We start from the raw sequence: 54,829 nt of genomic DNA, 5'->3' as shown, positions 1-54,829 counted from the left end.
TGCTCGGCGACGGCGCGCAGATCGACTCGCTCTCCCACTTCTCCTGGCACGCCGCGCTGCACGAGCTGTCACTGGGCGACCTCGACGCCGTACGCCGTCGCTACCAGACCCAGCTCCAGCCCGGGCACGCGCTGGGCTGCCGAGCCCTGGTCGACTCCGGCTCGCTGCTCTTCCGGTGGGCGCTCACACCGGGCGCTCGCGACGTGCCCGACATCGCCGAGGTCGTACGCGTCACCGGTCGCGAGACGATGATCCGGCCCGCCACCCCGTTCCTGGCCATGCACACCGCGGTCACTCACCTCGCCACCGGCGACGCCGGTGCGCTCGACGAGCTGAGGTCGTGGGCCGCCGGGCACGTACATCCGACCATGGCCACCGTCGTCTCTCCGCTCGCCGAGGCCCTCGGACTGATGGCCCGCGACGAGAACTCGGCCGCCGCCGACCGGCTCGCAGCGCTCGCACCGTCGATCCGTCGCCTCGGCGGCTCCGACGCACAGCGCGAGATCATCGAGGAGGCCCGCATCGCCGCCCTGCTCCGTGCCGACCGCTGGGACGAGGCCCGGGTGCTGCTCGACGCCCGTCTCGACCGCCGTCGCTCCCCGCGCGACGAGCTGTGGCGGGCACAGGCACTCGCACGCGCCTGATCCACCTCAGGCCGAGGGCGGCTCAGCTGGGAACGATCTCGCCGTCGGTGACCTCGAAGGCGACCTCCTCCAATGCACTCGTCGCCGGTCCCTGCGTCACCGAGCCGTCCTCGATCGAGAACCGGCTGCCGTGGCATGGGCAGTCGATGGTGCCGCCGGCGACCTTCGTGACCGGGCAGCTCCGATGGGTGCAGATCGCGGAGAAGACCTTGAACGTGCCCTCGGTCGGCTGGGTGGCCACCAGATTGCGGTCGGCGACGATCACTCCCCCTCCGACCGGGACCTCGCTGGTCGCGACCAGCGGGCCGCTGCCACCTGAGCCGCCATCACCCGAGGAGCCGGTGTCGCCGTCGCCGCTGCCGCATGCTGCCAGGAGAGGGACGCCGATCGCGGTCACCGCGGTGCCGGTGACGACCTTCCGCCGGGTGATTCGAGATTCACTCATGCCGCCCAGAATAGGCACGCCGGCAACGCACGTCCCTCGCCGAGCGCAAACCATCGGGTAAATCTCGATCTCGGGTCAGGACGCGCTGACCTTCTTCCGCGTCGCCGGCTTCTTCTTGGCCGCCGTCTTCTTGGCCGCTGCCTTGGCCGGCTCCGCCTTCGCCTTCACCGGCTTGGCCGGCGGCTGCTCGGCGGCCTTGCCGTCGAGCAGTGGCGCGAGGAAGCCACCGGTGTGGCTGCCAGGGGTCTCGGCGACGGTCTCGGGGGTGCCCTCGGCGATCACCGTGCCGCCACGGTTGCCACCCTCCGGACCCATGTCGATGATCCAGTCGGCGGTCTTGATCACGTCGAGGTTGTGCTCGATCACCAGCACCGTGTTGCCCTTGTCGACCAGCGAGGAGAGCACGCCGATGAGCTTGCGGATGTCCTCGAAGTGGAGGCCGGTGGTCGGCTCGTCGAGGACGTAGAGGGTCTTGCCGGTCGAGCGCTTCTGCAGCTCGGCGGAGAGCTTGACCCGCTGCGCCTCACCACCGGACAGGGTGGTCGCGGGCTGCCCCAGCCGCACGTACCCCAGGCCAACCTCGACCAGCGTCTTCATATGGCGCGCGATCGCGGGGACCGCGGCGAAGAACTCCACGGCCTCCTCGATCGGCATGTCGAGCACCTCGGCGATCGACTTGCCCTTGTAGTGCACCTCGAGCGTCTCGCGGTTGTAGCGCGCGCCGTGGCAGACCTCGCACGGGACGTAAACGTCGGGCAGGAAGTTCATCTCGATCTTGATCGTGCCGTCACCCGAGCAGGCCTCGCAGCGGCCGCCCTTGACGTTGAACGAGAACCGGCCCTGCAGGTAGCCCCGCATCTTGGCCTCCGGGGTGGAGGCGAAGAGCTTGCGGATGTGGTCGAAGACGCCGGTGTAGGTGGCCGGGTTGGACCGCGGCGTACGCCCGATCGGGGACTGGTCGACGTGGATCACCTTGTCGACGTTGTCCAGGCCGGAGATCTTGGTGTGCCGGCCCGGAACGGTGCGGGCGCGGTAGAACTCCTTGGCCAGGGCCGTGTAGAGGATGTCGTTGACGAGCGTCGACTTGCCCGAGCCGGAGACGCCGGTGACGGCGAGGAAGAGCCCCAGCGGGAAGGTGACGTCGATGTCCTTGAGGTTGTTCTCCTTGGCACCGTGGACGGTCAGCTCGCGCCCGGCGGTGCGGGGGCGGCGTACGGCCGGGACGGCGATCTCGCGGCGACCGGCCAGATACTGCCCGGTCACCGACTGCTCGTTGGCGAGCAGCTCGGACACCGTGCCGGAGTGGATCACCTGGCCGCCGTGCTCACCGGCCCCGGGGCCGATGTCGACGACCCAGTCGGCGACCTTGATGGTGTCCTCGTCGTGCTCGACGACGATCAGGGTGTTGCCGAGACGCTTGAGCCGCTCGAGGGTCTCGATCAGCCGGTGGTTGTCGCGCTGGTGGAGGCCGATGGAGGGCTCGTCCAGCACGTAGAGGACGCCGACCAGACCGGACCCGATCTGGGTCGCCAGCCGGATCCGCTGGGCCTCACCGCCGGAGAGCGATCCCGAGGGCCGCTCCAGGGAGAGGTAGTCGAGGCCGACATCGAGCAGGAAGCGCAGTCGTGCCTGGATCTCCTTGAGCACCTGCTCGGCGATCTGCCGCTCCCGGCCGCTGAGCTCGACCGTGTCGAGCCACTCGGCCGCTTCGTTGATCGGCAGCGCGCACAGCTCGGCGATGTTGAGTCCGCCCTCGCTCCGCTCCCCCAGCGTCACCGAGGTCGAGACCGGCTTGAGCCGGGTGCCCCTGCAGGTCGGGCACGGCACCTGGCGCATGTAGCCCTCGAAGCGCTCCCTGGTGGTGTCGGACTCGGCCTCCTTGTGGCGTCGCTCCACCCAGCGGCGTACGCCCTCGAACTCGGCGTCGTAGGAACGGCGCCGGCCGTAGCGGTTGACCGAGACCACGTGCACCTTGCGTCCGTGACCGTCGAGGATCGCCTTCTGTCCCGCGGCCGGGATGTCGTCCCACGGGGTGTCCAGGTCGAAGCCGAGCTCACCGCCGAGAGCCTCCAGGAGGCGCAGGAAGTATTCGGCGACGTGGGCCTGGGACCAGGGCTGCAGCGCGCCCTCGGCGAGCGTGGCCGCCGGGTTGGGGACGACCAGCTCGGGGTCGACCTCCATCCGGGTGCCGAGGCCGGTGCAGGCCGGGCAGGCGCCGAAGGGCGAGTTGAACGAGAAGGACCGCGGCTCGAGCTCGTCGGTGTCGAGCAGGTGGTCGTTGGGACACGACATCCGCTCGGAGAACTTCATCTGCTCGCCACTGTCGACGAAGTCGAAGACCACCAACCCGCCGGCCAGCTCCAGCGCGGTCTCGACCGAGTCGGTCAGCCGCCGCTTGGAGGACTCCTTGACCGCGAGCCGGTCGATGACCACCTCGATGGTGTGCTTCTTCTGCTTCTCCAGCTTCGGCGGCGCGTCGAGCTGGTGGATCTCGCCGTCCACGCGCACCCGGGAGTAGCCCTGCTGCTGCAGCTGGCTGAAGAGCTCGACGTACTCCCCCTTGCGGGCCCGGATCACCGGGCTCAGCACCTGGAAGCGGCGCCCCTCCTCCAGCGCGAGCACGTGGTCGACGATCTGCTGCGGCGTCTGCCGCTCGATCGGCGCGCCACAGGTCGGGCAGTGCGGCCGCCCCGCGCGGGCGTAGAGCAGACGCAGGTAGTCGTAGACCTCGGTGATGGTGCCGACCGTCGAGCGCGGGTTCTTCGAGGTCGACTTCTGGTCGATCGACACCGCCGGGGAGAGCCCCTCGATGAAGTCGACGTCAGGCTTGTCCATCTGACCGAGGAACTGTCGGGCATAGGCCGACAGCGACTCGACGTAGCGACGCTGGCCCTCCGCGAAGATGGTGTCGAACGCGAGGCTCGACTTCCCGCTTCCGGACAGACCGGTGAACACGATCATCGAGTCCCGAGGCAGATCGAGGGAGACATCCTTCAGGTTGTGCTCCCGGGCTCCCCGGATGATCAGCTGCTGCTCCGCCACGTTCTTTCCTCGTCCAGTGCTATCGCATCGCGCTACCGCGTCGAACAGATGTTCGCATCATACGACGCTGGGAAGACTCCCAGACGGCACCCTCTCACGGAGCACCGACATTTTACTTCTGGCCGGGTCCGACGTGCTTGCATAGGCGCATGAGCGATGCCCCTACCACTTATACAGGCGCGACTAAACCAGGCGGCCCGGCCGACGTACGCGAGCTCGGTCGGCTGACCATCACCAAGGTCGCCGTCGACGTGCAGATGTCCAACAACTGCTACCTGCTGCGCTGCCGAACGACCGGCGAGCAGCTTCTCATCGACGCCGCGGCCGAGCCGGAGACCCTGCTCCCCCTCATCGGTGACGAGCTGGCCACCGTCGTCACCACCCACCAGCACTGGGACCACCACCGAGCCCTGGCCGACGTCGTCGCCGCGACCGGAGCCGCCACGCTCGCCGGAGAGCCCGATGCCGCCGCGATCACGGAGGCCACCGGCGTACCCGTCTCCCGCACGCTCTCCCACGAGGACACGGTCACCGTCGGCGACTGCACCCTCGAGGTCATCGCGCTGCGCGGGCACACGCCCGGGTCGGTCGCCCTTCTCTACCGCGACCCCGAGGGCACGCCCCACCTGTGGACCGGCGACAGCCTCTTCCCGGGAGGCGTCGGAAACACGCAGCAGGATCCCGTACGTTTCACCCAGCTGCTCGACGATGTCGAGGACCGGATCTTCGGCACCCTCCCCGACGAGACCTGGTTCTACCCGGGCCACGGCGACGACTCCACGCTCGGCGCCGAGCGTCCCCATCTCGCCGAGTGGCGCGAGCGGGGATGGTGACTACGGCTCCGTAGGCGGGGTCACGGTCTCCGTCGGCGTCGGATCCGTGGTCGGATCGGTCGGCTCGGTCGGCTCGGCGGTCGGCTCCGGTTCTGTCGTACGCGTGGGCCCGGAGGTGGGCGTCGAGCCACCGGTCTCGGCGGGCTCGTCCGGCTCACGCGACGGGGTCGGCCGGTCCGGGTCGGCAGTTGCCGACGGGTCGGACCTCCCGGGTTCGTACGTCGCGCCGCCGGGATCAGCCGCCGCGCCACGCGGGCGCGCCGAACTGCCGTCCGAGGGTTCCTCCGACAACTTCGAGCCGGGCAGCGGCGGCAGCGGATCCACATCGGGATAGGGGTTCCCGACGTCCTCGACACCCGTGGCCGGGTCAGGATCGGGACGCTCGGCCTGCGCTAGGCCGGCGAGAAGGACGACCACCCCGAGACCGGCCACGACCCCGCCGGTCAGGATGCCTGCCACGGCGACCTGCTTGCTCTGCAACTCGACTCCCTGTACCCGCCCCGCGCCTGGTATGGCGCACAGCGTAGGGCAGCGAAGCCTCGAGCGTTATCCACCCAGGGGCATCGAGATCGCCGCTCAGGAGCCCAGGTCAGTCGGTGGGGCTCTCGCTCGGCGACTCGCTGGGCTCGCTCGGCGACTCGGTCGGGTCGCTCGGCGACTCACTGGGGTCGCTCGGCGACTCGCTGGGGTCGCTGGGGCTCTCGCTCGGCGACTGGCTGGGCTCGCTCGGCGACTCGGTCGGCCTGCCCGAAGGCCTCGGCTCCGACGGCACCTGAGTGGGACGCGCCGGAACCGGGGACATCGACCCGTCGGCCGACTCCTCGACCGACCGCGGGCTCGCCGGGACCGGCTCGGCGACCTCGGGGTCCTTGCTCTGCGGACCCATCGGGCTGGCTGGGCCGGCCTGCGACGGCGTCGAGGACGACTTCTCCAGCGGCGCCACCGGCGAGACCGGAGAGATCAGACTGACCCCCGACTCGTCCGTTGCGTAGCTGTGTCCTGGCTCTTCTGCTCCGGCGTTGCCGACGATCAGGCCACCAATCCCGATGCTCGTCATGGCCAGTCCCGTTGCCATTCCAGCCAAGGCGATCTGCTTGCGATGCAACACGATTCCCCCGTGATACCAACGACTCGACAAGTTCTCTGGTCGTGCACAGTAGACCTACAAAGATCGAAACTGTGCGACCACTATCGGAGTGTCGAACGTCCTTGGCAAGTCCTGGTCATCTATCGTTCGACCGATATAACCCCTGGTAGAAGGTCTGTTCGCCCGGCGCGAACGCCTCGTTCGGCCCTCGTGCGCAGCGCTACTGTGTTGGCATGGGCGAAGTGATCAGGTTTCCCGGCCATCCGCTGCCGGACCACGACAAGCCGGCGCCGCTGTGGCGTGAGGCCGCCGGCCAGGTGATCCGCGAGGAGCGGTCCCGCCAGGAGCGCACGCTCTCCGATGTCGCCGGCGATGCCGGTGTCTCGACGCAGTATCTCTCCGAGATCGAGCGCGGACGCAAGGAGCCCAGCTCCGAGGTGCTCGAGGCGGTGGGTGGTGCACTGGGTCTCGGCCTCGTCGACCTCACCGAGCGGGTCACCCGCACGCTGCGCGCGGGCGCCCGCCCGTCCGGCCCGCTGGCTCTCGCCGCCTGAGCCTCAGACCGAGGTGAGCTTGCGGCTCTCCAGGACGGCGTCCGCCAGCCCGTACGCCACCGCCTCCTCGGCGCCGAGGACGTGGTCGCGCTCGGTGTCGGCGTGGATCTCCTCGACACTCCGCCCGGTGTGGCGCGCCAGCAGCGCGTCCATCTCGGCTCGCACCCGGCCGATCTCCTTCGCCGCGACCTGCAGGTCGGTGACATCGCCCCGCTGACCGTCCTGGCCCGGCTGCTGCAGCACGACCCGCGCGTGCGGGAGGACCGTACGTCGCCCCGGCTCCCCCGCGGCCAGCAGCACCGCGGCGGAACCGGCCGCCTGGCCCACGCAGGTGGTCGCGACGGGCGAGCGCAGGAACTGCATCGTGTCGTAGATGCCGAACATCGCGGTCGGGTCGCCGCCCGGAGAGTTGAGATAGAGCTCGATCTGGGTGTCCGGCGCGTCCGACTCGAGGTGGATGAGCTGCGCGATCACCACGTTGGCGACACCGTCGTCGATCGGCGTACCGAGATAGACGATCCGGTCCGAGAGCAGGCGGCTGTAGACGTCGAGCGCGCGCTCGCCACGCGGGGTCTTCTCGACGACCGAGGGAATGGTGTAGGAGCTCATCGCGCACCCGCCGAAGCCGAGGAGAGACCGAAGGCGGCGCTGCGCTGCTGCACCGGCGTCACCGACTGCACGTCGTTGAGCACCTCGTCCACGAAGCCGTACTCGCGCGCCTCCTCGGCGGTGAACCACCGGTCGCGCAACGAGTCCTGGTCGATCTGCTCGACGCTCTGGCCGGTGTGGGCGGCGGTGATCCGCAGCATCTGCTCGGTCATCCGCGCCAGCCGCGCGGCCTGCACCTCGATGTCGGCCGCCGAGCCGCCGATCCCCGCGGACCCCTTGTGCAGCAGCACCTCGGTGTGCGGCAGGACGTAGCGCTTGCCCGGGGTGCCGGCGGTGAGCAGGAACTGCCCCATGCTGGCCGCCATCCCCATCCCCAGCGTGGAGACGTCGTTGGGGATCAGGTGCATCACGTCGTAGATCGCCATCCCGGCGGTCACCGAGCCGCCGGGTGAGTTGATGTAGAGAGAGATGTCGCGGTGTGGGTCCTCGGCACTCAGCAGGAGCAGCTGCGCGCAGATCCGGTTGGCGATCGCGTCGTCCACCTCCTGGCCGAGCACGATGATCCTCTGGTTCTGCAGTCGCGCCGTGAGCTGCTCGTCGAGCGGCCCGGCCGTGATGGGTGTCTGGGTCATGCCTTCGAGCCTGATCCAGACGTACGCCGCATTCCAGCGAATCTGCCGTAGGCAGATCTGCCCTCAGCAGATGCCGTGATGCGGGCACGCTCCGGCCGAGGCTGCGGCACACTCTCCCCCATGTTCGACGACATCGGACTCGTCCACGTCCTGGCCGCGGCCTTGCTTGCGTACGCGCTCTACGCCGCCGCGGCCGCGACAGTGACTGGAGCCAAGATGCGCAGGCTGACTCGGGATTCCGACCCCGACACCGCGTACGTGGCTCTGTGCGCGAGCCGCGGCTGGACGTACGCGAGCAGGGACGAGAGCCTGCCGACGAAGTTCCAGCTGATGCCGACGTACGTGGACTCCGCGATCACCCCCGAGCCGCAGGCGGTCAACGTGGTCACCGGCACCTATGCCGGCCGGCCGTTCCTCTCCTACGAGCACAGGTCGTTCGAGAGGGACCTTCTGGTCCAGGGCCTCTACCGTTACCGCTCGGAGTCCCTCCATCTGGTCGGCTTCGATCTTGGGCATCTCCACCCGTGGCTGCATCTGCAGCCGAAGCGCCGCAGCGACACCTTCGAACGCGCGTACGCCGTGGAGACGACCCGCAAGTCGTTCTCCACGGAGGTTCTCCACAACGAGATGCGCGACCACCTCCTCCGCCACATCGCGCGCTACCAGTTCGACGGAACGTGGCTGGTCATGGTCGTGGACGGACCCGCGCGACCGGATGATCTCGAACCACGCCTTGCCGACCTGGTCGCTTTCCTCAGCCTCGTCCCGGAGCACCTTCTAAACCGCTACTGACCGATCTCGTACGCTCTGCACGTGCGCTGCGTGATTCTCGACGACTATCAGAATGTGGCGAGGACATACGCCGCGTGGGACTCCCTCGAAGGCGTCGAGGTGACCGCGCTGACCGAGCACCTCGCAACGGACGCCCTCGTCCGGGCACTGAAGCGTGCCGAGATCGTGGTGGCGATGCGGGAGCGTACGCCGTTCCCGGCGGCCATCCTGGAACGACTGCCGAAGCTGAAACTGCTGGTCACGACCGGGATGCGCAACGCCTCGATCGACCTCGCGGCGGCGGCCCGACTGGGGGTCACCGTGTGCGGCACGCCGTCGAGCCCGCATCCGCCGGTCGAGCTGACCTGGGCGCTGATCCACGCGCTGACCCGCCACATCGTGACCGAGGCGAGCGGCCACGCCTGGCAGCAGACCGTCGGGAGCGACCTGCACGGGCGCACGCTCGGCCTGCTCGGGCTCGGCAAGATCGGCACCCGGGTCGCGGCCGTCGGCCAGGCGTTCGGGATGGACGTGATCGCCTGGAGCCCCCACCTCACCGCGGAGCGCGCCGAGCCGCTCGGGGTGCGCGCGGTCGAGAAGCACACCCTCTTCGAGACCAGCGACATCGTCTCGCTCCATCTCGTCCTCTCGGAGACCACGCGCCACGTCGTCGGTCACGCCGACCTGGCCTCGATGAAGCCGACCGCACACCTGGTCAACACCTCGCGCGCCGGGCTGGTCGACACCCAGGCGCTGGTCGCCCACCTCGGCTCCGGCACGATCGCCGGCGCGGGCCTGGACGTCTTCGACGTCGAGCCGCTGCCCGCCGACGACGTGCTGCGCCACCTCCCGAACGTGGTCGCGACGCCGCACCTCGGCTACGTCACCGAGGACAACTACCGCCGCTTCTACGGCGGCGCCGTCGAGGACATCGCCGCCTGGCTGGCCGGCGACCCGATCCGCACTCTCCTGCCGAAGGACCCCGATGCCTGACCCGATCCACCTCGCCGCCGATCTGGCACCGACCGGAACCCTGCGCGCCTCGATCAACCTCGGCAACCCGGTCCTCGCCCAGGGCACCCCCGAGGCACCGACCGGGGTCACCGTGGACATCGCCCGGGAGCTGGCGAGCCGGCTCGGCGTACCGGTCACCTTCGAGTGCTTCGACGCAGCCCGCAAGTCCTTCGAGGCGCTGCGGACCGGGGCCGCCGACGTCGCCTTCCTCGCGGTCGAACCCGCCCGGGCCGCCGAGGTCGAGTTCACCGCGCCGTACGTCCTCATCGAGGGCGTCTACGCCGTCGCCACCGACTCCCCGATCCAGACCGCGGACGACGTCGACCGCCGCGGCGTGCGAGTCGGCGTGAAGGAGGGCTCGGCCTACGACCTCTTCCTGACCCGCACCCTGAAGAACGCCGAGGTCGTACGCGGCGTCGATGGGATCGATGCCTTCCGCGAGCTCGGGCTCGACGTCGCTGCCGGGATCCGGCAGCCCCTCGCCCGGCACGTCGCCGCCGATCCCGGTCTGCGGCTCCTCGAGCCACGATTCATGCAGATCCGCCAGGCGGTGGCCGTAGCACGGGATCACCGACCCGCCACCGTGAGCTTCCTGCAGGAGCTGGTCGAGGACCTGAAGTCCGGCGGCCGGATCGCCGAGTCGCTGGCCAGCTCGGGACAGGACGCGTCAGTCGCTCCCTGATCCCCCAGACCTGCGCCGGACGTAGGGCGTCGTGGTGCCGACCTTCACCAGCCCGGAGCGCTCGAGGATCGGCCGGGAGAACTCGGTGGAGTCGCTGTTGATGTAGCGCTTGCCCCGGGCGATGGCGGTGCGGGCGCGAGCGGCGGTCAGAGCGCGGTAGATGCCGCGGCCGCGCCACTTCTCCAGCGTCGCTCCGCCCCAGATACCGGCGAACTCCGTTCCCGGCACCATGTCGATCCGGCCGGCGCTGAGGACCTCGCCGTCCGCCTCCGCGACCCACATCTCGCTCTCCCCCGCCGCGATCCCACGCAGCTGGCTCTCGACCCGAGCCTCCGAGGCCGGTGAGCCGAAGACCGCGTCCTGCATGATGCTGGCGGCGCGTACGTCCTGCTCGCTGGTGATGGTGCGCAGACCGACCCCGTCGGGCAGCGGGACGTCGACGGCCAGCAGCCGGGCCTCGCCGACCATGATCGACTCCGGCTCATCGGGCGCGAAGCCGTGTCGCAGCAGCGCGTCGTGAAGGCCCGGCGCGTGGTCGTGGCCGCGGGTCTTCCACTCGACCTCCTCGATCCCCGGGTCGGCGTCGAAGTGCGCCACCGCCGCCGCGACCAGCTCCTCGATCCCGGCCTCGGTGGCGCCACCGAGGTCCTGGTAGGAGATGAATCCTCGTCCGCCGTCGAAGGTGGCGAGGCGAAGCGGTCCGTGCCGGGTCACCGACACCGCCCCAGTGGTCTCGGCATCGGTTCGCAACTGCTCGTCATAGGCCTTCAGCACGGCCAGAAACCTACGCCGAAGTCGTACACCGAAGCATGTAGTTATCCGGGCGCCGGCTCCGTTCCCCTCATGAATGGCGCTTACAAGGAGCGCCCGAAGTGGAAGGGTGAGGACATGCCTCGCTACCTGATGATCCTCGACTACCAAGGCGGCACCGACGAGACTCCCGGCGGGATGGCCGGCTGGAAGCCGGAGGAGGTGCAGGGCCACATGAGCTACTACGAGGCGCTCAACAAGGCCCTGACCGAATCCGGCGAGCTCGTGCACGTCGAGGCGCTGACCCCGCCGGACCAGGCGTTCGTGGTGACCTCCGACGGCACCGACAAGACCGTCACCGACGGACCGTTCCAGGAGTTCAAGGAGTGGGTCGCCGGCTACATGATGATCGACGCCGAGACCGAGGAGCGCGCCCTGGAGATCGCCGGGCTCTACTCCGCCGCGCCCGGCCCGGGCGGGCTGGCGATCCAGCAGCCGATCCAGGTGCGCCGGATGTACCACGGCACCGACGGCTCCTCGGTCGACGACACCATCGCCTTCGGCGAGGCGAGCATCGAGTGACCGAGGCGACGGCGTACGACCTGCCCGATGACCTCCTGCGGGACCTCACCCCGCAGGTCGTCGCCGTCGTCACCCGCCGCAGCGGCGACTTCTACGCCGCCGAGGACGCGGTCCAGGAGGCGCTGGTCGAGGCGGTACGCACCTGGCCGGAACGAGGCGTTCCGGAGCAGCCTCGCGGCTGGCTGATCACGACCGCGATGCGCCGCCTCGTCGACGCCAAGCGCAGCGAGTCGCGTCGTCGCGACCGCGAGCACGCCGACCATCTCGCCGAGCCCGAGGGGCGGGAGACCTCAGTGGTCGACGACTCCCTCGACGTACTCCTGCTCTGCTGCCACCCCAGCCTCACCCCGGCCTCGGCGGTGGCGCTGACGCTGCGGGCGGTCGGCGGGCTCACCACCCGGGAGATCGCGAGCGCCTATCTCGTCCCGGAGAAGACGATGGCGCAGCGGATCTCCCGGGCGAAGTCGACGATCAAGGGTCGATCGCTCGGGATCGACGGCTCCGCCGACCTCGCCGCCCGGATCCCGGCGATGATGAAGGTCCTCTACCTGCTCTTCAACGAGGGGTACGTCGCGACCGAGGGCGACCACCTGCAGCGCGTCGACCTGTGTGCCGAGGCGATCCGACTGACTCGCCTCGCCCGCACCGCGCTCGCCCGGATGACGGGGACCGCCCACGGCGAGCTCGGCGGCCTGCTCGCGCTGATGCTGCTGCTGGATGCTCGCCGCCCTGCCCGGATCGACGCGCACGGCGCGGTGGTACCGCTGGCCGACCAGGACCGGAGCCTGTGGCGCGACGAGGCCACTCGCGAGGGGGTCGCGCTGGTCGACGCCGTCATCGGCACCGGTCGGCCCGGGACCTACCAGATCCAGGCCGCCATCGCAGCGCTCCACAATCGCGCGCCCACCGCGGAGGAGACCGACTGGCTGCAGATCACCGCGCTCTACGGGTTGCTGGAGAAGGTCGCTCCCGGACCGATCGTGACGCTCAACAAGGCCGTCGCGGTCGGGTACGCCGACGGCCCCGGCCCCGCCCTCGCACTGCTCGACGAGCTCCTGCGCGGCTCCCCCGCCGGCTTCGCGGACCATCCCCGGGTGCCGGCCGTGCGCGCTCATCTGCTCGAGCTCGCCGGCGATCTGGACGGTGCGGCCGCGGCGTACGAAGTGGCCTCGGCACGGGCCACCAACCTCGCCGAGCGCCGTTTCCTGATGTCGAAGGCGGCCGCGCTGCGCGATGCTCGCCTCTGAGTTCTACTGAGAACCGTTCTCAGGCTACGCTGTGCCTGTGATCGAACTGCGCACCCCGACCCAGATCGAGCAGATGAAGCCCGCCGGCCGATTCGTGGCCGATGTCCTGACCGCACTCCGCGAGCACGCCGCGGTGGGTGTGAACCTGCTCGAGCTCGACGAGCTGGCGCACAAGATGATCAAGGACCGCGGCGCGGAGTCCTGCTACATCGACTACCACCCGAGCTTCGGCGCGATGCCGTTCGGGAAGGTGCTCTGCACCTCGGTCAACGACGGTGTGCTGCACGGCCTGCCCTTCGACTACAAGCTGGCCGACGGCGACCTGCTCAGCGTCGACTTCGCAGCCAGCGTCGACGGCTGGGTCTCCGACTCGGCCCTCTCCGTCGTCGTCGGCACGCCCCGGCAGGAGGACCTCGACCTGATCGAGACCACCACCCAGGCGCTCGCCGCGGGCATCGACGCCGCACGCGTCGGCAACAAGGTCGGCGACATCTCCCACGCGATCGCCGGCGTCGCCCGCGCGAAGGGCCTCAAGATCAACACCCAGTTCGGCGGCCACGGCGTCGGCCGCACCATGCACGGCGACCCGCACATCGCCAACGACGGCCGCCCCGGCCGCGGCTTCAAGCTGCAGCCCGGCCTCGTCATCGCGATCGAGCCGTGGTTCCTGCACACCACCGACGAGATCTTCACCGACCCGGACGGCTGGACGCTGCGCAGCGCCGACGGCTCCCGCGGCGCCCACATGGAGCACACCGTCGCGATCACCGAGGACGGCCCGCTCATCCTGACGGCCCGCGACTGACGTACGCAACGACGGCGCCCCCGCTCCTATCGAAAGGAGCGGGGGCGCCGCGCTGTTCCACCTACGACAGGTTCACTGCCGTGTCATCGATCAGGAAGCTCGTCCCGAGGGAGGAGTCCTCCGTACCGGTGAAGGTGAGGGTCACCGTCGAACCCGCCTGACCGCTGAGGCTGAGCGACTTCTGGACGTAGCCCGAACCCTTGTTGAGGTTCGAGTAGGTGGCCAGGGTGGTGGACCCGGCCTTGACCGTCAGCTTGTCGTACGCCGTGGTCGTGGTCGTCTCATCGGAGTCGACGTAGAGCCAGAAGGTGAGCGTCGCCGCACACCCCGACGGGATGGTGACCGACTGCGAGAGCGTGTCGGTGTGGGTGGACCCGTAGCCGTTCAGCCAGGCCTTGTACGACCCGGCGTGCGCCGGCGCACTGGTCGAGCTGTCGATCACGCCCGAGGAGGCGGTCCAGCCGGTCGCGCCGGACTCGAAGCCCGGGTTGGTCAGCTTCTGGCCGGAGCAGGTGCCGCCACCGGTGCCGGAGACGCTGAAGGTGAACTGCACCGAACCGGTCACACCGGCCGAGTCCGTCGCGGTGACGGTCGGCGTGAAGGTGCCGGCCGTGGTCGGCGTACCCGAGACGGTGCCCGAGCTCGAGATCGAGATGCCGGCCGGGAGCCCGGTGGCCGTGTAGGTGTAGGGCGAGGTGCCACCGGAGGCCGTGACCGCGAAGGACGAGATCGCGGTGCCGACGGTGCCGGTCTTGGAGCCCGGCGAGGCCACCGTGACGGGGCTGGAGCCGCCGGGGGTGCAGGTCGGGTCACCGGTCTGGGCCGGGACCGAGACCGCGTTCCAGGCAGCCTTGACCGCGTTGAACTCGGTGCAGGTCGTGGTGCCGTACAGGTTCTTGGCCGCGGTGAGCGTCCAGGTGCGGTACTTCAGGTACGACGACGAGGAGGTCTTGATCAGCATCGCGTTGTACATGATGTTCATCGCCTTCTGGATCCCCACGCCGGTCACGGACGAGGAGTTGCAGGTCGGCGAGGTCGGCTGGCCGTTGGTCGGGTTGGACCCCTCGGCGAGCAGGTAGAACCAGTGGTTGCCCGGCCCGGCCGCGGCGTGGACCTCGTCGCCCGGCGTCGAGGACGAGTAGCAGTTGTCGTCGCCGACCAGAGACGGGTTGTACATGTTGCGGATCGGACCGGCGCCCACCAGATCGACCTCCTCACCGACGGTGTAGTCGGGGGTGTCGTTGCCGCTCTGGTTGTCGTACCACTCGGTCGCCGCACCGAAGGTGTCCGCGACGAACTCCTGGGTGTTACCGCCCGAGATCCCACCCGGGGTGTGGTCGTCGATGCCGTGGCCGAACTCGTGGGCGACGACGTCGAGCGAGCCGATCCAGCGCGAGCCGGACTGCGAGTGGCCGATCTGCACCTGGGTGCCGTCGTAGTAGGCGTTCACGTCGTTCAGACCGACCCGGACCGGGAGCCAGCCGCCGGAGCCGTCCATGCCCGAGCGACCCAGCCACGAGGTCAGCATGCCCTTCTCCTGCTGGGCGGCGTAGAACGCGTCGACGCAGCCGGTCTCCCGGTTGGTCGGGTCGCCGTTGCCCCAGGCGTCGTCGGTGCCGGTGTAGGTCACGTTGCCCGTCGCGTTCTGACACTTCAGCGTCGTCGCGGACGGGTCCGTCATCGAGTACGTCGAGCCGGAGAGCTGCGTCGAGATCGACACGCTCCCGGAGTAGCCCGAGTTGCCCGTGCCCGCCACGACATGCTCCCTGGTGGAGAGCACCTTGCCCGTGGCGGCATCGACGAAGACCGAGAGCCGCGAGGGCTTGCCGGCCCGCGTGCCGGTCACGATCGTCTCGTACGCCAGGTCCGAGCCGGTCTCGCCCTGGAGGACGACCAGCTCGCTGGACTCCACGGCCGGCTTGGTCACCTTGCCCTTGGCGACCTTCTCCGCCTTGGCCTCGGTGATCGCGGGTTTCGTGGTGGCCACCTTGACCGGGGCGTCCTGGGCGACCGAGGTGCCCAGCAGGTTGCCCTCGCCATCAGCGGCGACGACGAAGTCGCCGCCGACGACACGCAGGCCCTGGTGGGTGCGGTCGTAGGAGACGTACTGCAGCCCGGAGGACTGGTACGTCTTCAGCCGGACGGCCTCGTCCTTGGCGCCGAGCTTCAGCGCCGCGGGGTCGGCGGCGACGAAGGCCGCAGCCGACTTCTCCGCCTTGGTCCTGGCCTCCTTGCCGGCGACGACCGAGCGGCCGTCCTCCGTCTCCTGGGATGCCACGGTGCCCTTGCCGGGCTTGGGGTCGGTGGCCGCCTGCACGCCTGTGGGCATGCTGATGGCGGCCACTGCCGAGATGAGGGCCATGGTCAGGCCCTGCGCTACGCGTCTGTTGTTCACGCAGACTCTCCTTGAGCCGGCCCCGCCGAAGCGGAGCAGCCGATACTGACTCATGGACAGTGGCGATCGGGCGCGGAGACGGTCAATCAGGTTAGTGCTTCATAACCTTGCAGTGCAGCGAGTCGTATTTACGACAACATATGAATACCCACGGGTACATCTCGGATGCGTCAGTTCACGCGGGAAAACAGAAGTCAGCCGCTGGCGTCTCGGGTCACCAGCGGCTGACAAGAAGAACGTTAGCCGACGAAGCCGAACGCGTGCAAGCACCTGCAATGCAGAAGGCTGCAAATGATCCGACCGGGCTACTCGGACCACCCGAGCGGGCTATGAGCGCGGGTTCTGCGAGCGCTGCGTACGCCGCGCGTCGCGCTGCCGTCGCAGCCGGCGCACCAGGACGCCGTCGTAGGCGAGCGCCTCGGGCTTGTCGATCAGATCATTGACGGCTCGGTGGTACTCGGCGGCACTCATCCCCAGCTGCTCGCGGACCGCGTCGTCACGGCCGGTTCCAGCCGACCACCAGGAACGCTCGAAGTCGAGCAGTCGCTTCTCGTTCTCGGAAAGGCCCGGCTGCCCGTCGGCAGACCCGGGGCTGTGGGGCGCCTCGGTCATGTGTACATCATCCCAGGCGCGACGGACGGCTCCGAAACCGCCACGCGCCACCGTCTCGAACTACCCGGCATAGCCCATCTGGGCCATCTTCATAAAAGTGCAGATCAACTCTTTGAAGGTCGCCGGCCGGTCGGCTAATCTCTTCCATGTCAGCCGCTGGTGACCCGAGACGCCAGCGGCTGACTTCTATTTCGGCGGGTGCTACACCTCCGCGGTGTCCTCGCCGTGCGTCCCCGGACGCGGCGCCCAGGGCAGCTCCTTCGCGGCCCGTACGACGACCAGCCGGTCCCCCCGCGACAGCGTGCCGACGACCGGGTCGAAGTAGCGGAAGACCTTCTCGTCGCGTACGACCGCGATCACCTGGTCGGCCAGCTGCTGCGGCTGCTTGCCGACCTCGTTGACCAGCAGGTCGCGCTCGGCGACCTCGAGGCCTGTGCCGGAGTTGAGCAGGTCCTCCATGACCGACCCCAGGGTCGGCGAGATGGTGGACAGACCCATCAGCCGGCCGACCGCGTCGGCGGAGGTGATCACCGAGTCGGCTCCGGACTGCTTCATCAACGGCGCGTTCTCGCGCTCTCGCGCGGCGGCGACGATCCATGCCTCGGGGTTGATCTGCCGCACCGTCAGGATCGTGAGCACGTTGGAGTCGTCACGGTTGGTGGTGATGATGACCTGCTCGGCGTCCTTGACGCCCGCCCGCATCAGCACCTCGCGACGAGTGGCGTCGCCGGTGACCACCGCGATCCCGTCGGAGTGGGCATCCGAGCGCGCCACCGGGTCCGGGTCGACCACGACGAACTCCTCCGGATCCGCTCCGCTGGTCAGCAGCGTCTCCACGGCGCTGCGGCCCTTCGTGCCGTAACCGACGACAACGATGTGCTGGGACATCTTCTTCCTCCAGCGAGCGACTCGGATGAGGTCACGGCCCTGCTTGGTGAGGACCTCGAGGGTGGTGCCGATCAGCAGCACCAGGAACGCGATGCGGGCCGGCGTGATGATGAACGCGTTGATCATCCGCGCATGCGCCTCGACCGGGGCGATGTCGCCGTAGCCGGTCGTGCTCAGCGTGACCGTCGTGTAGTAGATCGCGTCGATCAGGCTGATCTGGCCGGTGGGATCGTTGTTGTCGGCGTACGCGTCGCGGTCGAGATAGACCAGCAGGACCGTCCCGACCAGGATCGCGAGCGCGGCCAGCAGCCGCCGCCCGAGCTGCCACCACGGAGACCGCACCGTCTCAGGAAGAGCGACCTGCTCGACACCGGCCCACTTCGGGGCGAATGCAGATGTCTCGGACACATCAGTGACCCTATCCGCCGCGCTGCGTCGGCTGTTGCATGAGTGCCTCCGACGTCGCCGTGTCACCAGCCAGATGCCCGCGCTCGCCGGTCACGACGTGGTCGTCGCGCCACGCCGCAGAGGGCTCTGGACGGGAGACGGGCGCCATGCCCCCGAAGGGACGATGGCGCCCGCCATGTGCGAACCGGTCCTCAGCCCTTCACGGATCCGGCCGTGAGTCCACGGACGAAGTAACGCTGCAGCGAGAAGAACACCAGCAGCGGCACCGTCATCGTGATGAACGCACCAGCGGTGAGCAGGTGCCACTCCTGACCACGGTCGCCGATCAGGTCGCGCAACGTGATCGTGACGACCTCGTTGTCACCCGCCCCGAGGAAGATGAGCGCGACCAGGAGGTCGTTCCAGACCCAGAGGAACTGGAAGATCGCGAACGCTGCCAGCGCGGGCACCGACATCGGCACGATCAGCCTCCAGAAGGTCTGGAAGTGGGAGGCCCCGTCGATCTCGGCCGACTCGATGATCTCCTGCGGCAGGGTCGCCATGTAGCTGCGCAGGATGAAGACCGCCAACGGCATCCCGAACGCGGTGTGGGCCAGCCACACCGCGAGGAAGGTGCCGTTGAGGTCGTAGCTCCCGAACAGGTTGAGCAGCGGCACGAACGCCACCTGCAGCGGGACCACCAGCAACCCGACGATCAGCATGAACAGCACGTTGCGTCCCGGGAACCGCATGAACGTGAACGCGTACGCAGCGAACGCGGCGATCATGATCGGCAGCACCGTCGCGGGGACGGAGACGACGATCGAGTTCACGAAGGCGTTCGCCATCCCGCTCTCGAGGACCTGCGTGTAGCTGTCGAAGGTCCACTGGGAGAACGGGTCGGTGATGACCGTCCACCAGCCCGACGACTTCACGTCGGCCTCGTCGCGGAACGACGAGATCAGCAGACCCAGCGTCGGGATGAACCAGAGGACGCAGAGCAGGAAGATGCCCACACGGACAGCGACGCTGCCGAGGGTAAAGCTCCTCATCAGCGGGCCTCCTGCTTCTTGAACTGGCGCATCTGGTAGACCATCACCGGGATCACCGCGATCATCAGGACCACGACCACCGCGGCCGCGCGACCGGCGTCACCGAACTCGAAAAGCTCGAGGACGAAGGTGTTGGCCAGCACCGAGGTGCCGGAGCGGCCACCGGTCATCACGTAGACGATGTCGAAGACCTTCATCACCAGGATGAGGATGGTCACGAAGACCACGATCACCGTCGGCCAGATCTGCGGTACGACGACCTTGAAGAAGATCTGGATCTCGCTGGCCCCGTCGATCCGCGCCGCCTCCACGGTGTCCTCGGGGACGCCCTTGATCGCCGAGGAGAGCAGCACCATCGCGAACCCCGCCTGCAACCAGATCATGATGACGATCAGGAGCAGGTCGTTGAGGTTGTAGTCGGAGATCCGCAGCCAGGCGACCGGCTCGAACCCGAGACTGGTCGAGATCGCGGAGAGGAGCCCGATCTGCTTGTCGCCCTGCGCGAACCTGGTCGCGTAGACGAAACCCCAGATCGTGCTCGCCCCGACGAAGCTGATCGCCATCGGCATGAAGATGACCGACTTCGCGACCCGCTCCGGGAACGCCTTGAGCTGGTCGGCCAGCACCGCCACGAGCAGGCCGACGATGACGCTGGCGGCCGGGACGATGAGGATCCAGAGCAGGTTGTTGACCAACGTGCCGATGAACTCGTCGTCCCGGAAGAGCGCCGTGTAGTTGTCGAACCCGACCCAGTTGATGCTGTTGTCATCGGCGAAGCTGTACATCACCGTCATCAGGGCCGGGTAGACCAGGAAGACGGCGACCACCACGATGGCCGGGCCGATGAAGACGTACGGCTTGACGCGCCTCTCCCACTTGCCCGGCAGCAGGCCCGAGAGGAAGTTGAGCAGCCAGAAGAGGGCAGCGGTGCCACCGACCCCGAGGACGATGGCAACCAGGCCGTTGAGGATCTTCAGGTAAGGATCATCGCTCATCCTCGCCAGCTCTCCTCGATCGCGTCGGCCGCCTCCTGAGCGCTCTTCTCACCTCCGACATAGGCGTTCATCTCGCTCCAGAAGGTGCCGGCGCCGACCTGCGCGGGCATCAGGTCAGAACCGTCGAAGCGGAAGGTGTCAGCGTCCTGCAGCAGGGTCGCGATCTCACCGAACATCGGGTCGGCGTACTGGGAGTTGTCGAACTCCGTGCTCGGCGAGAGCCAGCCACCGGCCTGGGCCCACTCGGCACCGAAGTCGGGAGACGCGAAGAACTCCATCAGCTCCACCACGTCGGTGTCGTTGGTGAAGGCGGTCGCCATGTCACCGCCGCCGAGCACCGGGTTGCCCTCGAAGCCGCCCTCCATGTTGCCCGGGAGCGCGAAGACGCCGACGTTGCCGGCCAGGTCCTGCTGGACGTCCTTCGGGAAGAAGGTGGTGATGAAGTTGGCCTGGCGGTGCATCTCGCAGCCCGGCTTCGCGTCGAAGAGCGGGAGCGGGGAGTCGCCGAAGGGCTCGCTCAGGGTGCCGTCGGCCCCGCCGCGTACGTTCTTCGGCTTGTTGATGATGTCGCCCATGGTCTCGATCGCCTGGACGATCTTCGGGTCGTTGAAGGGGACCTCGTGGGAGACCCAGTCGTCGTAGAACTCCGGGCCTTCCTGGCGCAGGACGATCTCCTCGACCCAGTCGGTGTAGACCCAGCCGGTGTCGGCACCGGCCTCGGCGCCGAGGCACCACGGGGTCTGGCCCTTGGCGATCATCTGGTCCTCGAGAGCCCGCAGCTCGTCCCAGGTCGTGGGCGTCTTGTAGCCGGCCTGCTCGAAGTTCTTCGGGGTCCAGACCAGCGACTTCATCGAGACGCGGATCGGGACGCCGTAGGTCTTGTCGTCGATCTCGACCGAGTCCATCAGGCCGGGGATCATGGTGTCGTCGAGCGAGCCGACGTCGATGAGGTCGTCCAGCGGGAGCGTGTCACCCGACTCGGTCAGGTCGCCGACCAGACCGGGCTGCGGGAAGAACGCGATGTCGGGCGCGTCGTTTCCGTTGACCTTGGTGCGGATCTCGGTGGTGAAGTCTGCGGAGGGGGTGTAGGTCACCTCGATCCCGGTCTTCTCGGTGAACGTGTCGAGGGCCGCGTTGAGCCCCACTGCCTCGCCCTCGGGGATCGCGCCGAGGATCTGGATGCTGCCGTCGCCCTCTTCGGTGTCGCCGGCATCGTTGCTGCCTCCGCCACCGGGGACGCCGCAGCCGGTCACGGCGAGCAGACCTGCGACCACTGCTCCGATTTGCCACTTTCGCACGTGCATCTGATTGCACCCTCCATCGTCGTTTGATCCACGGAGTCGTGCCACGCAGGCCGCGTCGGGTCCACGAGGCATCGCCTCGTTATGTGATCTCCGTAACATTAGTCGCTACGGTCCATCGATGTCCCGGGCAAATTGTCGAACACTTACCCGAGAACGCGCAGGAGGATACCGCTCACGCACTCCGGTACCAGGAAGACCCGCCAGCCCGGTGTGACTCCGGCGGCGGAGTTAGGCCAGAATCAGCGCCCAAATGAACTATCCGCACCCTCCCCATCAAGGCCCTGGTCAAGGGCCCCCTCACCAGCCTCCTCGCGACCCGCTGGCCGTGGCCGGCCGGTTGGCCGCTGTCATCTGCTCGATCCTCTTCTGGCTGATCGCGGCGATCGCCGTGATCGCTGCAGTCATCGGCATCTTCCGGGCCTTCGGCGGCGGCCTGGCGTGGCGTACGGTCGGGATCTGGGCCGTCGCCGGCGTCGGCTGCTTCGCGTTCTCCTGGATCATCGCCGCGCTCGGCCGGATCGGGCTCGACGACGAGCCGATCGGGTCGTGGCGCGTCGCGCCGTTCGAGCTGGCGCGCATCCTCTACCGCAACCGATGACAGGTCGTTCCCCGACGACAACAGGCCGTACGTCGCGCGTGCCCGCGCGGCGTACGGCCTGCTGTCGTGGGGTCTAGACGCGCGCCTTGTCGGTCTCCGCCGCGGGCGTAGCCGCGTGGTCGTCGACCATGGTCGTCTCGTCGAAGGCGTCCTGACCGTCCAGGACACGGTCGAGCTGGCGGTGGTCGATGGTCTTGGTCCAGTGGCCGACCAGCACGGTGGCGACCGAGTTGCCGGCGAAGTTGGTCAGCGCACGGGCCTCGGACATGAACCGGTCGATGCCCACGATGAGCCCGACCCCGTCGACCATCTCCGGGCGGTGGGACTGCAGGCCGCCGGCCAGGGTCGCCAGGCCCGCACCGGTGACACCCGCGGCACCCTTGGAGGCGATCATCATGAACAGCAGCAGGCCGATCTGCTCGCCGATGCTCAGCGGGTCACCCATCGCGTCGGCGATGAAGATCGAGGCCATCGTCAGGTAGATCGCGGTGCCGTCCAGGTTGAACGAGTAGCCCGTGGGGACCACGACACCGACCGTCGCCTTCTCGACACCGGCGTGCTCCATCTTCGCGATCAGGCGCGGGAGGGCCGACTCGGACGAGCTGGTGGAGAGGATGAGCAGGAACTCGCGGGCGAGGTACTTGAGGAGCTTGAAGATGTTCACGCCGGTGGCCAGTTTGAGGAGCGCGCCCAGGATGCCGAAGACGAAGATCGCGCAGGTGATGTAGAAGGCGATCATGATGACGGCGAGGCTCTTCAGGGCGTCGATACCGGTCTCGCCCACCACACCGGCGATGGCACCGAAGGCGCCGACCGGGGCTGCCCACATGATCATCGCGAGCACCCGGAAGATCAGGTTCTGGATCGCGGTGATCGCGTTGAGGATCGGCTTGCCCGACTCCCCCATCCGCTGCAGCGCGAAGCCGACCAGCAGCGCGACCAGCAGGGTCTGCAGCACGATGCCGGAGGTCAGGGCCGAGAAGAGCGAGGTCGGGATGATGCTGAGGAGGAAGTCGGTCGTGCTCGCGTGGCCCTCCGACGCCGCCTCCTGGCCCGCGCCGGACGCGTCCGAGCTGATCTGGAGGCCGGTGCCGGGGTCGATGATGTTGCCGACGATCATGCCGATCGTCAGGGCGACCGTGGACATCACGATGAAGTAGATCAGCGCCAGGCCGCCGACCTTGCCGACCTTGGCCGCGCTGGCGACCGAGCCGACGCCGATGACCAGGGTGCAGAAGATGATCGGCTGGATCATCATCTTGATCAGGTTCACGAACGCCGTGCCGATCGGCTTCAGCTCCACCGCGAACGACGGGGCGATCAGCCCGACCAGGATGCCGAGGACCACCGCGACGATCACCGCGATGTAGAGATAATGTGTCCGGTCCTTCTTGGGTCTTGTCTCTGTGGGGGTCGTGCTCATCGTTCCTCCTGGTCCGGTGTGTCCTGCCCTCCGGGGCAACTCGGGCAACTCTCCGGGAGAACGTGACGACCGTCACTGTTGTGTTCGTTGTGTTCGTGGCCACGATCACAACCACGCCACGGAGGTGGTCCAGAATGAGGTCGTGTCCCGTGTCCACCCGTTCCGCCCCCGCGTTCTCCGCGATCGGCCGGTGGCCCAGCAGGTTCTGCTCCTCCAGTTCGGCACGGTGCTGCTGCTCGTCGTCACCGGCATCCTGATGGCCTCCTACGACGCCCAGCGCGACTCCTACAGCCGCGCCACCCAGCGTGCGGTGGCCGTCGCCCAGACCGTCGCCGACTCCCCCACCGTCCGTACGGCGCTGCTCGGCGATGACCCGACGGCGACCCTCCAGCCCTGGACCGAGCAGGTACGCCGCGACACCGACACCGACTTCGTCGTGGTGATGGACCTGGACCGCACCCGCTACACCCACACCGATCCGCGTCAGATCGGCGGGAAGTTCGTCGGCGACCTCGGTGGCGCACCCGACGGCGAGGTCTTCACCCAGCAGTACACCGGCACGCTCGGACCGTCGGTGCGCGCGGTGGTTCCGGTCGAGGCCGGCGACGAGGTCGTCGCGCTCGTGTCGGTCGGCATCACGGTCAGCGACATCAACCGCGGTCTGCGGCGCGACGTCACGATCGTGCTGCTGTGCGGCGCGCTCGTGCTGGCCGTCGGGCTGACCGGTGCCTGGCTGCTGAGCCGACGCCTGCACCGGCTGACCCACGGCATGGGCGAGCGGGAACTGGCCCGGATGTACGAGTACTACTCCGCCGTCCTCCACTCGGTCCGCGAGGGTCTGCTCCTGCTCGACGGAGAGGGGCGCGTGCAGTTGGTCAACGACGAGGCGCGGCGCCTGCTGGCGCTGCCGGACGACGTCATCGGCACCCGGATCGAGGACCTCGGGCTGGCGCCGGGACTGGTCGCCGCCGCCCGCGGCCGCACCGCCGAGTCCGACGACCTCTACCTCGCCGGCGAGCGGATCCTCGTCGTCTCCTCGGCACCGGCGCTGTGGGACGGCCGCGAGGTCGGCGCCGTGGTGACGCTGCGCGACCACACCGAGCTGCGCTCGGTGACCGGCGAGCTCGAGGTCGTACGCCGCCTCACCGAGTCGCTCCGGTCGCAGAACCACGAGGCGGCCAACCGGCTCCACACGGTGGTGTCCCTGATCGAGATGGGCAGGGAGCAGGATGCGGTCGAGTTCGCCACCGAGGAGCTCCAGGTCGCCCAGCTTCTCACCGACCGGGTCGTCGGTGCGGTCGAGGATCCCGTCGTGGCCGCGCTCCTGCTCGGCAAGTCGGCCGAGGCGGCCGAGCAGGGCGTCGAGTTCCGCATCGTCGGCGAGGTGCCGCCCGGCACGGGCATCCCGCCCCGTGACCTGGTGACGGTGCTGGGCAACCTCGTCGACAACGCCTTCGACGCCGTCTCCGGCTTCGAGTCCCGCCAGGTCGAGGTCCACCTCACCGGTGACGACGACACCCTCACGGTACGCGTCGGCGACAGCGGTCCGGGGCTGGTCGAGGCCGACTCGGCGCGCGTCCTCGACCGCGGCTGGACCACGAAGGCCGAGCCCGGCACGGGCCGGGGCCTGGGTCTCGCGCTGGTCGGCCAGATCGCCCGGCGTCATGGTGGCGAGGTCCTCATCGGCCGCTCGCACCTCGGTGGGGCCGAGTTCACCGTCACCCTCGCTACGGAGGTGGCCGCATGAACGTCAGGGTGCTGGTGGTCGAGGATGAGGCGCTCGCGGCCGAGGCCCATGCGGCGTACGTCGGGAGGGTCTCGGGCTTCGCCCTGGCCGGGATCGCGCGGTCGGCGCGGGAGGCGGTCCGCGCGCTCGACGCGGCCCGCGACGCGGGCACTCCGGTGGACCTGATCCTGCTCGACATGAACCTGCCCGACGGGCACGGGCTCGGGCTGCTCAGCAGGCTGCGTGCCGCCGGGCACCTGTGCGACGTGATCGCGGTGACGGCGGCGCGGGACACCAAGGTGGTGCGGCAGGCCGTCGTGCAGGGGGTCGTGCTCTATCTGCTCAAGCCGTTCACGTTCGCGACGTTCCGGGACAAGCTCGAGCAGTACGCCGACTATCGTGCCCGGCTCGAAGCTGCCCCCGAGGAGGTCGTCCAGGACGAGGTCGACCAGCTCCTGGGGTCGCTGCGTCCCACCGGGAGCACACCGCTGCCCAAGGGCATGAGCGCGGAGACGCTGCGGGCGGTGACGGCCGCGCTGCGCGAGGCCTCTGGTGACCTCTCGGCGAGCGAGGTCGCCGCGGTGGTCGGCGCGTCGCGGGTGACCGCGCGGCGCTACCTCGAGCACCTCGCCGACAAGGGTCTGGCCGCGCGCGGGGTTCGCTACGGTCCCAGCGGCGGCCGGCCCGAGGTCGGCTACTCCTGGCTCTGAACCGGCCGCCAGCCGTAAATCGTTCGCACCCGGGGTGTCTCGCCGGGCAGAGTCGATGCCCATGACCAGCAGCGACCTGTGGACCCGCGACGACGCCGAGCGCTACGACGACCCCGACGACTGGGTCAACTCGGCCGAGGTGACCGGGCCGGTGGCCCGCTTCCTCGCCGAGCTCGCCGGCGGCGGCCCCGCGCTCGAGCTCGCCATCGGAACGGGCCGGATCGGCGTACCGCTGCGGGAGCTGGGGGTGCCGGTCACCGGCATCGAGCTGTCCCAGCCGATGGTCGACGTGCTGCGGCGCAAGGTGGACGAGGCGACGATCCCGGTCGTGGTCGGTGACATGGCCGCCGCCGAGGCGCCCGGGGTGGGGACGTACTCGTTGGTCTACCTGGTCTTCAACACGATCGGGAACCTGCGTACGCAGGAGGAGCAGGTCGCCTGCTTCGCCAACGCCGCTCGTCATCTGGCGCCGGGAGGACGCTTCCTGGTCGAGGTCGGCGTGCCGGGCCTGCGGCGGCTTCCGCCGGGCAGCCCCGCGATCCCGTTCGACGTCTCCGCAGCGCACCTCGGGTTCGACACCTACGACCTGGTCACCCAGCAGGCGATCTCGCACCACTACACCCGTGAGGCCGACGGCCGCTTCCGGTACGGGCCGCACAACTTCCGGTTCGTGTGGCCCTCCGAGCTGGACCTGATGGCGCGGTTGGCGGGAATGACCCTGGAGGCGAGGTACGCCGGCTGGGACCGCTCGCCCTTCACGAGCGAGTCGACGAGCCATGTCTCGCTCTGGCGCAAGCCGGCATAGTCCTGGACCCGTTCTGGCCGATGGGAGAGACTGGAGGCGGACGACGAATCCACCTATCCAGCCGCCACTGAAGGGAGCATGTGATGAGCATCGCCAGCCACTCTGACGACCTCACCCGTGTGCCGATGTCGTGGGAGGAATACCTCGACCGCGACGACCTCCCCGGCGAGTATTACGGAGGATCACTCGTCACCATGGCACCGCCCGGACGCATCCACCAACGCATCATCCACGATCTCCACGTCCTGCTCGCGCAGGATCTCGACGAGCACTGGGACATCACCCAAGGATGGGGTTGGTCCCCGGATGGCGTTCGGGAAGAGCTCATCCCCGACCTCATGGTCCACGACAAGACCACCGAGAATCGTGCGCTCCGGAGTACCCCGCACCTGGTCGTCGAGGTGCTCTCGAGCAACCGTCGCGACGACCTGGTCGCCAAGCTCAACCGCTACGCCCAGTGGGGCGCGCCGTGCTACTGGATCGTCGACCCGCGCGACCGGCTCGTGCTCACCCACGAGCTCCGCGACGGCTACTTCGTCGAGACCGGGCGGTTCACGGGCGGGACCGCCACGTTGACCTACGGCGACGTCGAGGTGCCCCTTGACGTGGATAAACTGCTCGGCTGATCGAGTCTCATTCGCGGCGCTGCAGTTCCCACGCGAGCCGAATCGCCTCTTTCACCGCGTCGGCCGGGGCACGGTCGAGGTATGCCTCGATCTTGTGGTGCGCCTCCAGCCTCGGGGGGATGCCGAAGGCGTCCGGCCAGCGATCGATCAGCGCGTCACGCTGCTTGATCGGAACGCGGACCAGGAGAGTTGTCGGGTCGGTCAGCCGGGCGACGAGGCGAGTGTGCTGTACGTACCAGCCTCGCGGCTTGCGGCTGCAGCCGTCCAGGGTGGACACGAAGGCGTCGACCTCGTCCGGGGTCATGCTTGTGGAGCGTACGCCGCCCGCCACCGCTCCGCAGCCACCTGCGCGGCTTCGCTGATCAGCGAGGTCAGCTCGGGGCGGTCCGGGACCGGGAACGAGGTGTAGGCGCTGCGGCCGCCCTCGACCGGGCGGCCGTAGGCCTTGGCCGCGAGGCGACCGTCGGGCAGGAGGCGTACGTTGAGGGTGCTGAGCCGGAAGACCACATCACGGCGGGTGTCCGTCCACTGAAGGGCTTCGGGAACGGCGACATTGATCGCCAGGGCGCTGACCTCGACCTCGTCACTCGTCACGGGCTGAGTCTAGGGCCGCCACAGCCCGATCTCCGCCGCGAAGCGGGTGGCGATGGACTCGATCACGCCACCGGAGGCGAGGAGTGCCTCGGTCTCGTCGGCGGACCCGCCGCCGTTGTCGCACAGGGTCCGGAGCCTGGCCAGGTCGGGCGCCAGCGCCGGTTCGATGTCGCTCCAGCGGGCGGCGGCCGCGACACGGTCGGTGGTCCAGGTGCCGTCGTGGACGCTGACCAGGCCGGCCAGGGCGAGGAGGGACTTGCGCGCGATCCGGCGGGACAGGTCGCTCGGGTCGTCGCGGCCGAGAGCTGCGCGCCACCTGCGCAGGGAGCGCTCGATGTCGCCGTTGAAGCCGCGGGCGGCGCGAGCGTCCGCCGGGAACCCGGGCGGGCCGGCGCCCGGATCGGGGCCGGCCAGATGCGCGCAGTAGTGGCGCAGGAACACCCGGTTGCCGTACGCCTCGTCGCCCTCGCCGAGATAGTCGTCCGCGGACGCCGCCGCGATCTCCACGCCGCGACAGACCTCGGCGAAAGCCGCCGACGCCTCCGCGCCGACCTGGGAGGCATCGGCCGCCGGGAGCCCGATCGTCAGCAGGTCGACATCGGAGAGGGGCACGGTGGCCGTGCCGTTGGCAACCGAGCCGTAGACGTGGACCGCCACCTCCGGCGGGACCCGCCCGAGGACGTAGGCAAGGATCGGCTCGAATGCGGACGGCACTCGGTCCCGACGTGCTCCCGTGACGATCAGACCGTCAGGGGTCACGCCCTCGCGTGGATCGGCCATGAGGCTCAGGTGAGGCGGAGCGCCATCTTCGACTCGGTGCGCGGGTCGCCCTCGGGGAAGGGCTGCGTCTCACCGGTGAGCTCGAAGCCGAGGCGTTCGTAGAGGCGGCGCCCGGACTCGTTGCCGTCGACGACCCACAGGGTCAGCACCGAGGCGCCGTCACGACGCGCCCAGCCGGCAACCGCCAGGATGAGACCCTCGGCGAGGCCGTGACCACGCGCCTCGGGGGCGAGCCACATGTTGATCAGGTGGTGCTCGTCGTCATGGATGATCCCGGCGGCGAGCCCTGAGGGATTCTCGCCGAGCCAGGCGATGTAGGCGGCACCGGAGGCCGCCCACAGCCGCCAACGCTCGTCGGGCCAGGTCACCACCTCGTCGTAGGAGGCCCAGAACGCACGAGGTGTGTCCTGGAGAGCCGCGAGGCGCACCTTCTTGAGCGCCGGCCACTCGTCCTCGACGACGACACGCACCTGCGCCGTCGGGACCACCTTGTCAGGGGCCCCGACGCCGGGGATCGAGCTGGGTCGCTTCGGAGCAGGCACGAGCTCAGGCGAGGTCGAGACCGGGGTACAGCGGGAACTTCGCGAGCAGCTCCGCCGCGGCGGCCTTGGTGTTGTCGGCGACGGAGTCCTCGATGGCGTAGGACGCCTTGGACGGGCCACCGGCCTTCGTGGTGCCGGGGGACGTCTTCGAGAGCACGTCGACGATGAGCTCGGCGACGCGGTCGAACTCGTCGGCGCCGAAGCCGCGGGTGGTCAGCGCCGGGGTGCCGAGGCGGATGCCCGAGGTGTACCAGGCACCGTTGGGGTCGGCCGGGACCGAGTTGCGGTTGGTGACCACGCCGGAGTCGAGCAGCGCCGACTCGGCCTGGCGGCCGGTGAGGCCGAAGCTCGTCACGTCCAGCAGCACGAGGTGGTTGTCGGTGCCGCCGGTGACCAGCTTGGCGCCGCGCTTGAGGAAGCCCTCGGCGAGCGACTTGGCGTTGTCGGCGACCTGCTGGGCGTAGGTCTGGAAGCTCTCCTGCTTGGCCTCGGCGAAGGCGACGGCCTTCGCGGCCATCACGTGGGACAGCGGGCCACCGAGGACCATCGGGCAGCCGCGGTCGACGCTCGGGGCGTACTCCTCGGTGGCGAGGATGAAGCCGCCGCGCGGGCCGCGGAGCGACTTGTGCGAGGTCGAGGTGACGACGTCGGCGTAGGGAACCGGGTTCTCCTCGCCCTGGAAGACCTTGCCGGCGACGAGGCCGGCGAAGTGGGCCATGTCGACCATCAGGGTGGCGCCGACCTCGTCGGCGATCTCGCGCATCTTGGCGAAGTTCACCCGGCGCGGGTAGGCGGAGTAGCCGGCCACGATGATCAGCGGCTGGAACTCCTTCGCCTTGGCCCGCAGCGAGTCGTAGTCGAGCAGCCCGGTCTCCGGGTCGGTGCCGTACTGGTTCTGGTGGAACATCTTGCCGGAGATGTTCGGGCGGAAGCCGTGGGTGAGGTGGCCGCCGGCGTCCAGCGACATGCCCAGCAGGCGCTGGTTGCCGAGCTCGGCACGCAGCGTCTCCCAGTCGGCCTCGGAGAGCTCGTTCATGTTCTTGACGGCCATCTTCTCCAGCCACGGGCCCTCGACCCGGTGGGCGAGGATGGCCCAGTAGGCCGTCAGGTTGGCGTCGATGCCGGAGTGGGGCTGGACGTAGGCGTACTCGGCGCCGAAGAGCTCCTTGGCGTGCTCGGCGGCGATCTGCTCGACGGTGTCGACGTTCTGGCAGCCGGCGTAGAAGCGGTGGCCGACAGTGCCCTCGGCGTACTTGTCGGAGAACCAGGTGCCCATCGTCATCAGCGTGGCGGGGCTCGCGTAGTTCTCGCTCGCGATCAGCTTGAGGCTGGCGCGCTGGTCGGCGAGCTCCTGCTTGGTCGCCTCGGCGATGCGGGGCTCCACGGAGGCGATGACCTCGAGGGCTTGGTTGTAGGCAGAACTCACAGTGCCTGAATTCACCGGGGCAGACAGATCGCTCATGGGTCACAGCCTAGTCAGCCGCGCGGACGAGAGCAGCATCGTGGTCGCCCGGTGCGTTGCGTACGTCCTCTATCACCGCCCCTGGGAATGACTGACTGCTCAGCCTGGTTAAGAGACCGTGACCAGATGGTGACCTCGGCCACACCGCCCGCGTGAACAAGCGGGAACGTCCCACATAACGGACCAATGTCTCATATATCGGGATTCCAGATTGCGTGTGGGCCGTCCGCTACCTGAGACTCCTTGACATGGTCACTGCTGCAACACATGCGCACCTCGTGGTTCGACGCCACGTGGACTATTGCCGCATCCGCAGCTCGATCTGTTGGCGCCACTGACGCCCAGCGCTCCGCATCCCCCGCGTCGAGCCGCTGGCCCGCCGCCCGACAGACATCCCGGGCGCCCGCCGCGAGCACGTCCCTGCTCCGCCGTGCGTCCACGACCGACGCAAAGGTTTCTCTGACATGAGCGACAACCGGTTTCAGGCCAAGCGCGCCACCCGAACCGAGATCCCCCGGCCCAAGAAGGGCGAGGGGCAGTGGGCCCTCGGCTACACCGAGCCGCTGAACAAGAACGAGGAGTCGAAGAAGAACGACGACCCGCTCAACGTTCGCGACCGGATCCTCTACACCTACTCCAAGCGCGGGTTCGACTCGATCGACCCGGCCGACATGCGCGGCCGCTTCCGCTGGTTCGGTCTCTACACCCAGCGCAAGCCCGGGATCGACGGCGGCAAGACCGCCATCCTCGACGAGGAGGAGCTCGACGACCGCTACTTCATGATGCGGGTCCGCTCCGACGGCAAGCTCCTCTCCCCCGCCGCGGTGCGCACGCTGGGTCAGATCAGTGTCGACTTCGCCCGGGACACCGCCGACATCACCGACCGCGAGAACATCCAGTACCACTGGATCGACATCGTCGACGTACCGGAGATCTGGTCGCGCCTCGAGGAGGTCGGGCTGCACTCGACCGAGGCGTGCGGTGACTCGCCGCGGCCGTTCCTCGGCTCGCCGGTCGCGGGCGTCGCCGCCGACGAGATCATCGACGGCACCTCGGCGCTGCGCGAGATCGAGTCCCGCTACCTGGGCGACCCGGCCTTCTCGAACTTCCCGCGCAAGTTCAAGACCGCGCTGACCGGCCACCCGTCGCACGACGTGGCGCCCGAGATCAACGACATCGCCTTCGTCGGCACCGTCCACCCCGAGCACGGGCCCGGCTTCGACGTCTGGGTCGGCGGCGGTCTGTCCACCAACCCGCGCCTGGCCGAGAAGCTCGGCGTGTGGGTGCCGCTCGACGAGGTCGCGGACGTGTGGGCGGGTGTCGCGGGCATCTTCCGCGACTACGGTTACCGCCGGCTGCGCTCGCGGGCCCGGCTGAAGTTCCTGGTCGCCGACTGGGGCAAGGAGAAGTTCCGCGAGGTCCTCGAGAACGAGTACCTCGACCGTCAGCTCGTCTCCAACCCCTCCCCTGAGTCACCCCTGGGCCACCGCGACCACGTCGGCGTCCACGACCAGAAGGACGGCAAGAAGTACGTCGGCCTGGCACCGATCGCCGGGCGCATCTCCGGCACCCACCTGGTCGAGCTCGCCGGCGTGATGGAGAAGTTCGCCGTCGAGGGCGCTCGGCTCACTCCGTACCAGAAGATCGTGCTCATCGGTGTCGAGCCCGCGGTCGTCGAGGACCTGATCACCGCGCTGGACCTGATCGGGTTCTCCGCACGGCCCTCCAACTGGCGCCAGAACACGATGGCCTGCACCGGGATCGAGTTCTGCAAGCTCGCCATCGTGGACACCAAGGATCGGGCGCGCGACCTGATCGCCTCGCTCGAGTCGCGGTTCCCGGAGCTGGACGCCTCGATCACCGTCAACGTCAACGGCTGCCCCAACGCCTGCGCCCGGACCCAGGTCGCCGACATCGGACTCAAGGGCCAGCTCGTGCTCGACGACGAGGGCAACCAGGTCGAGGGCTTCCAGGTGCACCTGGGCGGCGCGACCGGGCTGACCGCCAACTTCGGGCGCAAGCTGCGGGCCCACAAGGTCACGTCCGTCGGGCTCGACGACTACATCTCCGCGCTGGTCGTCAACTACCTGGCCGACCGCACCGACGGCGAGACCTTCTCGGCCTGGACCGCACGGGCCGACGAGGTCCTGCTGCGCGGCGAGAAGGCCTTGAGCGAGGTGCCCGCATGAGCTCCCGCGCCGGCACGCCGTTCCACTGCCCGTTCTGCGGGGAGACCGACCTGTGGCCCCACGAGGCCACGCACGGGTCCTGGGAGTGCCGCGCCTGCCTGCGGGCATTCCAGGTGAAGTCGTTGGGCCAGATCTCCCGGCCAGAAATCTCTCGGACCGTCACGAAGGAGGCGCAGGCATGAGCGTCAGCACAGCAGCCGCCCGGGCCAACCGCGGGGTGGACACCGATGGTCGTAGCCCCGAGGAGCTGCGCGAGATCGTCTCCCACTGGGGGGCCGAGCTCGAGCTCGCCCCGGCCGAGACGATCATCGAGTGGGCCGCCGCCACGTTCGGCGAGCGGTTCGCGATCACGTCCTCGATGGGTGACGCGGTCCTGGCGCATCTCGCCTCCAAGGTCGTACCCGGTATCGACGTGGTCTTCCTCGACACCGGCTACCACTTCATCGAGACGATCGGCACCCGCGACGCCGTCGAGGCGACGATGCCGGTCAACCTCCTCACGATCACGCCGGTGCAGAGCGTGGCCGAGCAGGACGCCGAATACGGCAAGGACCTCTACCGGACCGACCCCGACCTGTGCTGTGCACTGCGCAAGGTCAAGCCCCTGGCCGACTCGCTCGCCTCCTACGACGCCTGGGCCACCGGCCTGCGCCGCGCGGAGACGAAGAACCGGGTCATCGCCCCGGTGATCGGCTGGGACGCCAAGCGCCAGAAGGTCAAGGTATCGCCGATGGCGCGATGGTCCGACGAGCAGGTCGAGCGATATATCGAGGACAACGGAGTGCTCGTGAACCCGCTCGTCTATGACGGGTATCCCTCGATCGGCTGCGCGCCGTGCACCCGCCGGGTCGCCCCCGGCGAGGACCCGCGCAGCGGGCGATGGGCCGGCACCGGCAAGACCGAGTGCGGCATCCACGCCTGAACCCCCGCCCGTCTGAAGGGCGCAGAACCACCACAGACTTTCCCTGCAACACCGAAGGATGAAGACAATGGCAGCTCCCGCTCTGGTAGCCCTGGCTCACGGCAGCCGCGATCCGCAGTCCGCCGCGACCATCAACGCCCTCGTTGCCGAGGTACGCGCCCTGCGCCCCGACCTCCGCATCGAAGCCGCCTTCCTCGACCACTCCCGGCCGCGTTTCCAGGCCGTCATCGACAAGCTGGTCAAGGCCGGCCACGACGAGATCGTCGTCGTGCCGCTCCTGCTGACCGAGGCGTTCCACGCCCGCGTCGACGTACCCTCGGTCATCGCCGAGGCCACCGCGCGCCACTCCGGCCTGCGCATCCACACCAGCGCGATCCTCGGCCTCGAGAGCGTCTTCCTGCAGGTGCTCGACGAGCGCCTGCGGGAGTCCCTGAAGTCGGCCCGGGTACGCGAGCTCGACGCTCTCGTCCTGGCCGCCGCCGGCTCCTCGGACTCGCTGGCCAACCAGTCGGTCGCCCGCCTGGCCCGGATCTGGGGCTCCCACCACAAGCTGCCGGTCGTGGCCGCGTACGCCTCGGCCGCTCCTCCGGCCACCGGCGAGGCCGTCCGTGCCTTCCGAGCCGAGGGCCGCCGCCACATCGCCGTCGGCATGCTCTTCCTCGCTCCCGGACAGCTGCCCGACCGCGCCAAGGAGCTCGCCCTCGAGGCCGGCGCCGTCGCGGTCTCCGACCCGATGGGCGCCCACCCCGAGGTCGCCCGCACCATCCTGGCCCGTTACGCCGTCGGTGCCGTGGAGCTCGTCCCGGTCTGATCCGCCCAGCGCCGAGTCGGCGCATCCTGACACAGATCCCCGCCGAGTCGGCGCGTCATGACGCGCCGACTCGGCGCTGGTTTTGGTCAGGACGGGCCGACTCGGCGGGACTTCAGGTGATCTGGTGGGCGAAGACGCGGTCGAGCTCGGCGGCGGCGTCGGTGGTGACCCCGCCGTGGACGGGGCCGGGCTGGAGGACCGTGGACTTCGGGGCCTTGAGGAGTCCGAAGCGGGCGGACTCGTTGTCGGAGAGCGCCCGCATCCCGTACGCCGTGGCGCGGACGCCCGCGCCGAAGCCGGCGTGGGCGGCGCCGGCGCAGATCAGGTCCACCGACTCCAGGGCGGCCCGCACGAGAGAGAGCTCGAGTCCCGGGGCGAAGACGGCGAGGCGCTGCTCGTCGAGCGCCCACCGGGCGGCGAGGAACTTCTGCTCGGGGCAGTGCAGGACCACGCCGACATTGAGGAACTCCTCACGCTCAGGGCGCGGTACGCAGCGGAGCACGACGTACTGGTAGGCGTCCATCACGCCCCCTGGGCAGGCTCGGCCGCGGGCAGCCACGGGCGCTCGCCGTCCAGGCGCGCCCGTAGGAACGCGACGTAGCGCTCGCGCAGCGACTCCGGGGTGTCGTAGCCGGGGACGGGCTCGAGCCACTCGTCGGGTACGTCGGCGAGCACCTTCTCCAGCACCGCGTCGTCGAGCCGCGAGGCGAGGTCGTCGTTCTGAGCGATCGCCTCGGCCGCGTAGGACCGCAGGATGTGCTCGGAGGTGTCGAAGGGCTGCGCCGCATAGCGCGCCGGGTCGCCGCCTCCGCCGGGCCAGACGTGGTGGAAGTAGAGCGAGGCGCCGTGGTCGATGACGTAGAGCGCGCCGTTCCACAGCAGCATGTTGGGGTTGCGCCAGGAGCGGTCGACGTTGGCGATCAGCGCGTCCATCCACAGGATCCGCCCTGCGAGCGACGGCTCGGGCTGGTAGGCGGCGTCGTAGCCGAAGGCACCGGCCAGGAAGTCGATGCCGAGGTTGAGCCCGGCGCTCACGTTGAGGAGGTCCTGGACCTCCTCGTCCGCCTCGTAGCGGGCGATCTCCGGATCGAGGTCGAGCACCACCTGCTCGGGCGTCGGGATGTCGAGCGCCCGGCACAGACCGGTGACGATCACCTCCGCGACCAGCACCCGCAGCCCCTGCCCGGCGCCGCGGAACTTGCAGACATAGGTGCCGAGGTCATCGGCCTCCACGATCCCGGGCAGGCTGCCGCCTTCCCGAAGCGGGGTGACATACCGCGTCACCCGCACCGTCTCCAGACTCACGAGATGGTGTCCTCTTCCAGTCGTCTCTTCTCCTCGGCGATGTCGAAGCGGGGCGCGGGCCAGTCGAGGTCGAGCCGGTCCAGGGTCTCCAGGAGCAGCTCGCCGATGGCCAGGTTGCGGTACCACTTCTTGTCGCTCGGCACGAGGTACCACGGAGCGTACTCGGTGTTGGTGCGCTCCAGCGCAATCTCGTACGCCTCCTGGTAGCGGTCCCACAGCTGACGCTCGTCGATGTCGCCGGGGCTGTACTTCCAGTGCTTCGTCGGGTCCTCGAGCCGGGCCCGGAGACGCTTCTTCTGCTCCTTGGGCGAGATGTGGAGCATGCACTTGAGGATGACGGTGCCGTCGTCGGCGAGGCGCTTCTCGAAGTCGTTGATGGCGTCGTAGCGTCGCTCGATCTCCTCGGCGGAGGCGAGCTCGCGGACGCGGCCGATCAGCACATCCTCGTACTGGGAGCGGTCGAAGACACCGAGGTAGCCGGGCTCCGGCACCGCCCTCTCGATCCGCCACAGGAAGTCCTGGGCCCGCTCCTCGTCGGTCGGTGCCTTGAAGCTGGTGATCTTCACGCCGACCGGGTCGACCAGCCCGACGGTGTGCTTGAGCACGCCACCCTTCCCGGAGGTGTCCATCCCCTGCAGGATGAGCAGCACCCGCCTGGGGTCCTCGCCCTCCTTCGAGGCGAACAGCTTGGTCTGCAGCTCGATCAGCGTCGGGCCGAGCTCGGCGAGCACCTGCTTGCCGGTCTCCTTGTCGGCGCCGACGCCGGGCGCGGAGTTGGTGTCGTACTTCCGCAGGTCCACCGCACCGGCCGGCAGCCGCAGCTCATCAAGAAGGCTCATGCATAGACGATAGTGCCGAGTCGGCTCGTTATGACGAGCCGACTCGGCACAGATCGATGTCAGGACGGGCCGACTCGGCGGGTCAGCCGAGTACGCGCCGAAGATCCAGCGAGCAGCCGACCATCGTGGTCGTCGAGCCGTCGGGCTGGGGTTCGTCGAACCAGGTGCCCTGCTCGAAGCCGACCTTGGCGAGCATCCGCAGGGAGGCGGCGTTGCGGTGGTCGGGGGCGGCGAAGCAGGCCGTCGCATCGGGATAGCGGCGCGCCAGCGAGGTGAGCCAGACCCAGGCCATCCGCGGCCCGATCCCGCGACCGACGAAGGCCGGCTCGCCGATCGCGTAGTCGAAGCCGATCGCGTCGGGATCGGGGGTGAGCAGCGCGTAGTCGGGCTCGTCGCTGATCCGGTAGTCCTGGCAGAAGCCGATGGAGCGCCCGTTGACCTCGATCACCCAGAACGTCACCGCGGTCTTGCCGTCGATGTCCGGGCCGTAGTTATCGGCCACCCACTCGGGCGTCGGCTCCCCGTCAACGGCGTACCACCGGTGCACGTGCTCGGCGTTGAGCCACCGGATCAGATGAGGCAGGTCGCCGCGGGTCATCGGCCGCAGCACCACCACCGGCATCGGGTCGGAGGAGAACTCCTTCACCTCACCGGAGAGGTCCACGGCGTACGCAGGCCGCCCGGCGATCCTCGTCGCCGCCGATGCCCAGCTCTCCCCCGGACGAGTCACGCCACCGAGACGGAGTGTCCCCGTATGGACCGCGACCGGCGTGAACATGCACCCAGGTTAACGCCGCCGGGTCAGTGGGCCTGGCCGCCGCGGCGGTCGACGAGCGGCGGCTGGGAGGACCACGGGAAGTCGATCCAGCGGTCGGTCTTCTTGTAGACGTAGTCGGCGTTGATCACCGTCCACGGCTTCTCGAAGATCACCGCCGTGCGGGCCTCCGCCACATGGCCCTCGCAGAAGTCGTGGACGATCTCCAAGGTCTTGCCGGTGTCGGCGACATCGTCTGCGATGAGCACCTTCATCCCGGTCAGGTCGACAGCCGCAGGGGTCGGCGGGAGCATGATCGGGACGTCGAGGCGCTCGTTGATGCCGGTGTAGAACTCCACGTTGACCGCGGACAGGTTCTTCACGTCGAGGGCGTAGCCCAGGCCCATCCCCAGGGCCAGACCGCCACGGGCGATGGAGAGCACGATGTCGGGCTCGTAGCCGCTGTCGACGACCTTCTGGGCGATGTCGCGCACTGCGGTGCCGAAGAGGTCGTAGGTCAGGATCTCGCGCTCTTGCTGCTCACTCACAGATCGGATTCTGACACGAGACCGCCGGTGCCATCGTCATCGGCCAGAGCCAGCTCCTCGCGAACGATGCTGTAGGCCACACCGGCGCCGTATCCCTTGCGGGCGAGCATCCCGACCAGACGCCGGGTCTTGGTCTGGTCGTCGAAGCGCTCCAGGGAGCGCAGCTTGCGCCGGACCATCCGCCGGCCGGCCTCGCGCTCGTCGTCGGGGTCGATCTCGTCGAGCGCGTCGCGGGCCACGTCGTCGTCGATGCCCTTGCGGCGCAGCTCTTGGGCCAGTGCCCGTCGGGCCAGACCCTTTCCGGGCTGTCGGCTGGCGATCCAGGCCTTGGCGAAGGCCTCGTCGTCGATCAGGCCGACCTCTTCGAAGCGGTCCAGCAGCCGTGTCGCCAGGGCCGCCGGAACCTCCTTCTTCTCGAGCTTGTCGGCGAGCTCCTTGCGGCTGCGCGCCTGGCCGGTCAGGGCGTCGAGGAGGATCTTGCGGGCGATGGCCTCGTGGTCGGGCTCCGGGTCGTTCTTGGGGTCTGCGGGATCCGCAGGGCGGGGCTTGCGCGTACGCGACCGTGTTGGTCTCGACTCGCCGTCGCTCCTTCGTCGCGACGACGGCTCGACCGACGGGGGCGACGGTTCGACCAACGGGGTCTTGCCGGCCCAGGCTTCTACGCCGAGCGAGACGTCGCCCAGCCAGTCGGGCGCGGGCCGTTCGTCCACCCAGGGATCCTGGGTGGACGAACGGTCAGGCCTTGACGAAGCCACGGGTCAGCCGGTGCCTGTGGACCTAGAAGTCCTCGACGCCGGCGGGCTCGGCCGCGGGCGCCTCGCCGTCAGCCGGGGCGTCGACCGTCGGCACGACGCCGAGCTTCTCCAGGATCCGCTTCTCCAGCTCGTTGGCCAGGTCGGGGTTGTCCTTGAGGAAGTTGCGGGAGTTCTCCTTGCCCTGGCCGAGCTGATCGCCCTCGTAGGTGTACCAAGCACCGGCCTTGCGGACCAGGCCCGCCTCGACACCGACGTCGATCAGGCCGCCCTCGCGGGAGATGCCCTTCCCGTACATGATGTCGAACTCGGCCTGCTTGAACGGCGGGGCCACCTTGTTCTTCACGACCTTGACGCGGGTGCGGTTGCCGACCATGTCGGTGCCGTCCTTGAGCGTCTCGATCCGGCGCACGTCGAGCCGCACCGAGGAGTAGAACTTCAGCGCACGACCACCGGTCGTGGTCTCGGGCGAGCCGAACATCACGCCGATCTTCTCGCGCAGCTGGTTGATGAAGATCGCGGTGGTGCCGGAGTTGTTGAGCGCACCGGTCATCTTCCGCAGCGCCTGGCTCATCAGTCGAGCCTGGAGGCCGACGTGGCTGTCGCCCATCTCGCCCTCGATCTCGGCCCGCGGCACCAGCGCCGCGACGGAGTCGATGACGATCAGGTCGAGCGCACCCGAGCGGATCAGCATGTCGGCGATCTCCAGGGCCTGCTCACCCGAGTCCGGCTGGGAGACCAGCAGGGCGTCGGTGTCGACGCCGAGGTTCTTCGCGTATTCCGGGTCGAGCGCGTGCTCGGCGTCGATGAAGGCCACGATGCCGCCGGCGCGCTGCGCGCTGGCGACCGAGTGGAGGGCCACCGTCGTCTTACCCGAAGACTCCGGACCGTAGATCTCCACGACCCGCCCGCGGGGCAGACCGCCCAGACCCAGCGCCACGTCGAGCGCGATCGAGCCGGTCGGGATCACTTCCAGCGGAGCCCGGGTCTCATCGCCCAGCCGCATGACCGAGCCCTTGCCGAACTGCCTCTCGATGTTGGCGAGAGCGGCGTCCAATGCCTTCTCGCGATCACCTGCCGCCATGTTCTTTCCTTCCTGAGGGGAAGACTTCTTCCCCTTGCCTGCCGCTTGTCCACGTGTCTTCGTCGTCATCAAGGCAGACGCTAGACGGGACCACCGACAGTTTTGAACGGGACCCTCTGGCACGGTGTTTCACGACCCGGTTTTTGCCTGGGCGATTGCACGAACCACGCTCCACCTACTACCACACACTAGCCCGAACAAGCGTTCGATGTGAACACCTGTTCGGGCGTGTCGAGGTCGTCGGATCCTCAGTGGCCCTGCATCTCGACCTGCTCGGCCGGAGCAGGGCCGTCACCGATCTCGTCGGCGATGGCGACCGACAGACCACCGAGCATGAACGCGATGATCACCGCGGCGAGCGCGCCGGTGGAGAAGGACGGAATGAAGCGGCGTACGCCTTCCTGGACCGGCGCCGCGCCGTGGAACTCGTGCGTCAGCGCGTGTCCCTTGCCCCGCTGGAGCAGGTATCGGTTGACCGGGAAGGCCGCCACGAAGGCCACCGCGAGTGCGATCATCATCCCCACCCAGAACACGACGTTGACGAGCCCGGCCTCCATCGCGCCGGGGATAAGCGCCATGACCAGGTTGTCGACCAGCTCCATCGTGGCGATCGAGAGGGTGTCGGCGGCCAGCACGACACTGAGCGCCGCACCGACGGCCATGCCCGACTTGAGCAGCGGCAGCGTCGAGAGGGCGTAGCCGAAGACGAACGCGAGCGCGACAGCCAGGGCGATCGTCCACCCGGTGCCGAGCCCGATCGCGGTGCCGATCATCAGACCGGCGATCTCGCCGATCGCACACCCGGTGAGGCAGTGCAGCGTGGCGCTGGCCGCCATCGCGTTCACCCCGGATCCGCCGCCGTGCGCGGAGTGGTCGCCGTGGCCCCCGTGCATCGCGTGCTGATGTCCGGCGTGGTCGTGCCCGGCGTGCAGGTGCTCGTCATGCGACATCATGTCGCTCCCTTGCTCGATCGTTCGGTGTTCCTACGCCTCAATTCATACCCCATGGGGGTATGTAATCGCAAGTGATATCTGCCTCGGGAGCCCGCTTTGTCCAACCGCTGACGACTCCCTAAGGTGTGCGGTGTGTGGACAGCGCGAGGACGGCGGCGGACGACCCGGGTTGTCGCGCGCGCCGGTCTGCTGGCGGCGGTCTTGGTCACGGTCGCCGGCCTGCTGGCCATGCACGCGCTGAGCCTGCACGGCACCGGCACCGACGGCGAGCACGGCACCTTGAGCCTGCCCGCCGCACACGTCGAGCACACCCACGCTCTCGACCACGCGGCCACCGGTGCCGCCGACCACACCGGTCACCAGGGCGGGGACGAACATACGGCGATGGTGCTGTGCGCGGCGTTCCTGCTCGCCGCAGGCGCGCTGCTCCTTGGCGGGCTGTGGCGGCGTACTCCTGCCTGGTGGTTCTCACGGGCGCGGTCCTGGTCACGGACCATCGGGTCGACGCCCTTCACCACACCTCCAGCGACAGGCCCACCACCGGAGTGGGCCTACTCCGTCATCAGGTGCTGAGCGGCCCTGGACCCACCCGCCACCGCGGGTAGGTCAGCGATGCCCGAGACAGCACATGACAAGGAGAACCAACAGATGCGTATGCAACGACCCCTCATCCGCTCGACCTGGGCCGCGGCCGGCCTGGCCGTACTGCTCACCCTGTCCGCCTGCGGCGGCAGCGACGAGGAGGCAGAGAAGCCCCAGAAGCTCTCGGAGACCGAGTACAACAAGGCCGACGTCACCTTCGCGACCGAGATGATCCAGCACCACGCCCAGGCGATGGCGATGGTCGACCTGACGATGGACCGCACGCTCGACCCCGAGGTCCAGGAGCTGGCCGACGCGATCCGCGCGGCGCAGAGCCCCGAGATCGAGACGATGTCCGGCTGGCTCCTGCAGTGGGGCGAGGACGTGCCCGCGACGATCCGCGACCACGTCAACGGCGGCCACGAGGGTCACGGCGACGACGGTGACAGCAGCATGTCCGACTCGATGGAGGGCATGGACGCGGACATGCCCGGGATGATGTCGGCCGACGACATGGACGCCCTGGAGAAGGCCTCCGACGCCGAGTTCCAGGACATGTGGCTGGAGATGATGGTCGAGCACCACGAGGGTGCTGTCGAGATGTCCGAGATCGAGCAGGGCGAGGGCCGGTTCAAGCCGGCCGTCGACCTGGCCGGGACGATCATCGAGTCCCAGTCGACCGAGATCGACACCATGGAGAAGCTCCTCGGCTGAGGATCCCGACAGGGGCAGGGCCCGCAGCCGCGGGCCCTGCCTTCTCAGGCCGCCCGACGGGCCACGTACGCAGCCCCGAACAGCACCGCCACCAGCAGGATCGTGCCGAGCGCGAGCGCCGGATATCCGGCCAGGTCGACGACGACGCCCGACACCGCCCCGGCGGCGGCAGCGGCGACGCCCATGATCAGGTCGGCGGTGCCCTGGACGTCGGCACGCACCTCGAGCGGGGTGTGATCGGCGACCGAGGTGGCGGCCGCGATCGTGGCCAGCGACCAGCCGAGACCGAGCAGGAAGAGCCCGGCGAAGATCCGCCCCGAGCTGCCCTCCGGCGCCGCGGCGCACAGGACCAGGGACACCAGGAGCACCCCGCCGCCCAGCGCCATCACGTCGGCCCGGCCGACACGGTCGGCGAGCCAGCCGGCGACCGGCGCGAAGGCGAACATGCCCAGGACGTGCCCGCTGATCACCAGTCCGATGATCTCCAGGCCGGCGCCGCCGTGCTCCATGTGGAGCGGGGTCATCACCATCACCGCCACCATCGTGGCGTGCGCCGCGGCCTGCCCGACGACCGCCGCCGCCAGCGCGGGACGCTCCCGGATGACGGCGATCGCGCGGCGCCAGCTCGTGGTCTCGACAGGCTCGACCACCGGCGAGGAGTCCGTGGCCGGAGCACCCTCCCGGGCGACCAGCAGCGGGTCGGGTCGCAGGAAGACCCCGACCACCAGCGCTGCGGCCAGCATCCCCATCGACCCGATCGCGAACGGACCGGTGAGCACCGGGATCCCGACGGCGTCGGAGAAGATCTCGGCGACGCCGGTCAGGTTGGGGCCGATCACCGCACCGAACGTCGTGGCCCAGACCACGACCGACAGCGCCCGCGCACGGCTCCTGGCGGGCGCCAGGTCAGTGGCTGCGTAGCGCGCACCGTTGTTCGCCGCGGTGGTCGCACCCAGCAGCAGCGCCCCGACCAGCAGCAGGATCATCGAGCCGACCACGCCGGCCAGCACCGCCAGCAGCCCACCGGCCGCCCCGAGCAGGTAGCCCGCCACCAGCCCGAACCGACGCCCACGCGCGTCCATCACCCGCCCCAGGACGTAGGCAGCCAAGGCGGCGCCGAGCACCTGGGTCGTCTGGGAGAGACCGGCCATCGACTCCGAGCCGGACAGGTCGCGCGCGAGCAACGAGGCGGTCGCGATACCGATCGTGATGCCCATCGCGCCGACCGCCTGGGTGGCGACCAGAGTGAGGATGGTGCGCTTCTGGACCGCGGCCACCGAAGCCGGAGCGGCCAGCGTCACCGCTCACGCGCCGGCAGCTCCAGGGCCTTCCAGACCGCGGCCCAGACCTCCTTGGGCGGGACGCCGTCGTCGAGGGCCTCCTGGGCGGTGCGCCCGCTCAGTTCGCCCATGACGAACTGGCGCGCCCACGCTCGCGCGTAGCCCGCGCCGAGCGCCTCATCCATCCGGGACCAGAACTCCGTGTGTCTCATCGCCCCGAATGCTACTCAGCCTCGGTCGGGCCGACGGGCGAGGACGTCGAGCCAGACGTCGCCGAGGCGTCCGTCGGCGTGCCCGACCTCCAGCACCTCCCACCCGGCCTCGGTCAGCGCCTCCCGGAGCGCGGGCTCGCGCCAGTAGACGAAGAGGCGGGGAGCCTCGATGTGCCCGCGGTCGGTCCACTCCTCGCCGTCGCCCTCCTTCATCGACACGTGCAGCGCACCGCCGGGGCGGGTCACCTCGGCGAGCCGGGCGAGCACCGTCCGGAGGTCGTCGCGGGCGACGTGCAGCAGCGTCGCCGAGGCCCAGACCGCGGCATAGGGGACGTCGGGGTGGACCGGGTCGCGCAGGTCGTCGACCAGCGGGTCCAGGCAGGCAGCGGCGTACCCCTGCTTGCGCAGGTGCGCCACGAACCCTTCGCTGATGTCGGTGCGCCGCACCCGCACTCCCCCGGCTTCGAGGGCCTTCGCGTCATGGCCCGGCCCGGTGCCGATCTCGAGCACGTGGTCGCCGGGCTCGAGCACGGCCAGGAACCTGTCCAGGACCGAGCGGGTCTCCTCGGAGAACGAGCTGCCCTGGACGTACGTCGCGACGCCGGCGTCGTAGGCGGCGACGGTCGCCCGCTTGGCGGCCGAGCGTACGTCCCACAGGTGGTGGACGACGTCGTGGAGGTGGTAGCGGCCCAGCGACTCGACGCTGAACACGTCGCCGTTGGACCGGGTGCCGCGGCGACCCCAGGCGTCCGGCGGGACCTTCTCGTAGATCGTCGCGATCTCGTCGGCCGCGTCCATCAGCTGCTCCGCGACGACAGCCGGGTCCTGGCCGGCGTAGTCCTCCTCGCGGGCGGTCACGTCCTGGTCCCAGTTGGCGAAGCGCGGCTCGTCCTCGGTCAGCATCTGCTGCAGCCGCTCGGCGAAGATGCGGTGCACGTCGCGTACGTGTGCTCCGTACTCCAGCGCCGACCACACCCCGGGACGGGGGCGTTCGCGGGCGTTGTCGGCGGCCAGGTAGATCTCCCAGTAGGTCGCGTTGTCCCGCACGATCTCGGGGAGCTGGTCCGCGGTCACGGCACCGGCGATGAAGCCACACTCCGGGCAGGGCCGGTCGAGGACCCAGGTCCAGTCCTTGGTGTCGGGCTCGATCGCTTCATATGTCATGACGTCAATCTTGACGGCCCATCAGAAACGTCACGAGGGAGATCCTGCCTGTGAGACGCGACTTGCTGCCGCTCAGGTGAGCAGTAGGGAGTCGAGCCGGCGCCGCACGACGACGAGGCCGATCGCGCCGAACGCCAGCAGATAGACCACCGAGACCAGCGAGCCCCACGACGGCACCCCGAGCGTCAGCTCTCGACACAGCACGACACCGCGGTAGAGCGGCGTGACCTCCACGATCCAGCGCAGCCACTCCGGATAGGCGGTGACCGGGAAGAAGGTCGCGCTGAACAGGAACATCGGCATCATCGCGAGGGTGACCTTCTCGAAGTCCTGCCAGGAGGTCATGTAGGTCGTCAGAGCCATGCCGACAGCCCCGAAGGCCGACCCGATGAGCAGCGCCGCCGGGACCACCAGGAGCGCCCACCAGGAGTGGACCAGGTCCATCGCGACCATGATCAGCAGGAACGCGGTCACGTAGATCCCGCTGCGCAGCTGGTTCCAGAGGATCTCGCCGACCGCGATGTCGACCGTACGCAGCGGGGTGGCCAGCATCTGGTCGTAGAGCTTGTTGTACTTCAGCTTGAAGAAGAAGTTGAACGTCGCATCGAGCAGCGACCCGTTCATCGCCGAGGCCGCGATCATCCCGGGCGCGACGAACTCGCGATAGTCGACCGGCTTCCCGGCGTACTCGAAGCCGACCACCATCGCGCCCACGCCGATGCCGATCGAGAACAGGTAGAAGACCGGTTCCAGGAAGCCTGTGATGAAGACCAGCCAGGCGCGCCGGTAGACCAGGATGTTGCGCCACAGCAGCAGCCGAGCGGCCTCGCCGCCTCGCAGCGGCCGGGCGACGGTGGCGCCAACCGCGGCGGTGAACAGCGCCATCTCAGGAGACCAGCCTCTCGCCGAGCCTGCGCACGGCGAGCCACCAGCACACGCCCGCGAGCAGCCCGAGATAGCCGACATGGACCGCGGCCAGCGCCCAGTCGATCTCGCCCAGCGCGAGCATCCGGGTCAGGTTGACCCCCTGCCACAGCGGCGAGGCCATCGCGACCTTCTCCAGCACCGGCCCGAGGTTGGCGACGGGGAAGAACGTGCCGGAGAAGAGCGTCAGCGGGATCATCCCCAGCCGGAAGATCAGCGCGAAGGACTCCTCGCCCTTGATCGAGAGCGAGAACAGCAGCACCGGCGTCCCGAAGGCCAGCACGACCAGCCCCTGCACCAACCACGCCGTCAGCACGCCCCACCACGTCTCGAAGACCCCGAAAGGCGCCAGGACCAGCAGGAAGACCCCGCAGGCGAACAACGTACGCAGCATCAGGAAGCCCAGCTGGGCCAGCACGATGTGGGACGCGGTGAGCGGCGAGGCGATCATCGAGAAGTAGATCCGCTGCCACTTGACCATCCCGTAGACCGGATAGGTCATTTCGGAGAAGGCGATCGTCATCGCGTGGGCAGCGACCATGCCCGGTGCGACGAACGCCAGATAGGAGTCGGCACCCTCGAGGGTGGCCGGATCGGCCTCCACGAATCCTCCGAGCAGCACGCCGAGTGCCAGCACGTAGAAGAAGGGCGTGACGAAGGTCGTGATCACCCCGCCCTTCCAGGTGCGTGCCAGGACGGTGAGCCAGTAGTCGCCCATCCGCAGGGCGCCGTAGACCAGCCCGGCGGGAGCCGTCGGCGGGGTCGCCGGTGCCGCGTCGGCGTAGTCGGTCATCAGTCCACCAGGGTCCGGCCGGTCAGGTGCAGGAAGACGTCCTCGAGCGAGGAGCGCCGCACGAGGGTGGCCACCGGCGACAGGTCGCGGCTGTGGACGGCCTCGATGACCGCCTCGCCGTCGTCGCTGTAGAGCAGCAGCCGGTCGGGCAGCACCTCGACCCGCTCGGCGAGGTCCTCGACCTTGGCCGCCAGCGCCTCGTGCTCACCGACGCCGAAGCGCAGCTCGGCGACCTCGCGCGTGGAGTGCTGCTGGATGAGTCCCAGCGGCGTCCCGTGGGCCACGATCCGGCCCTGGTCCATGACCACGAGCTCGTCGCACAGCTGCTCGGCCTCGTCCATGTAGTGGGTGGTCAGCAGCAGGGTCACGCCCGCCTGCTTGAGCCGGAAGAGCCGGTCCCAGATGACATGGCGGGCCTGGGGGTCCAGGCCGGTGGTCGGCTCGTCGAGCACCAGGATCTCGGGTCGGTTGATCAGGCTCCGGGCGATCGTCAGCCGTCGCTTCATGCCGCCGGAGAGGTCGTCGACCTTGGCCTTGGCCTTGTCGGTGAGCTGGACGAAGTCGAGCAGCTCCTCGATCCGACCCTTCACCTCGGCCCTCGGCAGCCCGAAGTAGCGCCCGTAGACGAAGAGGTTGTCGTAGACGTTGAGCTCGACGTCGAGGGTGTCCTCCTGCGGGCACACCCCGAGCCGCGCCTTGATCTTCGGCCCTTCCTTGGCCGGATCCATCCCGAAGACCCGCAGCTCTCCCCCGCTGGGCGGCGAGACACAGCAGATCATCCGCATCGTCGAGGACTTGCCGGCGCCGTTGGGGCCCAGGAAACCGAAGGCCACACCGGGGCGCACGGACACGTCGATGCCGCGTACCGCCTCGAAGTCACCGAAGGACTTGCGCAGCCCGCGCGCCGAGATCATCAGGTCCTCACCCACGTCGGCAAAGACTAGATCAACCCCGCTGCCACTGGATCAACCCTGCTGTCTCTGGCGCCGGTTGTAGTCGCGCATCCGCTGCGGTACGCCCACGACCGCGGCGTCGTAGGAGGGGACCTGGTGCTGGTTGGCGAACTTGTGCGCCCACTGCGCCGACGGCACTCGCCGCCGGGTCCACTCGCCGTCGTGCGCGACCAGCAGCAGGGTCACCTCGCTGACGACGGTGCGTGGCTCGACGAACCCCTCGACCCCGCGTCGGGTCTTGACGAACTGCTCGAGATGCTGCTGGTCGGCGGAGTCGGCGGCGCGCACCCTTGTGGATCCGGTGTAGCTCTCGCCCGTCGGACGGCTCATGCGCGTCCCGCGGCGTCGGAGGCGATCGAACAGGCTCACGCACCAATTGTGCATGCCGATGCCCAACGCCGTCAGCGATAACCAGTTGGGCGCCCACTCAGTGGTCGCCTATGTTGGAGCCTTTGACCCCGTGCCCCCATCGAAGCCTGCCGCTGACGGAGAAGCGATGAACCAGCCATGCCCGTAGACGACCTCGACGCGGAGCGCGCCCATCTGGCTGCCTCCCGGAACGATCTGGCCCGGATGCGGCGGAAGGTGGAGTCGCTGGACTCCTCCACGGCCGGCAACTGGGTCAGTGCCGAGATCCTCGACGCCACCCTCGCGCAACGCCTGGAGCAGCTGGCCGACGATCCGGACGTACCGCTCTTCTTCGGCCGGATCGACCGGAGCGAAGCCGTGGGAGGGGAGTCCTTCCACATCGGGCGGCGCCACATCTCCGACAGCGCGGGCGACCCGATGGTGGTCGACTGGCGGGCTCCGGTCAGCGTCCCGTTCTACCGGGCGTCGCGGACCGAGCCGATGGGGCTCGCGCACAGGCGGCGCTACGGGTTCTCCCACGGGGAGCTGACGGCGTTCGAGGACGAGTCGCTGACCGAGGTAGGGGCCGGCCAGGAGCACTCGGCGATCCTGGAGGCCGAGATCGAGCGGCCGCGCGTGGGGCCGATGCGCGACATCGTGGCCACCATCCAGCCCGAGCAGGACGTCCTGGTCCGCGCCGACCTGTCCCAGACGATCGTCGTGCAGGGTGCGCCGGGGACGGGGAAGACGGCCGTGGGGCTGCACCGGGCCGCGTACCTCCTCTACGCGCACCGCGACCAGCTGACCCGGCGCGGTGTCCTGATCATCGGCCCCAACGCCTCGTTCCTGCGCTACATCCGCGACGTGCTTCCCGCGCTGGGTGAGATCGAGGCCAAGCAGGCGACGATCGCGGAACTGGTCGCCCTCCACGGCGCCGTCCGCGCGGAGGAGCCGGCCGCGGTGGCGACGCTGAAGGGCGACGTACGCATGGCCGACGTGCTCCGCCGAGCGGTCTGGTCCCACGTCGGATCGCCGGAGGAGGCTCTGGTCGTCCCGCGCGGCTCGCGACGCTGGCGGGTGCCGTCCTCAGAGGCGCGGGAGGCGCTGGAGGGGCTGCGCGCCAACGATCTCAGGTACGCGGCGGCCCGGGCCCTGCTCCCGCGCGCCCTGGCCCACCGGGTGCTGGTGCAGATGGAGCGCTCGGGCGACTCGCCTGACGACCGGGTGCACGACGCGGTGGCCCGGGCGAAGCCGGTCAAGGACTACGCCGCCGCGCTCTGGCCCGACCTCAAGCCCGCGAAGGTACTGTTCCGGCTCTTCACCGACGCCGCCTGGCTCGCCGAGGTGGCCTCGGGGGTGCTCACGGAGACGGAGCAGGAGGCACTGCTCTGGGAGAAGCCGCCGCGCTCGGCCGGCACGGCGCGCTGGTCGCTGGCCGACCTGGTGCTCCTCGACGAGATCGCCGACCTGCTCGACCGCACACCGTCGGTGGCCCACATCGTCGCCGACGAGGCCCAGGACCTCTCCGCGATGATGCTGCGCGCGCTCGGCCGCCGCTCGACCACGGGGTCGCTGACGATCCTGGGCGACCTCGCCCAGGCGACCACGCCGTGGGCCTCCTCGTCCTGGGCCTCCGCGCTGAAGCATCTCGGCAAGCCCGACGGCCACGTCGAGCAGCTGACCCGCGGCTTCCGCGTCCCCGCCGACGTGATCGCGTACGCAGCCCGCCTCCTCCCCCACATCGCCCCCGACCTGGAGCCGCCGGTCGCGGTGCGCCGCACGCGCGGCGACCTGACCTTCACCAGCTCCTCGGTCGTGGAGGCGCTCGGGGCTGCCCTGGAGCGGCCCGGGTCGGTGGGGCTGATCGTGCCCGACGCCGCGCTGGCGGACGCCCGTGCCGAGCTGACCGAGGCCGGGCTCGGCTTCGCCGAGATCGGGGTGTCTGCCGACGAGGAGACCGAGTTCGACGCCCACCTCGACCTCGTACCCGCCTCGCTGGCGAAGGGGCTCGAGTTCGACCACGTGGTCGTCTCCGACCCGGTCGGGATCGTCGCCGGTGAGCCGGACCGTGACACCGGCCTCCGCCGCCTCTACGTATGCCTGACCCGCGCGGTCACCTCCCTGGTCGTACGCCACTCCGACCTCCCCGGCGGCCTCCCCGAAGAACTCGGTGGCGTCCCGGAGCGGGTTGGTGCGAAGGTGGGCGCATGATCGACACCCGACCTGATCCGCTGGTGAAGGCCGAGTGGCCGCTGCACACCGAGCGCCTGGTGATCCGCCGGATGGTGCCCGCCGACATCGAGCCGACCTGGGCCTTCCGCGGGCTTCCCGAGGTGGCTGAATGGGTGACGACCGCATTCGCGGACCTCGAGGCCTACCGCAAGGTCTTCGAGCACCCCGACGTCATCGGCCCCGCCCTGGTGATCGAGCGTGACGGCGTCATCGTCGGCGACCTCATGCTGCGGATCACCGAACCGTGGTCGCAGACCGAGGTGCGCGAGCGGGCCAACGGCACCCAGGCCGAGCTCGGCTGGACGATCGACCCGGCCCACCAGGGCAACGGCTACGCCACCGAGGCCGTACGCGCCGTGCTCGACGCCTGTTTCGGCCCGCTGGGTCTGCGTCGCGTCGTCGCGGAGTGCTTCGCCGACAACGAGGCCTCCTGGCGACTCATGGAGCGCCTCGGGATGCGCCGCGAGTCGCACACCGTCAAGGACTCCCTGCACCGCACCCGCGGCTGGCTCGACGGCCTCTCCTACGCGATCCTCGCCGAGGAGTGGACCACCGTCAGTCGCTGAGTGCCGCCGCGATCGCGGCCTCGCAGTGCAGCCTGGTCGTCGGGAACAGCGGCACACCTGCGTACGTCTCGATCGGCAGCAGCAGCTCGATCTCGGTGCAGCCCAGGACGACGCCCTCGCAGCCGGCGGCGACGAGACGATCGATGACCTCGATGTACGCCTGCCGGGAGCTGTCCAGGAACGTCCCCAGGCACAGCTCCTCGTAGATGATCCGGTGGACGGTCTCCTGGTCCGCCTCGGTGGGGACGGTGACCTCCAGGCCGTGGCCACGCAGCCGGTCGGCGTAGAACGGCTGCGACATCGTGAAGCCGGTCCCGAGGAGCCCCACCCGCCTGACGCCTGAGGCGTTGACCGCGGCCGCCGTCGTGTCACCGAGATGCAGGAACCGCTCCCCGTACGTCTCCTCCAACGCCCCGGCCACCTTGTGCATCGTGTTGGTGGCCAGCACGATCACCTCCGCCCCGGCGTCACTGAGCGTCGCCGCCTCCTCGGCGAGGCGCTCCCCCGCCCGCTCCCACTCGCCGGCGACCTGCATCTCCTCGATGTCGGCGAAGTCCACCGACCGTACGAGCAGGTCCGCCGAGTGCAGCCCACCGAGCCGCTTCGCGGCGATCTCGTTGAGCAGGCGGTAGTACTCCGCCGTCGACTCCCAGCTCATCCCACCCAGTACGCCGATCCGTCGCATGCCTTCAGTGTCCCTGGGCGGCCAACACGGCGGCGAGGCCTGCTCGTAGGTCCTCGACGAAGATGTCGGGGGACCTCCATCGAGGGGAAGTGCCCGCCTCGCGAGGGTGTGCCCCAGCGGACGATCTGCCGGTAACGCTGCTCGGCCCACGGGCGCGGGCACCTCTCGACGTCGGCGGGGTAGATCGTGATCGCCGAGGGCACCTCGACCCGGAGCTCGGGGTCGAGCGCGTTGTGGCTCTCGTAGTAGATGCGGGCCGCGGACGCACCGGTCCGGGTCAGCCAGTAGAGCGTGACGTTGTCGAGGATGTGGTCCCGGGAGATCGTCTCGAACGGGCTGCCCTCGGTGTCCGACCACTCGGCGAACTTGTCGAGGAGCCAGGCGAGCAGCCCGACCGGCGAGTCGACCAGCGAGTAGCCGATCGTCTGCGGCCGGGTGGCCTGCTGCTTCGCGTACGCCGCACGGTGCCGCCAGAAGTCGCGGGTCCCCTCGGCCCAGGCCCGCTCCAGCGGCGTGAGCCCGTCCATCGTCAGTCCGGGCGTTCCTTCCGCGAACGTCGTGTGGATGCCGCGCACATGGTCCGGGAACCTGCCGGCGAGCACCGTGGTGATGTTGCCTCCCCAGTCCCCGCCGTGTGCCACGAACTCGTCGTAGCCGAGCCGTCCCATCAGCTCCACCCAGGCGGCCGCGGTCTTCTCGGTCCCCCATCCCGTCACCGCCGGTCTCTCGCTGTAGCCGAAGCCCGGCAGCGACGGCACCACGACGTGGAACGCCGGCACCGCGGCGTCCACGGGATTCGCCAGCTCCTCCACGACGTCGGCGAACCGGACGACGCTGTCGGGCCACCCGTGGGTCAGGAGCAGCGGCGTGGCGTCCGCCCGTGCGGATCTGCGGTGCAGGAAGTGGATCCCCAGACCGTCGATGGTCGTGCGGAACTGACCGATCCGGTCGAGCCGTCCCTCGAACACCCGCCAGTCGTACGAGGTGCGCCAGTAGTCCACGATCTCGACCAGGTCGTCGAGCGGAACGCCCTGTTCCCACCGCCCCCGACCGGTCGCCGCTCGATCGACCGTCTCGGCCTCCGGCAACCGCGCCGCGGCCAGCCGCGCCCGCAGATCGTCGAGATCGGCCTCGGGTGCGTGGGCTTCGAATGCTCGTACGTCGCTGCTCGGGTCGGACATGAGACCTCCTGCCATCGCGGAACCGTCTGTGCCCGGTTCTAGCATTCGCCCCGCAACGGCCGGGTCGGGATCACCCCGTCGGGCGGGCGCGAGCGTCTTCCCAACTACAGGTCACAGGCTCCTCATGGGGGCTCGAGGAGAGACGTACGACCCCGACCTCGCCGTCGACCTTCCAGCCGAGCACGCAGTCGCTGACCGTCCTCCCCATCCAGTAGCCGGTGACCCCACCGGAGGCGACAAAGATCCGCGTCCCCTTCTCCTGCACCTCGAGCCCCGGGAGATCACTGAGGGCCCGTACGCTCGCGCTCGCGTCGTCCGCGCCCAGAGCCGCCTCGAGCCGGGCCTCGGCGTCCTCGGGGACCTCGACCGTCTCAGCAGGAGTCGTATCGACCTCCGGCTTCCTCGGACAGTCGACCTCGTCGGCAGTGTCCCACTCGCGCGGCTCGGACCACTCGAAGCAGCGAGTGGCGGTGTAGATGCTCGAGTGGTCGGGCCAGATCCGGGTCGCACATTCCCAGTTCGTACGGCACTCGTGATGCGCCGTGACCGCCAGCACGATCCGCCGCCCCTCCTCGGGTCGGTCGGTCGCCACCAGGATCTCCACCTCCCCCTGCCGCTCCCCCTCGCGCGCCTGGTCGTAGGCGGTCTTGCCGGGATAGGTCTCCATCGCGTTGAAGATCGCCACGGCACGGGTATGCGTCCGCGCGTCCGCCGGCGACCCCTGAGCCCATGCCCAGACCCCTCCGACGGCTACCACCAGCATCAGCGCAACGACCGCCGGCTCAACCCACGAAGTCTTCACGGCACCAGTCTCGAAGAACCGGCCGTCCCCGGCGTGAGCGCAGATACTCAGTTCGGCGCAGCTGTTTCGGAGCCTGTCCGGTCTAGGGGCGGCGGGTGAACCGGATCGTGCCGTCCGGCAACCGCTCATGGACGTACGCCGGGGCGTGGGCCAGGCGGTGGTGATGGGGACAGAGCAGTGCGCCGTCCTTCAGGTTGGTCTTGCCGCCGGCCGCCCACGGATCGAGGTGGTGGGCGTCGCACCACTCCGGGGGCATGTCACAGCCCTCGGCTTGGCAGCACTTGGCCCGCAACCGCAGTGCCTTGCGTTGGATGGGCTGGAAGAACCTGCTGGCTCGGCCGGCGTCGAGGACCTCACCGTCACCGCCGAGCACCCAGGGGATGATGGTGGCGTTGCACGCCATGCGTCGGGCCTCAGCCGCGGTGATCGTGGTCCCGTTGGTCTCGTCGTAGCCCAGGGTCGCGGTGCCGAGGTCCTTGCGGAGCTCTTCGAGGCTGATGACCACGTTGATGGTGGTGGCGTCGCCACCGTGCCGGGGCAGCGCGGCGGGGTCGAGGGTCTCCAACAGCCGGCCGAAACCCTGCCCCATCAACCGTTCCCACGGCGGCAACGCCGCACCCTTCTCGACCAGTTGCTGTTTGCGGGGCTGGGCGTAGGCCTCGACGAGCCGTTTGAACCGCATCCCGATCGAGGTCGGCAGGACCCCGTCGAACCCGACGGTGCCGTCGTGGTTGTCCCACACCCGGAGCGCTGTCCTCTGCTGGGCGCGTTCTTCCTCGGCGAGCAGGGCCTGGGCTTCGGCGTCTTCGAACCGGGCCGGGTCGATCTCGGCCAGGATCTTCCTGCCAACGATCGCCAGTTCGTTGGCGGTCAGCCGGGTCGCGTAGTCGACCAGGAGTTTCTCAGCCAAGGCCAGGTCCTCGGTGCTGGCGACCGGGTCGGCCTCGATCTTGTCGAGGGCCTTCGTGATCACCCGGGCCTTGTCCGGGGAGACCACGCCGGCAGCAAGGCCATCAGCAACGAGCTCGTACTGGGTGACCTTGGTGGCGAGTTTGATCTGCGACCTGGCCACGGCTTTGTCGACCAAGAGCTCGGCGCGCATCCAGGCCGAGGCGTCCTTGTCGCCGGTCTCCTGGGCGATGTCACCAGACGAGGCGAGGACCCGCAACCGCAGGGCGGCCTGTTGGGTCTGGATGGTCTCCAACCTGGTCAGCAGGTCCTTCTTCGTCGCGGTCCGCCAATAGGCAGGGTCGCTGGCGAGCAGGTCGTGTAGGGAGGACTCGATGGCGGCAAGAGCGGTGTCGATCGCATCACCGGAGTTGCTGCCCCAGTGGTCGACGTCGCGGTCCAGACTCATCGTGTTCCCTCCCTTCCGAGGTGTGTTGTGATGGATCTGATTCTACGCCCTCGAAGAGATACCTAGCCACCTATAGGTGCAGGTCAGAGGCTATTTTCGCGGTGAGCGAACGCGGTCGCTTCTGTGGATGGTAAGTGGCCCGAAGGGCCACCCCTCCACCCCCACAAGCCCCACTGATCCCAGCAAGAACCCCTCCGCGCCACACCCGGGCCGCCGCCCCGATAGCCAGCCAAATCTTTTCTCGACGGTCCCCGGTGTCAAGGACCGCGAAGCGGCCGGCGAA

At 69.2% G+C, this 54,829-nt stretch carries 61 protein-coding genes (1 of these 61 cut by a window edge); 24 read left to right on the top strand and 37 right to left on the bottom strand.

What is annotated here, in order from left to right:
- A protein-coding gene (locus ACIRON_RS21370) for a pyridine nucleotide-disulfide oxidoreductase (RefSeq protein ID WP_402995256.1) crosses the window boundary here: on the top strand, positions 1-644 show its 3' portion. Its footprint begins 640 nt before the window's first position; 644 of the gene's 1,284 nt are visible here — the last part of the coding sequence; its start codon lies beyond the left edge, outside the window; its stop codon occupies positions 642-644.
- A 22-nt stretch (positions 645-666) separates the two neighbouring features.
- Here ACIRON_RS21370 and ACIRON_RS21365 read toward each other — a convergent pair whose 3' ends face one another.
- Entirely contained in the window at positions 667-1,089 is a 423-nt protein-coding gene (locus ACIRON_RS21365; protein WP_402995254.1) for a Rieske (2Fe-2S) protein, read from the bottom strand.
- A 75-nt stretch (positions 1,090-1,164) separates the two neighbouring features.
- A complete protein-coding gene (gene uvrA / locus ACIRON_RS21360) occupies positions 1,165-4,131 on the bottom strand; it encodes an excinuclease ABC subunit UvrA (RefSeq protein ID WP_402995252.1) in 2,967 nt (988 codons plus the stop codon).
- A 149-nt stretch (positions 4,132-4,280) separates the two neighbouring features.
- On the opposite strand from uvrA, the gene ACIRON_RS21355 reads away from it, so the two are divergent.
- Positions 4,281-4,964 (top strand): MBL fold metallo-hydrolase, encoded by a 684-nt coding sequence (locus tag ACIRON_RS21355; RefSeq protein ID WP_402995250.1) that lies wholly within the window; start codon positions 4,281-4,283, stop codon positions 4,962-4,964.
- Here the strand turns inward: ACIRON_RS21355 and ACIRON_RS21350 are convergent, their stop codons facing one another.
- Positions 4,965-5,444 carry a hypothetical protein gene (locus ACIRON_RS21350; RefSeq protein ID WP_402995248.1) on the bottom strand — a complete coding sequence of 160 codons (480 nt, stop codon included), beginning with the start codon at positions 5,442-5,444 and terminating at the stop codon, positions 4,965-4,967.
- 116 nt (positions 5,445-5,560) lie between these two features.
- Between ACIRON_RS21350 and ACIRON_RS21345 the strand changes: the two genes are divergently transcribed.
- The 3 genes from ACIRON_RS21345 to ACIRON_RS21335 all read left to right on the top strand — a co-directional run bounded on the left by ACIRON_RS21345 (position 5,561) and on the right by ACIRON_RS21335 (position 6,605).
- The gene (locus tag ACIRON_RS21345) at positions 5,561-5,740 is read left to right on the top strand and encodes a hypothetical protein (protein WP_402995246.1); all 180 of its coding nucleotides are present in this window, start codon (positions 5,561-5,563) and stop codon (positions 5,738-5,740) included.
- Entirely contained in the window at positions 5,741-5,956 is a 216-nt protein-coding gene (locus ACIRON_RS21340) for a hypothetical protein (RefSeq protein ID WP_402995244.1), read from the top strand.
- Positions 5,957-6,284: 328 nt separating this feature from the next.
- A complete protein-coding gene (locus tag ACIRON_RS21335) occupies positions 6,285-6,605 on the top strand; it encodes a helix-turn-helix domain-containing protein (RefSeq protein WP_402995242.1) in 321 nt (106 codons plus the stop codon).
- A gap of 3 nt (positions 6,606-6,608) precedes the next feature.
- Here the strand turns inward: ACIRON_RS21335 and ACIRON_RS21330 are convergent, their stop codons facing one another.
- Complete coding sequence (locus ACIRON_RS21330; RefSeq protein WP_402995240.1) at positions 6,609-7,214, bottom strand: ClpP family protease; 606 nt, start codon at positions 7,212-7,214, stop codon at positions 6,609-6,611.
- Positions 7,211-7,846, bottom strand: a complete 636-nt coding sequence (locus tag ACIRON_RS21325; protein ID WP_402995238.1) for a ClpP family protease — start codon at positions 7,844-7,846, stop codon at positions 7,211-7,213. The genes ACIRON_RS21330 and ACIRON_RS21325 overlap by 4 nt, the downstream gene beginning before the upstream one ends.
- Positions 7,847-7,966: 120 nt before the next feature.
- Here ACIRON_RS21325 and ACIRON_RS21320 point away from each other — a divergent pair, with 120 nt between their 5' ends.
- Genes ACIRON_RS21320 through ACIRON_RS21310 form a run of 3 tightly spaced genes read left to right on the top strand, consistent with a single transcriptional unit; the run spans position 7,967 to position 10,313 of the window.
- On the top strand, positions 7,967-8,638 hold the full coding sequence (locus ACIRON_RS21320; RefSeq protein ID WP_402995236.1) for a hypothetical protein: 672 nt from the start codon (positions 7,967-7,969) through the stop codon (positions 8,636-8,638).
- Positions 8,639-8,692: 54 nt separating this feature from the next.
- A complete protein-coding gene (locus tag ACIRON_RS21315) occupies positions 8,693-9,610 on the top strand; it encodes a D-2-hydroxyacid dehydrogenase family protein (protein WP_402995234.1) in 918 nt (305 codons plus the stop codon).
- Positions 9,603-10,313: a transporter substrate-binding domain-containing protein gene (locus tag ACIRON_RS21310; protein WP_402995232.1), complete on the top strand. Its 711-nt coding sequence runs from the start codon at positions 9,603-9,605 to the stop codon at positions 10,311-10,313. Before ACIRON_RS21315 ends, ACIRON_RS21310 begins: the two co-directional genes overlap by 8 nt.
- Here the strand turns inward: ACIRON_RS21310 and ACIRON_RS21305 are convergent.
- Positions 10,299-11,087 (bottom strand): GNAT family N-acetyltransferase, encoded by a 789-nt coding sequence (locus ACIRON_RS21305; protein ID WP_402995230.1) that lies wholly within the window; start codon positions 11,085-11,087, stop codon positions 10,299-10,301. The genes ACIRON_RS21310 and ACIRON_RS21305 overlap by 15 nt on opposite strands.
- Positions 11,088-11,156: 69 nt before the next feature.
- On the opposite strand from ACIRON_RS21305, the gene ACIRON_RS21300 reads away from it, so the two are divergent.
- From ACIRON_RS21300 to map, 3 genes are read left to right on the top strand one after another with little or no spacing between them, the layout of a single operon-like run.
- Positions 11,157-11,645 (top strand): YciI family protein, encoded by a 489-nt coding sequence (locus tag ACIRON_RS21300; RefSeq protein WP_091040979.1) that lies wholly within the window; start codon positions 11,157-11,159, stop codon positions 11,643-11,645.
- Positions 11,642-12,892, top strand: a complete 1,251-nt coding sequence (locus ACIRON_RS21295; protein WP_402995228.1) for an RNA polymerase sigma factor — start codon at positions 11,642-11,644, stop codon at positions 12,890-12,892. Before ACIRON_RS21300 ends, ACIRON_RS21295 begins: the two co-directional genes overlap by 4 nt.
- 37 nt (positions 12,893-12,929) lie before the next feature.
- Positions 12,930-13,697, top strand: a complete 768-nt coding sequence (gene map / locus ACIRON_RS21290) for a type I methionyl aminopeptidase (protein ID WP_402995226.1) — start codon at positions 12,930-12,932, stop codon at positions 13,695-13,697.
- A gap of 61 nt (positions 13,698-13,758) precedes the next feature.
- On the opposite strand, the gene ACIRON_RS21285 is transcribed toward map, so the two are convergent.
- The 6 genes from ACIRON_RS21285 to ACIRON_RS21260 all read right to left on the bottom strand — a co-directional run bounded on the left by ACIRON_RS21285 (position 13,759) and on the right by ACIRON_RS21260 (position 21,324).
- A complete protein-coding gene (locus ACIRON_RS21285; protein ID WP_402995224.1) occupies positions 13,759-16,092 on the bottom strand; it encodes a M4 family metallopeptidase in 2,334 nt (777 codons plus the stop codon).
- Positions 16,093-16,419: 327 nt separating this feature from the next.
- Complete coding sequence (locus ACIRON_RS21280; protein ID WP_091040975.1) at positions 16,420-16,704, bottom strand: DUF3263 domain-containing protein; 285 nt, start codon at positions 16,702-16,704, stop codon at positions 16,420-16,422.
- Between the two features lie 201 nt (positions 16,705-16,905).
- Positions 16,906-18,000 carry a TrkA family potassium uptake protein gene (locus tag ACIRON_RS21275; RefSeq protein ID WP_091040974.1) on the bottom strand — a complete coding sequence of 365 codons (1,095 nt, stop codon included), beginning with the start codon at positions 17,998-18,000 and terminating at the stop codon, positions 16,906-16,908.
- Positions 18,001-18,191: 191 nt separating this feature from the next.
- A complete protein-coding gene (locus ACIRON_RS21270) occupies positions 18,192-19,031 on the bottom strand; it encodes a carbohydrate ABC transporter permease (protein WP_402995221.1) in 840 nt (279 codons plus the stop codon).
- Positions 19,031-20,026 (bottom strand): carbohydrate ABC transporter permease, encoded by a 996-nt coding sequence (locus tag ACIRON_RS21265; protein ID WP_402995219.1) that lies wholly within the window; start codon positions 20,024-20,026, stop codon positions 19,031-19,033. The genes ACIRON_RS21270 and ACIRON_RS21265 overlap by 1 nt, the downstream gene beginning before the upstream one ends.
- On the bottom strand, positions 20,023-21,324 hold the full coding sequence (locus ACIRON_RS21260; RefSeq protein WP_402995217.1) for an ABC transporter substrate-binding protein: 1,302 nt from the start codon (positions 21,322-21,324) through the stop codon (positions 20,023-20,025). Before ACIRON_RS21260 ends, ACIRON_RS21265 begins: the two co-directional genes overlap by 4 nt.
- A gap of 331 nt (positions 21,325-21,655) precedes the next feature.
- On the opposite strand from ACIRON_RS21260, the gene ACIRON_RS21255 reads away from it, so the two are divergent.
- Positions 21,656-21,928 carry a hypothetical protein gene (locus ACIRON_RS21255; RefSeq protein ID WP_402995215.1) on the top strand — a complete coding sequence of 91 codons (273 nt, stop codon included), beginning with the start codon at positions 21,656-21,658 and terminating at the stop codon, positions 21,926-21,928.
- Between the two features lie 73 nt (positions 21,929-22,001).
- Here the strand turns inward: ACIRON_RS21255 and ACIRON_RS21250 are convergent, their stop codons facing one another.
- Complete coding sequence (locus ACIRON_RS21250; RefSeq protein ID WP_402995213.1) at positions 22,002-23,351, bottom strand: cation:dicarboxylate symporter family transporter; 1,350 nt, start codon at positions 23,349-23,351, stop codon at positions 22,002-22,004.
- A 142-nt stretch (positions 23,352-23,493) separates the two neighbouring features.
- Here ACIRON_RS21250 and ACIRON_RS21245 point away from each other — a divergent pair, with 142 nt between their 5' ends.
- From ACIRON_RS21245 to ACIRON_RS21230, 4 genes are all read left to right on the top strand, one after another.
- Positions 23,494-25,098 carry an ATP-binding protein gene (locus tag ACIRON_RS21245; protein WP_402995211.1) on the top strand — a complete coding sequence of 535 codons (1,605 nt, stop codon included), beginning with the start codon at positions 23,494-23,496 and terminating at the stop codon, positions 25,096-25,098.
- Positions 25,095-25,787, top strand: a complete 693-nt coding sequence (locus ACIRON_RS21240) for a response regulator (RefSeq protein WP_402995209.1) — start codon at positions 25,095-25,097, stop codon at positions 25,785-25,787. The genes ACIRON_RS21245 and ACIRON_RS21240 overlap by 4 nt, the downstream gene beginning before the upstream one ends.
- A gap of 61 nt (positions 25,788-25,848) precedes the next feature.
- A complete protein-coding gene (locus tag ACIRON_RS21235; RefSeq protein ID WP_402995207.1) occupies positions 25,849-26,592 on the top strand; it encodes a class I SAM-dependent DNA methyltransferase in 744 nt (247 codons plus the stop codon).
- A gap of 83 nt (positions 26,593-26,675) precedes the next feature.
- Entirely contained in the window at positions 26,676-27,218 is a 543-nt protein-coding gene (locus tag ACIRON_RS21230) for a Uma2 family endonuclease (protein ID WP_402995205.1), read from the top strand.
- A 7-nt stretch (positions 27,219-27,225) separates the two neighbouring features.
- Here the strand turns inward: ACIRON_RS21230 and ACIRON_RS21225 are convergent, their stop codons facing one another.
- From ACIRON_RS21225 to ACIRON_RS21205, 5 genes are read right to left on the bottom strand one after another with little or no spacing between them, the layout of a single operon-like run.
- Positions 27,226-27,522, bottom strand: a complete 297-nt coding sequence (locus ACIRON_RS21225; protein ID WP_402995203.1) for a hypothetical protein — start codon at positions 27,520-27,522, stop codon at positions 27,226-27,228.
- Positions 27,519-27,812, bottom strand: coding sequence for a hypothetical protein (locus ACIRON_RS21220; protein WP_402995201.1), 294 nt, complete (start codon positions 27,810-27,812; stop codon positions 27,519-27,521). Before ACIRON_RS21220 ends, ACIRON_RS21225 begins: the two co-directional genes overlap by 4 nt.
- A gap of 9 nt (positions 27,813-27,821) precedes the next feature.
- The gene (locus ACIRON_RS21215; protein ID WP_402995199.1) at positions 27,822-28,592 is read right to left on the bottom strand and encodes a hypothetical protein; all 771 of its coding nucleotides are present in this window, start codon (positions 28,590-28,592) and stop codon (positions 27,822-27,824) included.
- Between the two features lie 5 nt (positions 28,593-28,597).
- Positions 28,598-29,134 carry a GNAT family N-acetyltransferase gene (locus tag ACIRON_RS21210; RefSeq protein WP_402995197.1) on the bottom strand — a complete coding sequence of 179 codons (537 nt, stop codon included), beginning with the start codon at positions 29,132-29,134 and terminating at the stop codon, positions 28,598-28,600.
- 4 nt (positions 29,135-29,138) lie between these two features.
- Complete coding sequence (locus tag ACIRON_RS21205; protein WP_402995195.1) at positions 29,139-30,596, bottom strand: glycine hydroxymethyltransferase; 1,458 nt, start codon at positions 30,594-30,596, stop codon at positions 29,139-29,141.
- A 464-nt stretch (positions 30,597-31,060) separates the two neighbouring features.
- Here ACIRON_RS21205 and ACIRON_RS21200 point away from each other — a divergent pair, with 464 nt between their 5' ends.
- The 4 genes from ACIRON_RS21200 to ACIRON_RS21185 all read left to right on the top strand — a co-directional run bounded on the left by ACIRON_RS21200 (position 31,061) and on the right by ACIRON_RS21185 (position 34,518).
- Positions 31,061-32,785 carry a nitrite/sulfite reductase gene (locus ACIRON_RS21200; protein ID WP_402995193.1) on the top strand — a complete coding sequence of 575 codons (1,725 nt, stop codon included), beginning with the start codon at positions 31,061-31,063 and terminating at the stop codon, positions 32,783-32,785.
- On the top strand, positions 32,782-32,967 hold the full coding sequence (locus tag ACIRON_RS21195) for a hypothetical protein (protein WP_402995191.1): 186 nt from the start codon (positions 32,782-32,784) through the stop codon (positions 32,965-32,967). Before ACIRON_RS21200 ends, ACIRON_RS21195 begins: the two co-directional genes overlap by 4 nt.
- Positions 32,964-33,707, top strand: a complete 744-nt coding sequence (locus ACIRON_RS21190; protein WP_402995189.1) for a phosphoadenylyl-sulfate reductase — start codon at positions 32,964-32,966, stop codon at positions 33,705-33,707. Before ACIRON_RS21195 ends, ACIRON_RS21190 begins: the two co-directional genes overlap by 4 nt.
- Before the next feature lie 67 nt (positions 33,708-33,774).
- Positions 33,775-34,518: a sirohydrochlorin chelatase gene (locus ACIRON_RS21185; RefSeq protein WP_091040942.1), complete on the top strand. Its 744-nt coding sequence runs from the start codon at positions 33,775-33,777 to the stop codon at positions 34,516-34,518.
- A gap of 112 nt (positions 34,519-34,630) precedes the next feature.
- Here ACIRON_RS21185 and ACIRON_RS21180 read toward each other — a convergent pair whose 3' ends face one another.
- The 8 genes from ACIRON_RS21180 to ACIRON_RS21145 form a co-directional block, all read right to left on the bottom strand.
- A complete protein-coding gene (locus ACIRON_RS21180; RefSeq protein ID WP_402995186.1) occupies positions 34,631-35,041 on the bottom strand; it encodes a DUF3037 domain-containing protein in 411 nt (136 codons plus the stop codon).
- Positions 35,041-35,823: a HipA family kinase gene (locus ACIRON_RS21175; RefSeq protein WP_402995184.1), complete on the bottom strand. Its 783-nt coding sequence runs from the start codon at positions 35,821-35,823 to the stop codon at positions 35,041-35,043. The genes ACIRON_RS21180 and ACIRON_RS21175 overlap by 1 nt, the downstream gene beginning before the upstream one ends.
- Positions 35,820-36,662: a PPK2 family polyphosphate kinase gene (locus ACIRON_RS21170; protein ID WP_402995182.1), complete on the bottom strand. Its 843-nt coding sequence runs from the start codon at positions 36,660-36,662 to the stop codon at positions 35,820-35,822. Before ACIRON_RS21170 ends, ACIRON_RS21175 begins: the two co-directional genes overlap by 4 nt.
- Before the next feature lie 82 nt (positions 36,663-36,744).
- Positions 36,745-37,440 (bottom strand): GNAT family N-acetyltransferase, encoded by a 696-nt coding sequence (locus ACIRON_RS21165; RefSeq protein WP_402995180.1) that lies wholly within the window; start codon positions 37,438-37,440, stop codon positions 36,745-36,747.
- 23 nt (positions 37,441-37,463) lie between these two features.
- Entirely contained in the window at positions 37,464-37,964 is a 501-nt protein-coding gene (locus ACIRON_RS21160; protein WP_091040933.1) for a phosphoribosyltransferase, read from the bottom strand.
- Entirely contained in the window at positions 37,961-38,674 is a 714-nt protein-coding gene (locus ACIRON_RS21155) for a regulatory protein RecX (RefSeq protein ID WP_402995178.1), read from the bottom strand. The genes ACIRON_RS21160 and ACIRON_RS21155 overlap by 4 nt, the downstream gene beginning before the upstream one ends.
- Before the next feature lie 67 nt (positions 38,675-38,741).
- The gene (gene recA, locus ACIRON_RS21150; protein WP_091040930.1) at positions 38,742-39,800 is read right to left on the bottom strand and encodes a recombinase RecA; all 1,059 of its coding nucleotides are present in this window, start codon (positions 39,798-39,800) and stop codon (positions 38,742-38,744) included.
- A 248-nt stretch (positions 39,801-40,048) separates the two neighbouring features.
- Complete coding sequence (locus tag ACIRON_RS21145) at positions 40,049-40,750, bottom strand: DUF4396 domain-containing protein (RefSeq protein WP_402995176.1); 702 nt, start codon at positions 40,748-40,750, stop codon at positions 40,049-40,051.
- Positions 40,751-40,885: 135 nt separating this feature from the next.
- On the opposite strand from ACIRON_RS21145, the gene ACIRON_RS21140 reads away from it, so the two are divergent.
- Together ACIRON_RS21140 and ACIRON_RS21135 are read left to right on the top strand one after the other, a co-directional pair.
- Positions 40,886-41,326: a DUF6153 family protein gene (locus tag ACIRON_RS21140; protein ID WP_402995174.1), complete on the top strand. Its 441-nt coding sequence runs from the start codon at positions 40,886-40,888 to the stop codon at positions 41,324-41,326.
- 75 nt (positions 41,327-41,401) lie between these two features.
- Positions 41,402-42,049, top strand: a complete 648-nt coding sequence (locus tag ACIRON_RS21135) for a DUF305 domain-containing protein (RefSeq protein WP_402995172.1) — start codon at positions 41,402-41,404, stop codon at positions 42,047-42,049.
- Between the two features lie 44 nt (positions 42,050-42,093).
- Here ACIRON_RS21135 and ACIRON_RS21130 read toward each other — a convergent pair whose 3' ends face one another.
- From ACIRON_RS21130 to ACIRON_RS21100, 7 genes are all read right to left on the bottom strand, one after another.
- The gene (locus ACIRON_RS21130) at positions 42,094-43,350 is read right to left on the bottom strand and encodes an MFS transporter (RefSeq protein ID WP_402995170.1); all 1,257 of its coding nucleotides are present in this window, start codon (positions 43,348-43,350) and stop codon (positions 42,094-42,096) included.
- Complete coding sequence (locus tag ACIRON_RS21125; protein WP_402995168.1) at positions 43,347-43,541, bottom strand: DUF3046 domain-containing protein; 195 nt, start codon at positions 43,539-43,541, stop codon at positions 43,347-43,349. Before ACIRON_RS21125 ends, ACIRON_RS21130 begins: the two co-directional genes overlap by 4 nt.
- A gap of 15 nt (positions 43,542-43,556) precedes the next feature.
- Positions 43,557-44,705 carry a methyltransferase domain-containing protein gene (locus tag ACIRON_RS21120; protein ID WP_402995166.1) on the bottom strand — a complete coding sequence of 383 codons (1,149 nt, stop codon included), beginning with the start codon at positions 44,703-44,705 and terminating at the stop codon, positions 43,557-43,559.
- 72 nt (positions 44,706-44,777) lie between these two features.
- Positions 44,778-45,590, bottom strand: a complete 813-nt coding sequence (locus ACIRON_RS21115) for an ABC transporter permease (RefSeq protein ID WP_402995164.1) — start codon at positions 45,588-45,590, stop codon at positions 44,778-44,780.
- A gap of 1 nt (position 45,591) precedes the next feature.
- Positions 45,592-46,422: an ABC transporter permease gene (locus ACIRON_RS21110; RefSeq protein ID WP_402995162.1), complete on the bottom strand. Its 831-nt coding sequence runs from the start codon at positions 46,420-46,422 to the stop codon at positions 45,592-45,594.
- Positions 46,422-47,336: an ABC transporter ATP-binding protein gene (locus ACIRON_RS21105; RefSeq protein ID WP_402995550.1), complete on the bottom strand. Its 915-nt coding sequence runs from the start codon at positions 47,334-47,336 to the stop codon at positions 46,422-46,424. Before ACIRON_RS21105 ends, ACIRON_RS21110 begins: the two co-directional genes overlap by 1 nt.
- 51 nt (positions 47,337-47,387) lie before the next feature.
- Positions 47,388-47,705: a hypothetical protein gene (locus tag ACIRON_RS21100; protein WP_402995160.1), complete on the bottom strand. Its 318-nt coding sequence runs from the start codon at positions 47,703-47,705 to the stop codon at positions 47,388-47,390.
- Between the two features lie 177 nt (positions 47,706-47,882).
- Between ACIRON_RS21100 and ACIRON_RS21095 the strand changes: the two genes are divergently transcribed.
- Together ACIRON_RS21095 and ACIRON_RS21090 are read left to right on the top strand one after the other, a co-directional pair.
- Positions 47,883-49,934, top strand: coding sequence for a HelD family protein (locus ACIRON_RS21095; RefSeq protein ID WP_402995158.1), 2,052 nt, complete (start codon positions 47,883-47,885; stop codon positions 49,932-49,934).
- On the top strand, positions 49,931-50,521 hold the full coding sequence (locus ACIRON_RS21090; protein WP_402995156.1) for a GNAT family N-acetyltransferase: 591 nt from the start codon (positions 49,931-49,933) through the stop codon (positions 50,519-50,521). Before ACIRON_RS21095 ends, ACIRON_RS21090 begins: the two co-directional genes overlap by 4 nt.
- On the opposite strand, the gene ACIRON_RS21085 is transcribed toward ACIRON_RS21090, so the two are convergent.
- The 4 genes from ACIRON_RS21085 to ACIRON_RS21070 all read right to left on the bottom strand — a co-directional run bounded on the left by ACIRON_RS21085 (position 50,511) and on the right by ACIRON_RS21070 (position 54,546).
- Positions 50,511-51,206, bottom strand: coding sequence for an aspartate/glutamate racemase family protein (locus tag ACIRON_RS21085; protein WP_402995154.1), 696 nt, complete (start codon positions 51,204-51,206; stop codon positions 50,511-50,513). The genes ACIRON_RS21090 and ACIRON_RS21085 overlap by 11 nt on opposite strands.
- Positions 51,176-52,387 carry an epoxide hydrolase gene (locus ACIRON_RS21080; RefSeq protein ID WP_402995152.1) on the bottom strand — a complete coding sequence of 404 codons (1,212 nt, stop codon included), beginning with the start codon at positions 52,385-52,387 and terminating at the stop codon, positions 51,176-51,178. Before ACIRON_RS21080 ends, ACIRON_RS21085 begins: the two co-directional genes overlap by 31 nt.
- Positions 52,388-52,457: 70 nt before the next feature.
- Positions 52,458-53,189: a hypothetical protein gene (locus ACIRON_RS21075; protein ID WP_402995150.1), complete on the bottom strand. Its 732-nt coding sequence runs from the start codon at positions 53,187-53,189 to the stop codon at positions 52,458-52,460.
- An 82-nt stretch (positions 53,190-53,271) separates the two neighbouring features.
- A complete protein-coding gene (locus ACIRON_RS21070; protein ID WP_402995148.1) occupies positions 53,272-54,546 on the bottom strand; it encodes a DUF222 domain-containing protein in 1,275 nt (424 codons plus the stop codon).
- Between the last annotated feature and the right edge of the window lie 283 nt (positions 54,547-54,829).

The sequence above is a fragment of the Nocardioides sp. NPDC101246 genome, from assembly GCF_044767415.1.
Taxonomy (GTDB): Bacteria; Actinomycetota; Actinomycetes; order Propionibacteriales; family Nocardioidaceae; genus Nocardioides.
This window is presented reverse-complemented; position numbering and strand designations above follow the sequence as displayed.

Excerpts from the sequence above, each read along its gene's own strand:
- ACIRON_RS21365 (WP_402995254.1), bottom strand. The coding sequence starts at position 1,089 with ATGAGTGAATCTCGAATCACCCGGCGGAAGGTCGTCACCGGCACCGCG.
- ACIRON_RS21355 (WP_402995250.1), top strand. The coding sequence starts at position 4,281 with ATGAGCGATGCCCCTACCACTTATACAGGCGCGACTAAACCAGGCGGC.
- ACIRON_RS21335 (WP_402995242.1), top strand. The coding sequence starts at position 6,285 with ATGGGCGAAGTGATCAGGTTTCCCGGCCATCCGCTGCCGGACCACGAC.
- ACIRON_RS21330 (WP_402995240.1), bottom strand. The coding sequence starts at position 7,214 with ATGAGCTCCTACACCATTCCCTCGGTCGTCGAGAAGACCCCGCGTGGC.
- ACIRON_RS21325 (WP_402995238.1), bottom strand. The coding sequence starts at position 7,846 with ATGACCCAGACACCCATCACGGCCGGGCCGCTCGACGAGCAGCTCACG.
- ACIRON_RS21320 (WP_402995236.1), top strand. The coding sequence starts at position 7,967 with ATGTTCGACGACATCGGACTCGTCCACGTCCTGGCCGCGGCCTTGCTT.
- ACIRON_RS21310 (WP_402995232.1), top strand. The coding sequence starts at position 9,603 with ATGCCTGACCCGATCCACCTCGCCGCCGATCTGGCACCGACCGGAACC.
- ACIRON_RS21300 (WP_091040979.1), top strand. The coding sequence starts at position 11,157 with ATGAATGGCGCTTACAAGGAGCGCCCGAAGTGGAAGGGTGAGGACATG.
- ACIRON_RS21280 (WP_091040975.1), bottom strand. The coding sequence starts at position 16,704 with ATGACCGAGGCGCCCCACAGCCCCGGGTCTGCCGACGGGCAGCCGGGC.
- ACIRON_RS21270 (WP_402995221.1), bottom strand. The coding sequence starts at position 19,031 with ATGAGGAGCTTTACCCTCGGCAGCGTCGCTGTCCGTGTGGGCATCTTC.
- ACIRON_RS21265 (WP_402995219.1), bottom strand. The coding sequence starts at position 20,026 with ATGAGCGATGATCCTTACCTGAAGATCCTCAACGGCCTGGTTGCCATC.
- ACIRON_RS21250 (WP_402995213.1), bottom strand. The coding sequence starts at position 23,351 with ATGAGCACGACCCCCACAGAGACAAGACCCAAGAAGGACCGGACACAT.
- ACIRON_RS21240 (WP_402995209.1), top strand. The coding sequence starts at position 25,095 with ATGAACGTCAGGGTGCTGGTGGTCGAGGATGAGGCGCTCGCGGCCGAG.
- ACIRON_RS21235 (WP_402995207.1), top strand. The coding sequence starts at position 25,849 with ATGACCAGCAGCGACCTGTGGACCCGCGACGACGCCGAGCGCTACGAC.
- ACIRON_RS21230 (WP_402995205.1), top strand. The coding sequence starts at position 26,676 with ATGAGCATCGCCAGCCACTCTGACGACCTCACCCGTGTGCCGATGTCG.
- ACIRON_RS21225 (WP_402995203.1), bottom strand. The coding sequence starts at position 27,522 with ATGACCCCGGACGAGGTCGACGCCTTCGTGTCCACCCTGGACGGCTGC.
- ACIRON_RS21215 (WP_402995199.1), bottom strand. The coding sequence starts at position 28,592 with ATGGCCGATCCACGCGAGGGCGTGACCCCTGACGGTCTGATCGTCACG.
- ACIRON_RS21205 (WP_402995195.1), bottom strand. The coding sequence starts at position 30,596 with ATGAGCGATCTGTCTGCCCCGGTGAATTCAGGCACTGTGAGTTCTGCC.
- ACIRON_RS21200 (WP_402995193.1), top strand. The coding sequence starts at position 31,061 with ATGAGCGACAACCGGTTTCAGGCCAAGCGCGCCACCCGAACCGAGATC.
- ACIRON_RS21195 (WP_402995191.1), top strand. The coding sequence starts at position 32,782 with ATGAGCTCCCGCGCCGGCACGCCGTTCCACTGCCCGTTCTGCGGGGAG.
- ACIRON_RS21190 (WP_402995189.1), top strand. The coding sequence starts at position 32,964 with ATGAGCGTCAGCACAGCAGCCGCCCGGGCCAACCGCGGGGTGGACACC.
- ACIRON_RS21185 (WP_091040942.1), top strand. The coding sequence starts at position 33,775 with ATGGCAGCTCCCGCTCTGGTAGCCCTGGCTCACGGCAGCCGCGATCCG.
- ACIRON_RS21180 (WP_402995186.1), bottom strand. The coding sequence starts at position 35,041 with ATGGACGCCTACCAGTACGTCGTGCTCCGCTGCGTACCGCGCCCTGAG.
- ACIRON_RS21170 (WP_402995182.1), bottom strand. The coding sequence starts at position 36,662 with ATGAGCCTTCTTGATGAGCTGCGGCTGCCGGCCGGTGCGGTGGACCTG.
- ACIRON_RS21165 (WP_402995180.1), bottom strand. The coding sequence starts at position 37,440 with ATGTTCACGCCGGTCGCGGTCCATACGGGGACACTCCGTCTCGGTGGC.
- recA (WP_091040930.1), bottom strand. The coding sequence starts at position 39,800 with ATGGCGGCAGGTGATCGCGAGAAGGCATTGGACGCCGCTCTCGCCAAC.
- ACIRON_RS21145 (WP_402995176.1), bottom strand. The coding sequence starts at position 40,750 with ATGTCGCATGACGAGCACCTGCACGCCGGGCACGACCACGCCGGACAT.
- ACIRON_RS21135 (WP_402995172.1), top strand. The coding sequence starts at position 41,402 with ATGCGTATGCAACGACCCCTCATCCGCTCGACCTGGGCCGCGGCCGGC.
- ACIRON_RS21125 (WP_402995168.1), bottom strand. The coding sequence starts at position 43,541 with ATGAGACACACGGAGTTCTGGTCCCGGATGGATGAGGCGCTCGGCGCG.
- ACIRON_RS21120 (WP_402995166.1), bottom strand. The coding sequence starts at position 44,705 with ATGACATATGAAGCGATCGAGCCCGACACCAAGGACTGGACCTGGGTC.
- ACIRON_RS21115 (WP_402995164.1), bottom strand. The coding sequence starts at position 45,590 with ATGGCGCTGTTCACCGCCGCGGTTGGCGCCACCGTCGCCCGGCCGCTG.
- ACIRON_RS21110 (WP_402995162.1), bottom strand. The coding sequence starts at position 46,422 with ATGACCGACTACGCCGACGCGGCACCGGCGACCCCGCCGACGGCTCCC.
- ACIRON_RS21105 (WP_402995550.1), bottom strand. The coding sequence starts at position 47,336 with ATGATCTCGGCGCGCGGGCTGCGCAAGTCCTTCGGTGACTTCGAGGCG.
- ACIRON_RS21100 (WP_402995160.1), bottom strand. The coding sequence starts at position 47,705 with ATGAGCCGTCCGACGGGCGAGAGCTACACCGGATCCACAAGGGTGCGC.
- ACIRON_RS21095 (WP_402995158.1), top strand. The coding sequence starts at position 47,883 with ATGCCCGTAGACGACCTCGACGCGGAGCGCGCCCATCTGGCTGCCTCC.
- ACIRON_RS21090 (WP_402995156.1), top strand. The coding sequence starts at position 49,931 with ATGATCGACACCCGACCTGATCCGCTGGTGAAGGCCGAGTGGCCGCTG.
- ACIRON_RS21085 (WP_402995154.1), bottom strand. The coding sequence starts at position 51,206 with ATGCGACGGATCGGCGTACTGGGTGGGATGAGCTGGGAGTCGACGGCG.
- ACIRON_RS21080 (WP_402995152.1), bottom strand. The coding sequence starts at position 52,387 with ATGTCCGACCCGAGCAGCGACGTACGAGCATTCGAAGCCCACGCACCC.
- ACIRON_RS21070 (WP_402995148.1), bottom strand. The coding sequence starts at position 54,546 with ATGAGTCTGGACCGCGACGTCGACCACTGGGGCAGCAACTCCGGTGAT.